The sequence below is a fragment of the Pantoea sp. GL120224-02 genome, assembly GCF_900215395.1.
Lineage (GTDB): Bacteria > Pseudomonadota > Gammaproteobacteria > Enterobacterales > Enterobacteriaceae > Pantoea > Pantoea communis.
Genome location: NZ_OBEC01000001.1, coordinates 900,496 through 958,166 on the forward strand (window position 1 = coordinate 900,496; position 57,671 = coordinate 958,166).

50 protein-coding genes and 2 pseudogenes (2 of these 52 only partly in view) are annotated in these 57,671 nt (G+C 53.3%); 19 read left to right on the forward strand and 33 right to left on the reverse strand.

The features are described from left to right. From CRO33_RS04135 to CRO33_RS04160, 6 genes are all read left to right on the forward strand, one after another. Positions 1-639 carry the 3' end of a cytochrome ubiquinol oxidase subunit I gene (locus tag CRO33_RS04135; protein WP_097117139.1) on the forward strand. It extends 804 nt beyond the left edge of the window, so the window shows 639 of its 1,443 coding nt (coding positions 805-1,443); its start codon lies beyond the left edge, outside the window; the stop codon is at positions 637-639. 15 nt (positions 640-654) lie between these two features. Beyond that, the gene (locus CRO33_RS04140) at positions 655-1,704 is read left to right on the forward strand and encodes a cytochrome d ubiquinol oxidase subunit II (protein WP_034823522.1); all 1,050 of its coding nucleotides are present in this window, start codon (positions 655-657) and stop codon (positions 1,702-1,704) included. 6 nt (positions 1,705-1,710) lie between these two features. Beyond that, positions 1,711-3,471, forward strand: a complete 1,761-nt coding sequence (gene cydD, locus CRO33_RS04145) for a thiol reductant ABC exporter subunit CydD (RefSeq protein ID WP_255253238.1) — start codon at positions 1,711-1,713, stop codon at positions 3,469-3,471. Further along, on the forward strand, positions 3,468-5,114 hold the full coding sequence (gene cydC, locus CRO33_RS04150; RefSeq protein WP_097117141.1) for a thiol reductant ABC exporter subunit CydC: 1,647 nt from the start codon (positions 3,468-3,470) through the stop codon (positions 5,112-5,114). The genes cydD and cydC overlap by 4 nt, the downstream gene beginning before the upstream one ends. 110 nt (positions 5,115-5,224) lie before the next feature. Beyond that, positions 5,225-5,395 carry a YlcI/YnfO family protein gene (locus CRO33_RS04155; RefSeq protein WP_072050617.1) on the forward strand — a complete coding sequence of 57 codons (171 nt, stop codon included), beginning with the start codon at positions 5,225-5,227 and terminating at the stop codon, positions 5,393-5,395. A 773-nt stretch (positions 5,396-6,168) separates the two neighbouring features. Further along, a complete protein-coding gene (locus tag CRO33_RS04160; protein ID WP_097117142.1) occupies positions 6,169-6,828 on the forward strand; it encodes a DUF1345 domain-containing protein in 660 nt (219 codons plus the stop codon). Between the two features lie 3 nt (positions 6,829-6,831). Here CRO33_RS04160 and CRO33_RS04165 read toward each other — a convergent pair whose 3' ends face one another. Further along, entirely contained in the window at positions 6,832-7,140 is a 309-nt protein-coding gene (locus CRO33_RS04165; protein ID WP_034823530.1) for a hypothetical protein, read from the reverse strand. A gap of 109 nt (positions 7,141-7,249) precedes the next feature. Here CRO33_RS04165 and CRO33_RS04170 point away from each other — a divergent pair, with 109 nt between their 5' ends. Then, complete coding sequence (locus tag CRO33_RS04170) at positions 7,250-7,525, forward strand: VF530 family DNA-binding protein (RefSeq protein WP_097117143.1); 276 nt, start codon at positions 7,250-7,252, stop codon at positions 7,523-7,525. Positions 7,526-7,734: 209 nt separating this feature from the next. Then, positions 7,735-9,165 (forward strand): purine-cytosine permease family protein, encoded by a 1,431-nt coding sequence (locus CRO33_RS04175; protein WP_058960550.1) that lies wholly within the window; start codon positions 7,735-7,737, stop codon positions 9,163-9,165. Positions 9,166-9,201: 36 nt separating this feature from the next. On the opposite strand, the gene CRO33_RS04180 is transcribed toward CRO33_RS04175, so the two are convergent. Next, positions 9,202-9,753: a YbhB/YbcL family Raf kinase inhibitor-like protein gene (locus CRO33_RS04180; protein ID WP_034823536.1), complete on the reverse strand. Its 552-nt coding sequence runs from the start codon at positions 9,751-9,753 to the stop codon at positions 9,202-9,204. 113 nt (positions 9,754-9,866) lie between these two features. On the opposite strand from CRO33_RS04180, the gene CRO33_RS04185 reads away from it, so the two are divergent. Beyond that, positions 9,867-14,456 (forward strand): ATP-dependent helicase, encoded by a 4,590-nt coding sequence (locus CRO33_RS04185; protein ID WP_097117144.1) that lies wholly within the window; start codon positions 9,867-9,869, stop codon positions 14,454-14,456. On the opposite strand, the gene CRO33_RS04190 is transcribed toward CRO33_RS04185, so the two are convergent. From CRO33_RS04190 to CRO33_RS04215, 6 genes are all read right to left on the reverse strand, one after another. Beyond that, positions 14,453-16,552, reverse strand: coding sequence for an FUSC family protein (locus CRO33_RS04190; protein ID WP_097117273.1), 2,100 nt, complete (start codon positions 16,550-16,552; stop codon positions 14,453-14,455). The genes CRO33_RS04185 and CRO33_RS04190 overlap by 4 nt on opposite strands. Positions 16,553-16,900: 348 nt before the next feature. Then, positions 16,901-18,016: a lactonase family protein gene (locus tag CRO33_RS04195; RefSeq protein ID WP_097117145.1), complete on the reverse strand. Its 1,116-nt coding sequence runs from the start codon at positions 18,014-18,016 to the stop codon at positions 16,901-16,903. 9 nt (positions 18,017-18,025) lie between these two features. Then, positions 18,026-19,369: an enolase C-terminal domain-like protein gene (locus CRO33_RS04200; protein ID WP_097117146.1), complete on the reverse strand. Its 1,344-nt coding sequence runs from the start codon at positions 19,367-19,369 to the stop codon at positions 18,026-18,028. Then, entirely contained in the window at positions 19,347-20,702 is a 1,356-nt protein-coding gene (locus CRO33_RS04205) for an MFS transporter (RefSeq protein WP_097117147.1), read from the reverse strand. The genes CRO33_RS04200 and CRO33_RS04205 overlap by 23 nt, the downstream gene beginning before the upstream one ends. Positions 20,703-20,899: 197 nt before the next feature. Next, a complete protein-coding gene (locus tag CRO33_RS04210; RefSeq protein WP_097117148.1) occupies positions 20,900-22,132 on the reverse strand; it encodes a type II toxin-antitoxin system HipA family toxin in 1,233 nt (410 codons plus the stop codon). After that, entirely contained in the window at positions 22,125-22,364 is a 240-nt protein-coding gene (locus CRO33_RS04215; RefSeq protein ID WP_234473204.1) for a helix-turn-helix domain-containing protein, read from the reverse strand. Before CRO33_RS04215 ends, CRO33_RS04210 begins: the two co-directional genes overlap by 8 nt. A gap of 153 nt (positions 22,365-22,517) precedes the next feature. On the opposite strand from CRO33_RS04215, the gene CRO33_RS04220 reads away from it, so the two are divergent. Continuing rightward, positions 22,518-23,555, forward strand: a complete 1,038-nt coding sequence (locus CRO33_RS04220) for an NADP-dependent oxidoreductase (protein ID WP_097117149.1) — start codon at positions 22,518-22,520, stop codon at positions 23,553-23,555. A gap of 47 nt (positions 23,556-23,602) precedes the next feature. On the opposite strand, the gene CRO33_RS24540 is transcribed toward CRO33_RS04220, so the two are convergent. Both CRO33_RS24540 and rluF read right to left on the reverse strand, forming a co-directional pair. Further along, positions 23,603-23,752, reverse strand: a complete 150-nt coding sequence (locus CRO33_RS24540) for a hypothetical protein (RefSeq protein WP_160832916.1) — start codon at positions 23,750-23,752, stop codon at positions 23,603-23,605. A 110-nt stretch (positions 23,753-23,862) separates the two neighbouring features. Next, positions 23,863-24,744: a 23S rRNA pseudouridine(2604) synthase RluF gene (rluF, locus tag CRO33_RS04225; RefSeq protein WP_034823556.1), complete on the reverse strand. Its 882-nt coding sequence runs from the start codon at positions 24,742-24,744 to the stop codon at positions 23,863-23,865. 189 nt (positions 24,745-24,933) lie between these two features. Between rluF and CRO33_RS04230 the strand changes: the two genes are divergently transcribed. Beyond that, a complete protein-coding gene (locus CRO33_RS04230) occupies positions 24,934-25,680 on the forward strand; it encodes an HPP family protein (protein WP_097117274.1) in 747 nt (248 codons plus the stop codon). A gap of 35 nt (positions 25,681-25,715) precedes the next feature. On the opposite strand, the gene CRO33_RS04235 is transcribed toward CRO33_RS04230, so the two are convergent. Genes CRO33_RS04235 through CRO33_RS04255 form a run of 5 tightly spaced genes read right to left on the reverse strand, consistent with a single transcriptional unit; the run spans position 25,716 to position 30,785 of the window. After that, positions 25,716-26,627, reverse strand: coding sequence for a metallophosphoesterase (locus tag CRO33_RS04235; RefSeq protein ID WP_097117150.1), 912 nt, complete (start codon positions 26,625-26,627; stop codon positions 25,716-25,718). Between the two features lie 12 nt (positions 26,628-26,639). Further along, a complete protein-coding gene (locus CRO33_RS04240) occupies positions 26,640-27,458 on the reverse strand; it encodes a carbohydrate ABC transporter permease (RefSeq protein ID WP_058960559.1) in 819 nt (272 codons plus the stop codon). Further along, positions 27,455-28,366: a carbohydrate ABC transporter permease gene (locus tag CRO33_RS04245; RefSeq protein ID WP_097117151.1), complete on the reverse strand. Its 912-nt coding sequence runs from the start codon at positions 28,364-28,366 to the stop codon at positions 27,455-27,457. Before CRO33_RS04245 ends, CRO33_RS04240 begins: the two co-directional genes overlap by 4 nt. A 10-nt stretch (positions 28,367-28,376) precedes the next feature. Beyond that, positions 28,377-29,654, reverse strand: a complete 1,278-nt coding sequence (locus CRO33_RS04250) for an ABC transporter substrate-binding protein (RefSeq protein ID WP_097117152.1) — start codon at positions 29,652-29,654, stop codon at positions 28,377-28,379. 27 nt (positions 29,655-29,681) lie between these two features. Next, positions 29,682-30,785, reverse strand: coding sequence for an ABC transporter ATP-binding protein (locus tag CRO33_RS04255; protein WP_097117153.1), 1,104 nt, complete (start codon positions 30,783-30,785; stop codon positions 29,682-29,684). 272 nt (positions 30,786-31,057) lie between these two features. Here CRO33_RS04255 and CRO33_RS04260 point away from each other — a divergent pair, with 272 nt between their 5' ends. Then, complete coding sequence (locus CRO33_RS04260; protein WP_097117154.1) at positions 31,058-31,834, forward strand: type IV toxin-antitoxin system AbiEi family antitoxin domain-containing protein; 777 nt, start codon at positions 31,058-31,060, stop codon at positions 31,832-31,834. 150 nt (positions 31,835-31,984) lie between these two features. Here CRO33_RS04260 and CRO33_RS04265 read toward each other — a convergent pair whose 3' ends face one another. The 6 genes from CRO33_RS04265 to CRO33_RS04290 all read right to left on the reverse strand — a co-directional run bounded on the left by CRO33_RS04265 (position 31,985) and on the right by CRO33_RS04290 (position 38,587). Then, positions 31,985-32,950, reverse strand: a complete 966-nt coding sequence (locus CRO33_RS04265) for a sugar-binding transcriptional regulator (RefSeq protein WP_097117155.1) — start codon at positions 32,948-32,950, stop codon at positions 31,985-31,987. A gap of 107 nt (positions 32,951-33,057) precedes the next feature. Then, entirely contained in the window at positions 33,058-33,915 is an 858-nt protein-coding gene (locus CRO33_RS04270; RefSeq protein WP_034823572.1) for a phosphogluconate dehydrogenase C-terminal domain-containing protein, read from the reverse strand. After that, positions 33,912-34,730, reverse strand: coding sequence for a sugar phosphate isomerase/epimerase family protein (locus CRO33_RS04275; protein ID WP_097117156.1), 819 nt, complete (start codon positions 34,728-34,730; stop codon positions 33,912-33,914). The genes CRO33_RS04270 and CRO33_RS04275 overlap by 4 nt, the downstream gene beginning before the upstream one ends. Continuing rightward, positions 34,730-35,503 (reverse strand): triose-phosphate isomerase family protein, encoded by a 774-nt coding sequence (locus CRO33_RS04280; RefSeq protein WP_097117157.1) that lies wholly within the window; start codon positions 35,501-35,503, stop codon positions 34,730-34,732. The genes CRO33_RS04275 and CRO33_RS04280 overlap by 1 nt, the downstream gene beginning before the upstream one ends. A gap of 2 nt (positions 35,504-35,505) precedes the next feature. Next, positions 35,506-37,251, reverse strand: coding sequence for a dihydroxyacetone kinase family protein (locus CRO33_RS04285; RefSeq protein WP_097117158.1), 1,746 nt, complete (start codon positions 37,249-37,251; stop codon positions 35,506-35,508). Between the two features lies 1 nt (position 37,252). Further along, entirely contained in the window at positions 37,253-38,587 is a 1,335-nt protein-coding gene (locus CRO33_RS04290) for an MFS transporter (protein ID WP_034823583.1), read from the reverse strand. Positions 38,588-39,030: 443 nt separating this feature from the next. Between CRO33_RS04290 and CRO33_RS04295 the strand changes: the two genes are divergently transcribed. The 3 genes from CRO33_RS04295 to CRO33_RS04305 all read left to right on the forward strand — a co-directional run bounded on the left by CRO33_RS04295 (position 39,031) and on the right by CRO33_RS04305 (position 42,781). Further along, positions 39,031-39,489 (forward strand): RpiB/LacA/LacB family sugar-phosphate isomerase, encoded by a 459-nt coding sequence (locus tag CRO33_RS04295; protein WP_039328632.1) that lies wholly within the window; start codon positions 39,031-39,033, stop codon positions 39,487-39,489. Positions 39,490-39,518: 29 nt separating this feature from the next. After that, the gene (gene tkt, locus CRO33_RS04300) at positions 39,519-41,510 is read left to right on the forward strand and encodes a transketolase (protein ID WP_097117159.1); all 1,992 of its coding nucleotides are present in this window, start codon (positions 39,519-39,521) and stop codon (positions 41,508-41,510) included. 254 nt (positions 41,511-41,764) lie between these two features. Next, complete coding sequence (locus tag CRO33_RS04305; protein ID WP_058959936.1) at positions 41,765-42,781, forward strand: lipoate--protein ligase A; 1,017 nt, start codon at positions 41,765-41,767, stop codon at positions 42,779-42,781. Here the strand turns inward: CRO33_RS04305 and CRO33_RS04310 are convergent. From CRO33_RS04310 to CRO33_RS04320, 3 genes are all read right to left on the reverse strand, one after another. Continuing rightward, positions 42,774-43,352: a TetR/AcrR family transcriptional regulator gene (locus tag CRO33_RS04310; protein ID WP_097117160.1), complete on the reverse strand. Its 579-nt coding sequence runs from the start codon at positions 43,350-43,352 to the stop codon at positions 42,774-42,776. The genes CRO33_RS04305 and CRO33_RS04310 overlap by 8 nt on opposite strands. Continuing rightward, positions 43,349-43,945 (reverse strand): NAD(P)H-dependent oxidoreductase, encoded by a 597-nt coding sequence (locus tag CRO33_RS04315; protein WP_097117161.1) that lies wholly within the window; start codon positions 43,943-43,945, stop codon positions 43,349-43,351. The genes CRO33_RS04310 and CRO33_RS04315 overlap by 4 nt, the downstream gene beginning before the upstream one ends. Before the next feature lie 439 nt (positions 43,946-44,384). Further along, on the reverse strand, positions 44,385-45,065 hold the full coding sequence (locus CRO33_RS04320; protein ID WP_097117162.1) for a pirin family protein: 681 nt from the start codon (positions 45,063-45,065) through the stop codon (positions 44,385-44,387). A 222-nt stretch (positions 45,066-45,287) separates the two neighbouring features. On the opposite strand from CRO33_RS04320, the gene CRO33_RS04325 reads away from it, so the two are divergent. Beyond that, a complete protein-coding gene (locus CRO33_RS04325; RefSeq protein ID WP_034823597.1) occupies positions 45,288-45,851 on the forward strand; it encodes a TetR/AcrR family transcriptional regulator in 564 nt (187 codons plus the stop codon). 2 nt (positions 45,852-45,853) lie between these two features. Here CRO33_RS04325 and CRO33_RS04330 read toward each other — a convergent pair whose 3' ends face one another. The 6 genes and pseudogenes from CRO33_RS04330 to CRO33_RS04355 form a co-directional block, all read right to left on the reverse strand. After that, positions 45,854-46,438, reverse strand: coding sequence for a TetR/AcrR family transcriptional regulator (locus CRO33_RS04330; protein ID WP_255253239.1), 585 nt, complete (start codon positions 46,436-46,438; stop codon positions 45,854-45,856). 132 nt (positions 46,439-46,570) lie between these two features. Then, positions 46,571-47,995: an efflux transporter outer membrane subunit gene (locus CRO33_RS04335; RefSeq protein ID WP_097117163.1), complete on the reverse strand. Its 1,425-nt coding sequence runs from the start codon at positions 47,993-47,995 to the stop codon at positions 46,571-46,573. A gap of 1 nt (position 47,996) precedes the next feature. Further along, complete coding sequence (locus CRO33_RS04340) at positions 47,997-51,158, reverse strand: efflux RND transporter permease subunit (RefSeq protein ID WP_097117164.1); 3,162 nt, start codon at positions 51,156-51,158, stop codon at positions 47,997-47,999. 1 nt (position 51,159) lies between these two features. Beyond that, positions 51,160-52,308 (reverse strand): efflux RND transporter periplasmic adaptor subunit, encoded by a 1,149-nt coding sequence (locus CRO33_RS04345; protein ID WP_097117165.1) that lies wholly within the window; start codon positions 52,306-52,308, stop codon positions 51,160-51,162. Positions 52,309-52,513: 205 nt separating this feature from the next. Beyond that, a pseudogene (locus CRO33_RS04350) lies at positions 52,514-53,278 on the reverse strand (YncE family protein); the annotation flags it as partial. After that, positions 53,248-54,018, reverse strand: a pseudogene (locus tag CRO33_RS04355) (TonB-dependent receptor plug domain-containing protein); the annotation flags it as partial. The pseudogenes CRO33_RS04355 and CRO33_RS04350, both read right to left, overlap by 31 nt. Before the next feature lie 467 nt (positions 54,019-54,485). Here CRO33_RS04355 and CRO33_RS24720 point away from each other — a divergent pair. Next, complete coding sequence (locus tag CRO33_RS24720; RefSeq protein ID WP_097117166.1) at positions 54,486-55,001, forward strand: DUF6622 family protein; 516 nt, start codon at positions 54,486-54,488, stop codon at positions 54,999-55,001. Between the two features lie 47 nt (positions 55,002-55,048). Here the strand turns inward: CRO33_RS24720 and CRO33_RS04365 are convergent, their stop codons facing one another. Further along, complete coding sequence (locus CRO33_RS04365) at positions 55,049-55,687, reverse strand: glutamate racemase (protein WP_097117167.1); 639 nt, start codon at positions 55,685-55,687, stop codon at positions 55,049-55,051. 126 nt (positions 55,688-55,813) lie between these two features. Here CRO33_RS04365 and CRO33_RS04370 point away from each other — a divergent pair, with 126 nt between their 5' ends. Beyond that, positions 55,814-56,446, forward strand: a complete 633-nt coding sequence (locus CRO33_RS04370) for a LysE family translocator (protein ID WP_097117168.1) — start codon at positions 55,814-55,816, stop codon at positions 56,444-56,446. Next, complete coding sequence (locus tag CRO33_RS04375; RefSeq protein WP_237448743.1) at positions 56,443-56,988, forward strand: AAA family ATPase; 546 nt, start codon at positions 56,443-56,445, stop codon at positions 56,986-56,988. Before CRO33_RS04370 ends, CRO33_RS04375 begins: the two co-directional genes overlap by 4 nt. Positions 56,989-57,272: 284 nt before the next feature. Here CRO33_RS04375 and CRO33_RS04385 read toward each other — a convergent pair whose 3' ends face one another. Then, complete coding sequence (locus tag CRO33_RS04385) at positions 57,273-57,506, reverse strand: hypothetical protein (RefSeq protein ID WP_058959945.1); 234 nt, start codon at positions 57,504-57,506, stop codon at positions 57,273-57,275. A 60-nt stretch (positions 57,507-57,566) separates the two neighbouring features. Continuing rightward, positions 57,567-57,671, reverse strand: partial view of a hypothetical protein gene (locus CRO33_RS04390; RefSeq protein ID WP_058959946.1) — the 3' portion only. It continues 96 nt past the right edge of the window; only the last 105 of its 201 coding nucleotides appear in the window; its start codon lies beyond the right edge, outside the window; its stop codon occupies positions 57,567-57,569.

A 57,671-nucleotide genomic window follows, 5' to 3' on the forward strand; every position in this document is an offset into this window, starting at 1 on the left:
AACGTCAACAGTGCCTGGCACATCCTGGGTTGGCCAAATAAAGAAGGCACGGGCCTCGCATGGTCCATCGATATCCCGCACGGTTTAAGCCTGATTGAAACCAAAACCTGGAACGGTACGGTAACGGGCCTGAACAGCTTCCCGAAAGATCAGCAACCGCCTGTGGTGTTGCCGTTCTACGCTTTCCGCGCCATGTCAGGTGCTGCGGGTGCCATGTTGCTGGTGAGCCTCTGGGGCGTCTGGCTGATTGCACGTCGTCGCATGACCGCTGAGCTGGCTCCGCGCAATAAGCTGTTCCTGGCGCTGGCCGTTATTATGGTGATCCTGCCTTATATCGCAGTGATTGCGGGCTGGTGGACGCGCGAAATTGGCCGTCAGCCGTGGATCGTGTATGGCCTGATGCGCACCGAAGACGGTATGAGTCCAATGACCCTGGGTCTGGCGATCTTCTGGCTGGTGGGCTTTGCCATCTTTGAAACCGCTGTGGTGGCGGGCACCATCTGGTTCCTCGCTAAAGTGGTGCGTATGGGTCCTGATTTGACCAGCAAAATCCCGGGCGAGGGGCATGAGCATTTGGGTCACCTTGAAATGCCTGCCAGTGGTCATGCTGACCATCCTGAATATATCCGTCCGGTTTGATGGGAGATTAAATCCATGGACATGCTTAATTCGACTCAGCACTTCCTGATCATCGCCTGGTGGTTAGCATTTGGTATCAGCGTTCTTTTATATATCGCGCTGGATGGCGCCGACCTGGGGGCGGGGATCTTCTCGCTCTTCGTTCGCGACCATGATGAACGTGGCGCGATCATGTCGGCAATGGCTGGCACCTGGGATGCCAACGAAACCTGGCTGATCGTCGCCGGTGGTATTATGTTCGGCACATTCCCGTTTGTGTACGGTTCGGCATTTAGCTACCTGATGGTGCCAATGGCGCTGGTGTTGTGGGGCATTATGTCCCGCGCGGTGGCACTGGAGTTTCGTCATCTGGCCTCGCCATTCTGGCAGAAGTTTTCTGACGGCATCTTCGGTGTCGCCAGTCTCGCGGTGACTTTCTTTGGTGGGATGAGCGTTGGTGCGTTGCTGCAAGGTTTCCAGATGGATTCGCCAGCTCAAGGGGTTCCAACCTATGTGGGCGGCGCATTTAACTTTATTTCAGCGTTCTCCATCTGGACCGGCGTGGCTTCCTGCGTGGCAATGACGCTGGCAGGCGTGCTGTTCGTACGTGCTCGCTTCGAGAAAAATGAACCGATTCGTCAGGATGCAGCACGTTGGACGGCGGTGATCTTCTGGTTAGCTATCGCTGCCGTGGTGATTACCTGGGTGTGGAGTGCGGTGATCTTCGACTGGGCACGTGCGAAATGGTTTGGTCCGCATTTCTGGATCTGGGGCCTGTTTGGCTTAATCGCTCTGGTCTGTATTGATCAGGTGCGTCGTGACACCCTGAAGGACAAAGATTTTGCAGCGGTGATGTGGTTCAATGGCGCGGCATTTATTCTGGGCTTCGGTATGTTACTGACCATGTTCCCGTGGATCGTGCCAGGCACCTGGACCATCTGGGCGGGCGCAAGCCCTCAGGTTTCGCTGATTACCTTTACCATGACCATGGGCGGTTTTGTTCCGGTAATGCTGATGTACAACTGGTATCAGATCTGGGTATTCCGCGGCCGTATCTCCAAGCTGGTTGGTCACGGGGGACACTAAGACATCATGTCTGCTAGTTCCCCTCCAAGTGGAATGGCAGCCCGCCTGGCGGAACGTTGGCTTTCGAGCCTGCGCCGCCAGGCAGGCGGTTTATTTTCACTGTCCATCAGTATGGCGGCGCTCAATGCCATACTGATGATTGCACAGTGTTGGCTGTTAGCCTGGCTTATCAGCAACGCCGTCCTCGGTGGTAAAACCTTCACCGCGCTATTGCCTTATCTCTTATTGCTGCCGGTTGTGATGTTGCTGCGCGCGGGTATCGATATCCTGCGTCAGGGTTTTGCGTTTGAAGCCTCCGCACGTATCCGTCAGGGATTGCGCGGGATGTTGTTAGATCGCATCGCCACACTGGGGCCCGCCTGGAGCCAGCATCAACGTACGGGCAGTATCGCCAGCTCACTTGGTGAGGGCGTCGAAGCTATCGAAGCTTATTTTTCTGGTTTCCTTCCGCAAAAAATCATCATCGGCATTGTGCCGCTTGCCATTCTGGTGGCGCTTTTTCCTTTTGACTGGGTTTCCGGCTTGATCATGTTGATCACCGCGCCGCTGGTGCCGTTGTTCATGATCGTGGTAGGAAAGGGCGCGGAGAAAATGAGCCTCAAGCAGTGGCACAAACTCAGCCTGATGAGTGCGCACTTCTTTGATGTGATTGCTGGCCTGACAACGTTACGCCAGACCCATGCTGCACGCCGACAAGCGAACATCATCGCAGCGATCTCGGACAGCTATCGTCAGACCACCATGAAGGTGTTGCGGCTGGCATTCCTTTCATCATTGGTGCTGGAATTTTTTGCCACCATCAGCACCGCGATGGTAGCGGTGTATGTTGGATTCCGTCTGTTCTATGGCGAAATGGGCTTCCTGCCGGGGCTGTTTGCCTTGTTGCTGGCACCGGAATTTTTCCGTCCGCTGCGCGATTTGGGCACGCACTATCATGCCCGAATGGATGCAATTGGCGCGACGGAAGGTCTACTGGCGATCCTCAATGCTGAAGCGCCGGAATCGTCACAGGGTAATGACGCGCTCCCGGCGAAACCTCGTGAAATCAACGTCGAAGGCGTGAGCTATCAGTATGAAGAGGGCGGCGGCGTTACCGATGTTTCCTTTACTTTACGCAGCGGGGAAACACTGGCGATCGTCGGCACCAGCGGTGCCGGTAAAACCACCTTATCGCGAATGCTACTGGGCTTTATCGCGCCGAACTCAGGACGCATCGTCATTGATGGCAAGGATCTTTCTTCATTAGATCTTCCTGCATGGCAGCAACAGATTGGTTGGCTCCCGCAGCGACCCACTATGTTTGCCGGTTCGATTGCGGAAAATATTCTGTTGTCGCGTTCGGGTATCAGCCAGGCAGAGGTTGAAGCAGCGGCACAGTTGGCTCAGGCTGACACTTTTATCCATTCGTTGCCGGCGCAATATGATTACCGCCTGGGTGATGGTGGAAAAGGGCTGTCCGGTGGGCAGATTCAGCGTATTGCAATGGCCCGCGCCGTATTGATTTCGCCACCGGTGGTGATACTTGATGAACCTACGGTCGCGCTGGATCGCCAGACGGCACAGCAGATGATTGCCGCCTTGGGTGATGCATTACCGGATAGCGCACGCTTGATCATCACCCACGATACGGAGATTGCCGCCACGGCCGACCGCGTTATCGTGCTGGAGAAAGGGCGTGTGGTTGAAGCAGGGACGCCGCAAGCATTGCGCGATCAGGCTGGCGTCTTCGCTGAACTCGAGCGTCTGCAAACAGGAGACCTCGCATGAAGGATCTTTGCCATCTCTTGCGCCTGGCGCGTCCATGGCGTTTCCGCATGGCGGTGGGAATATTGCTCTCTGTGATTGTGATTCTCTCCAACGTGGCACTGCTTGCCTTGTCAGGCTGGTTTATTACGTCCATGGCGCTGGCTGGCGTGGGCTCACTGGCACTGGAGTTTTTCACTCCGGCTGCAGCGATTCGTGGGCTCGCGGTATTGCGTACCTTCGCGCGTTATCTGGAAAGATTGGTGACGCACGATGCAACTTTGCGCTTGTTGTCGGTTTTACGTGTCTGGTTCTATCAGCAGTTAGCCCATCTTGCGCCTGCGCGACTGCAGGATTTTCGCGATGGGGATGTGCTGGCGCGTTTTCGCGCTGATATAGATAGCCTCGACAATTTCTATCTGCGTATTTTGACGCCGGCCATTGCAGGGCTGATCTCGTCGCTCATCATTTTGGCAGGAATTTGCTGGTTCTCACCTTCAGTGGCCTTGATTGATGCGGTGGTGCTGATACTTGCGGGCGTGGTCGTGCCGTGGATTGTGGCCTCACTGACGCAAGCCTGTGGCAACCAGATCGCTACCGTGCGCTCATCCGTTCAGGCCGCATCCACCGATTTGGTGCGTGGATTAGCAGAGTTACAGATGGTCGGAGCCGTTAGTCATCAAACCGATCATCTGCGCCAGCTTTCTCAGCAACTGATCAGCGCACAGCGTCGGCAAGCCTGGACCAGCGCCAGCGGCGGGGCGATCTGCGCCTTAATGGGACAGCTCGGGTTATTTTTCGCCTTTATCCTGCTCTTCAACACCGGGCACGCGAGCGGCATTTCTGCCAGTGAAATCGTGATGTTGCTGTTCACCATCCTGGCGAGCACTGAAGCGGTGGCCGGGTTGCCCGCTGCTTTTGCTGCACTCGGCACTACGCGCGCAGCGGCACGCCGTCTGTTCTCCATGACGGAGCTGAAACCGGCGATTGTCCTGCCTGAAACCAGCCCGATACCGGAAAGCAGCGAGTTGTCATTTTCTTCCGTGACAATGCGTTACACGCCTGACGCGCCTAATGTACTGGATAAGCTGAGCTTTACCGTGCCGGTCGGCCATTGTCTGGCGATTTTAGGTCCCAGCGGAGCAGGAAAAACCACCGTACTGAATCTGGTGCAAGGATTCTGGGAAACGACAGCAGGGGATGTGTCTATCGGCGGTCGTCCGGTCAGGGCGCTCTCTGAAGATACACTGCGTCAGATGATCTCAGTGGTTGGCCAGAAAACCTATCTCTTCAACGCATCGATTCGAGACAACCTGCGCCTGGTTGCACCGGATGCGGATGACGAGGCTTTATGGGATGCACTGGCGCGCGCCGCTTTAGACGACGAAGTCCGCGCATTTCCGCTGGGGCTCGACACCCTGGTGGGAGAATTAGGAGGGCGTCTGTCTGGTGGTCAGGCCCGCAGGATTGGGATTGCTCGCGCGTTTCTTTCCCATGCGCCGATCGTGTTGCTGGACGAGCCCACTGAAGGGCTAGACGCAGTAAATACCGAATTAGTACTTAACTGCTTGAAAGAACTCATTAAGGGTAAAACCACGCTGCTGGTGACCCATCAGATCCAGCCACTTTCCCTCGCGGACAGTCGGTTACTGCTCGATAAACAATAACAAGAGCAGGGATCTGTTTTTTGGTTTATTTACATCTGCTTAGGGGCAATCTGAGCAGATGCTTAATCAATACAAAAATAAACTTGTGAGACAACTGACCAGGGATCACCATGGATAAAATGACAAACTCCAAAACCCGACGAAAACATATTCGTTTCCCACATCTGCTGATTGATCAAATCGAAGAGAGTATGAAGAGCGAAAACATTCAAAACTTCTCAGCCTGGGTTGTCGAAGCCTGTCGTCTGAAAGCGCGGGAAGCTGGCAACGGAAAGAAGTAATTCATCATTTCCCGTTGGTGGCAGGTCATCATCGCTGACGTGTTACGGACGGGAAACCTCATCTGATTTGACTCTTCAAATTTTCATTTCAGGCCTGTGCCCGATGCCAGAAACCGTCGCATTAGTGGAACGCTATAGAGCACATCCAGCTCAGCAAAACGCACGCATTTCCCAGGAGGTCACTTTAACTTAGCCAGATAATAAAAGTACGGGTAATGTATATTATGTTAAATTAGGTATCGGGTTGCGCACGCCAGACTGAACTGGGCTATCTCCTACTGATATTTGATTGCATTGCTGTGAATGGCCAGCGCCCCATGCTGACGTAAACGACTTACGTTTCTCACTTAGCATCGAACCCTCCACTCTGCTTAGCCGTTCACATTGTAAATGGCTCATCATGGGCCATGCCGCTTAACTCATGAAAACTGCTCGCTCGCATGAGACAAGTACACATGAAGGCGCCCTGTATGTGATCTTCAATGTAGAGTTATCTTCACTCTCATCCTGATAAGCATGGCTAAGTTATCAATACACCCTTCATTAAACGTTTAAAATGCCGCCAAATTAAGGCGTCGCTACGCCAATCTTTGGCAACAATCCCTCACAAAAAATCTCAGAATTCACGTAGCGACGTCAGAGAATGCAGCGTTCAGCCAGTGTCCTAAACCGACAATCATTCAAATCCCGATATGATTCTTAACCGCTATCTCAGGCGTTTTTCCTGCCATCAACTACAGTTAACTGATTCAAACCCCAGCAAAAAAAACATCATGCCCTTTTCGCTCACCACACATCTGTTCGCGCGGCTACGTCTGTTGATATCGATTGTTGCCGGGGTCGTCTGCTATTTCTTACTGCCTGCAAAACTGGGAGAACTGCAACGCGTGCTGATTGGCTGGAATGTGCTGGCGTGGCTTTATCTGTGGTTTATCTGGTTTCGCATGCTGCGTACCGATGCTGGCGAGATCAAACGTATCGCTCAGATGCAAGATCAGAGCGCTGCGTTAGTTTTGGGTATGGTCATTGTGGCCTGCATGATCAGCATCGTGGCAATCATGAGCGAACTGCCGGCGCTCAAACATCTCACCGGCACGCCACGCGTGTTACATCTGCTGCTGACGGCCATGACATTGATTGTCTCATGGGCATTACTGCCAAGTTCGTTTGGCATGCATTATGCGCATCAACACTATTTGCATCGCAGTCAAAATGTCACGCCCATGATATTCCCGGAAAAACCGGACGAACCGGCATACTGGGATTTTCTCTATTTCTCATTCACCATCGCGGTTGCATCACAGACCGCTGATGTGGCAACGGGCACCACCGAAATGCGCAAGCTGGCGCTGCTGCAATCGGTGATCTCGTTTATTTTCAATCTGGCCATTCTGGGATTGTCGGTGAATGTGGGGGCCGGATTGCTGAGTTAACGCTTAACGACGTCCTTTATTAATTGAGGCAGACCAGTTGAAGTCACTGACTTCGCTGGCAGATTGCGCTTCAGGTTTCTTGCGGCGCGCAGGTGTTTTCTTTGCTTTGTCCGCTTTGGCTTTTTCTTTGGCTAGCTTGCTGGTCATGACTTGCTGACGCGCATCTGCGGTATATTCTTTCTCTTTTTTCGCATCAGGCTCTTTACCACTGCGCTGGCGATGTTTTTCCATTAACCCTTTGAAGATTTCATCCACTTCACTTCGCTCAGCTTCATTGAACTGGTCGATTGAAATCATTTTCTTATCGCTCATCGCGTTATTTCCTCAGTAAATGGCTAAGCTCAAGTCTACACCATTGCTGCCGGCACGGCTTTCTTGTAATCTTGCCCGCCAATCATCCGCCTGCAAATTAGGACGTAATATGACCCCTCACTCTTCTAAAGATCCCATGCACGGCGTGACGCTGGAAATGATTGTTAATGCGTTAGTGGTGCGTTATGGCTGGGTTGAACTCAGTAAACTCATCAATATTAACTGCTTTAAAAACGATCCCAGCGTAAAATCCAGCCTCAAATTCCTGCGTCGCACTCCATGGGCGCGTGCTGAAGTGGAAGCGCTGTACCTGGATTCTCTGGATGAACCCGACACACAAAATTCAGCTGACAGCGATTTTAATCCCTGGACCCAGGGCCACTGATAATCACAGCGGCTTACCCTCTCTTCCCCCTTTCCTTTTGATGACAACCTTGCCAGCGTCATCACATTTTCCAATGACAGGCTGCCTTGTAACTTCTTTTCTCGCGTGACAATATCGATACATGTATATACATGTATCGCCTATTGCAAACACAACTGATAAACAAAAATAACATAACGCACTGCGTTCATTGTTTCAGCGAGGAAACTATGTCAGCCGAATCACCTGCAGCCGATTATTCAGGCAGAGAAAACCAGCGCCTGTCTGAAACCCGATCTATCGATTACATCCCGCTCCGTGAACGTCATGGCCACCCTTTTAGCCAGTTCACACTCTGGTTCGGCGGTAATCTGCAAATCACCGCCATTGTCACCGGTGCGCTCGCCGTGGTGCTGGGCGGCGATGTGGTGTGGTCGCTTGTGGGCCTGTTAGTGGGCCAGATTATTGGTGCCGCCATCATGTCGTTGCATGCCATTCAGGGCCCACGTCTTGGCTTACCGCAGATGATCACCAGTCGCATGCAGTTTGGCGTGTTTGGTGCGGTGATCCCGCTGCTGCTGGTATGCATTATGTATGTTGGATTTTCGGCAAGTGGCACCGTGCTGGCCGGTCAGGCACTGGCAAAGCTGATTAATGTGAGCAACGCGACGGGTATGATCCTGTTCAGCGCCATCATTGTGGTGATTGCGGTGCTCGGTTATCGGGTGATTCACAAGTTGGGTAAAGTGGCGAGTGTGATCGGTGTGCTGGCCTTCGCTTATCTGTTCATCACCCTGCTTTCCACGCATGATTTGTCGGCCGTGTGGCAAAATCAGCACTTCACGATTGCCAACTTCCTGCTGGCCGTTTCACTCTCATCCTCCTGGCAGATAGCCTTTTGCCCGTATGTGTCTGATTACTCACGCTACCTGCCGGCTAACGTCTCGGCGAAAAAGCTGTTCAGTTCGGTGTTTTTCGGCACCGTTTTAGGCACCCAAGCCTCAATGACGTTGGGCGTGATTGTGGCGGCGATTGCCGGAAAAGCGTTTTCCGGTAATGAAGTGGGATATATCGTGGGTCTGGGCAGTAGCGCGACCATGGCAATGGTGATCTACTTTGCTATCTGTTTTGGCAAGATTACCTTCACTACCCTGAATGCTTACGGCAGCTTTATGTCACTCACCACCATCGTGTCAGGCTTCCGGCAGCAAACGTCCCTCAGCCGTGGCGGTCGGGTTCTGTTTGTGGTGTTGATGGTCACGATCGCCTGCATCATCGCCCTGATCAGTGAACCGGCCTTCCTTAAGTCGTTTACCCATTTCCTGTTGTTCCTGCTGGCCTTCTTTGTTCCGTGGAGCGCAATCAGCCTTACCGATTTTTATCTCATCACCAAAGGGCGCGTGGATATTCCGGCACTTTCACAGCCTGATGGTCGTTATGGGCGCTGGAACTGGGCAGGGATTGTGGTCTATTTCCTGGGTGTGATGGTGCAACTGCCGTTTATTGATAATCCGCTGCACCATGGCTCATTGACCTGGATATTTGCAGGCAATGATGTGTCGTGGATTATTGGCTGGTTTGTCACCGCATTGCTGTGGTTAGCCGCACGCCGACTGGATCGTCGGGGCGCGTTGGCAGAGTCTATCTATCCTGTAGAGTGACGTTGTCACGGCCGCCAGTTCAGGCGGCCGTATGACTTACTTATCGTTGGTAAACCGTCCCACAATGGTGGCAGCCCCCAAGGTATGGCCTTTCAATTTGGCGATCAACTCATCATGTGTCAGTCCGCCAGGTAATTGATTTACCGGCAAATCTGTTGCCACCATCACGAAGTTATAATGATGTATGCCACTTCCCACTGGTGGGCATGGACCGTAATAACTTGTGGTGCCCGGCGAATTCTTACCTCCAGTGTATCCTTCGCCTTTACTTAATTCGCCCTGCGCAAACTGCGTGCGATCCGCCGCGATGTTATAGGCCACCATATGTGTCACGCCTAAGCCTTTTCCTCCTACGGGATCGGTCAGCATCAGCGCAAAGCTACGGGTGCCGGCCGGTGCATTTGACCAGCTTAGAGCGGGAGATACATTGTCGCCGGTGCATGACGGGTTACTTTTGTTGTTGCCTGCAAAGGTTTTATCCAGCATGGCACTGTCGTTAAAATCCGATGATTGCAGCGTAAATATCGGGGCAGCCAGCACGGTTCCCGGAAGCAACGCCAATAATAGTGCGCGTTTGAACATCATCATTTCTCACTCCTGTTGATGAAAAAATCAGCCAAAACATCAAGTATATAACCTGCTCACAATCATGCTGCAGGCTACACTGCTGAAAGTCCTCTTTGAAACCCCAGGAGCATCGGATGCCAGCCTCTTCACTCGCGTTGTTTACCGCCGCCACGCAGCAATGGTTTCGCGACACCTTTAAAGCGGCGACGCCCGCACAACATGAAGCCTGGCAGGCCATTTCGAGCGGTAAGAACTGTTTGGTGATTGCGCCCACCGGTTCTGGTAAAACGCTGGCGGCATTTCTCTATGCGATTGATGCCCTGTTTCGTGAACGCAGCGCCGAAGATCTCCCCGAACGAAGTCACAGAACACGCATTCTTTACCTCTCTCCGGTGAAAGCGCTGGCGGCGGATGTTCAGCGCAATCTGCAACGGCCTTTAGCGGGGGTGGCTGAAGAGCGGCGCAAACGCGGTGAAGCCGAGATCACCCTGGAGGTGGGCATGCGATCGGGCGATACGCTCAGCAGCGAGCGGGCAAAATTACAGCGGCGCCCACCGGATATTTTGATCACCACGCCCGAATCTTTATTTCTGATGCTGACATCAAAAGCCCGCGACACGCTGCGTGGCATCTCTACGGTGATTGTTGATGAAGTACATGCCATCGCGGGCAGCAAACGCGGCGCGCATCTGGCGCTCAGCCTTGAACGGCTGGATACGCTGCTAACGCACCCTGCGCAGCGTATCGGCCTCTCCGCCACGGTAAAACCGCCGGAGGCCGTCGCACGGTTTCTAGGTGGGAGTCGCGAAACGCTGATCGTGAATCCTACAGCTCAGCGCCCATTAGCATTAACTATCCGGGTGCCTGTTGAAGATATGACGGATATTCAGCAGCGCCCCGATAGCCGTTCAGTGCAGGATGCCACACTGTCCGCAGGATCCATCTGGCCACACATTGAAGCCGGGATTTTGGATGAGGTGTTACGCCATCGCGCCACTTTGGTGTTTACCAATTCCCGCGGATTGGCTGAAAAACTTACCGCGAGGCTGAATGAGCTCTACACGCGTCGCCTCGGAGAAAAGCCCACTGCGCCAGAAGAGTCCTTTGCCTACGGTTCCTTTACCGGCGGTACAGAGAAACGCACCGTCACACCGAATGACTTATTGGCCCGATCCCACCACGGTTCTGTTTCTAAAGAACAACGGCTGGAAATTGAAAACGCGCTCAAAGCGGGCGAGCTGCGTTGCGTGGTCGCCACATCAAGCCTGGAGCTGGGTATTGATATGGGCGATATCGATCTGGTGATTCAGGTTGGTGCGCCCCCTTCGGTTGCCAGTGCGCTCCAGCGCGTCGGGCGCGCGGGTCATCAGGTCGGCGGTACGCCGAAAGGCATCATCTGGCCGCGCACCCGACGCGATTTGGTGGATGCGGCTGTCATTGTTGAGTCGATGTTGGCGGGTGAACTCGATGCGATTACCCTGCCACACAATCCGGTGGACCTGCTGGCTCAGCACACGGTCGCCGCCGCCTCAATGGACACGCTGGAAATCGACAGCTGGTTTGAGCTGGTACGGCGTGCAGAACCGTTTAAAACGTTACCACGTCACGCATTTGAAGCGGTGCTAAACATGTTAGCCGGGCGCTATCCTTCCGATGAGTTCGCCAACCTGCGACCCCGCCTAATTTGGGACCGACAGAATAATACCCTGACTGGACGGCCTGGCGCGCAGCACCTGGCTGTCACCAGCGGTGGCACCATCCCGGATCGCGGGATGTTCAGCGTTATGCTGCCCGAAGGTGAAGAACAGACGGGCGCACGACGCGTCGGGGAACTGGATGAAGAGATGGTTTATGAGTCGCGGATTAACGACATCATTACCCTTGGCGCAACATCATGGCGTATTCAGCAAATCACCCACGATCAGGTGGTGGTGGTGCCTGCGCCGGGCCGTTCAGCGCGTCTGCCATTCTGGCATGGCGACAGTCTCGGCCGTTCAGCGACACTGGGTGAAGCGATTGGTGGTTATTTACGACAGGCCCATAGTGAAACGTCACTACCCGGTGACAGTCTTGACGCCAATGCCCGACACAATATTAAAAGCCTGATCGCCGAACAAATTCAGGCAACTGGCGAGTTGCCCACCGACCGCAGCTTGTTGATTGAGCGTTGTCGGGATGAAACCGGCGACTGGCGCGTGATCCTGCACTCCCCTTATGGTCAACGCGTGCACGCGCCCTGGGCGCTGGCGGTGGCAGAACGCATTGGCCGCATCATGGGGATCGATCCGGCTGTGGTCGCCAGCGACGACGGTATCGTGGCACGCTTCCCCGATAGTGACGGTCGGGTGCCGGGTGCCGAGCTCTTTTTATTCGAACCTGATGAACTACAACGTATCGTCATGGCATCAGTCGGGCATTCGGCGCTGTTCGCCGCACGTTTTCGCGAATGTGCTGCCCGCGCCCTGCTATTGCCACGCCGCAATCCAGGCAAACGTTCTCCTCTCTGGCAACAACGTTTACGCGCGAGCCAGTTGCTGGAAGTGGCGCGTCAGTTTACAGACTTCCCGATCCTGATTGAGACGGCACGCGAATGTTTGCAGGATGTATACGACCTACCCGCGCTGCATCACCTGATGGCGCGATTACATCAGGGTGATGTGCGGTTGACAGAAGTCACCACCGAAACGCCCTCGCCGTTTGCCGCACCGCTGCTGTTTGGCTACGTCGCCGAGTTCATGTATGCCAGTGATGCACCGCAGGCTGAACGACGCGCTTCAATGCTGGCGCTCGACAGCAATCTGCTGAGTGATCTCCTGGGTCAGGCGGAGATGCGTGAGTTACTGGAACCCGCCGTGATTGCACGGGTTGAACAGGAGTTACAGCGCTGCGTGGCAGAGTATCAGGCGCGCACTATTGAGGCTCTGGTGGATATGCTGCGCGAACTGGGTCCGTTATCAACCGAAGAACTTGTTGCACGCTTCAATGGCGATGAGCCCCTTGAGCCCGGCTTACACGCGCTGCAACAGGCGCAGCGGATCGTCAGTGTGAAAATCGCGGGTATCGCACGCTGGGCAGTGGCTGAAGATGCGGTACGTCTGCACGATGCGCTGGGTTGCGTGTTGCCGACAGGCCTCCCGGCTGCACTGCTCGAACCGGTCGTCCGACCATTGCAGGATCTATTAGGGCGCTACGCCCGCACCCACGCCGTGTTTACCAGTTTGCAGGTGGCTCAACGCTTTGGCCTCGGTCGCGCCGTTGTGGATGAAGCTTTGGATCAGCTTCGCCAGCAAAATAAATTACTTAAAGGCGATTTTCTCGCTTCAGGATCTGATGAGTCCACGCAGTGGGCAGCAGAAAGCGTCTTTCGCCGCTTACGTGTGCGATCGTTACAATCCGTGCGCGACGCCACTCAACCCGTTGCACCGCCCGCCTATGTGACGTTTCTGCTTGAGCGTCAGGGGCTGTTGAGTGATGCGAACGCGCGACAGCCACAAGGCGCTTTCTCCGGTCTGAATGGCGTAATGAGAGTCGTTGAACAACTGGCAGGCGTGGTGCTGCCGGTATCACTGTGGGAATCGCAAATCTTCCCTGCACGCATTCGGGATTATCAGCCAGCCATGCTGGATGAATTGCTCTCATCGGGCGAGGTCATTTGGGTCGGTCATACTTCATCAAATGTGCAAGACGGCTTTGTTTCCCTGCATTTAAGTGAATTCGCCAGCGAAACCTTGCCTGCCCTGGACCATTCAGTGACATTGTCACCTATTGAAAATAAGTTAGTGACGCTGATGCAGGATGGCGCGGGTTGGTTCGTCAAACAACTGATCCCGCGCATAACCGAAATCCGGGACAACGGAGAAATAATCGATCCGACGGAGATTTATCAGGCTCTTTGGCAACTAGTCTGGCGCGGCGTCCTCACCATTGATACCTGGTCGGCGTTGCGTAATCTCAGCCAAATGACCATCACACCCAAACCACGCCCTGTACGTGCTCGTCACGGACGGCACAGTCGATCCAGTTTTAGCGCCAGTCGCCCGGTCGAATCACGACTCTCACTTCACGCTATGGCTGGTCGCTGGTCGTTGATCCCCCGCCAGCCGATTGCGGACACCGAACGCGCGCTGTCAATGGCAGAAAATATGCTGGATCGATTTGGTGTCATCACGCGTGGTGCCGCAATCGCCGAACAGATTCCCGGCGGCTTTCCGGCGTTGCAACCGGTGTTGCGCGGGATGGAAGATGCCGGGCGACTGTTGCGTGGGCGTTTTATTGCAGGCATGGGCGCGGCACAGTTTGCCGATAACCCTGCTATTGATCGTCTGCGTCAACTCGACGCTGGCAAGTCAGTGCGACATCCCCCTGTCGTATTATCCGCAGTTGACCCCGCGAACCCCTTCGGTTTAACACTACCATGGCCGCTCAGCCTTACAGGAGCCAAACCCACGCGCCGTGCGGGTGCTTTTACGGTCATCGCCAGTGGTCGTGTCCTGCTTTACCTTCCCCCTGGAGGTAAAGAGCTGATGACCTTTGATGCGCAGGATGGCGACGAAGATCTTCATGCCGCACTGGTTGCGCTGGGCCAGGCGTTAAGCCGCGAAAAGCATCTTAATTTCACGCTGGAACGGGTTAACGATCGACCCGTCGGACAATCCAACCTGCTCGCAGCGTTGAAAGAGGCGGGTTTCTCACGTGTCCCCAAAGGTTACAGTTGGTACGGTTAATAAGCGCGCTGACGATAATCCTGCAGTTGCACTCTTTCCAACTGGCGCGGCGTGGCAATGGGCCACGCTTGCTCAGGAAACAGGTAAAGACGAATGCTAAACAGATGAAACAGCGGTGTGAGTAACCCGTCATCCTGCTTTGCCAGCCGCTCCAGCAGCAGCAACAGCCAGTCGAGTTCGTCCAGCAAATCCTGGTGTGGTCGTGTTTGCAGCGATTTCAGACGCCGTTTCAGAAATAAGGCAAGCTCGTGAAACATCTGTCCACTGTCCAGCTGATGTTTTGCCAGCAGATCTTTGTGTCGCGCGTAGTAATCAAAGCTGTTCACGCCCAGCCACACCTCCGTTAACAACATCCCGGCGGTCGACATATCCGGCTGTGGATCGAGTCGTAAACGTGGTAACACCACGTTGACCTTATCCAGCATCAAACTGATGAAACGCTGTCTGCCCAGCAGCGATGAACCGGTACGTTCAAGTTCCTTGATAAAGCGTAATAGCTCACGTAACCCCTGACGAACCGCACGACGCGCCGTCCATGAAGGCCGTTTATTACGCATCAATACAGTCATAATGACGGCAAATAGCACGCCAGCCAACGAAGCAATCGCGTTGTTAATCAACAACACCAGATCGGGCTTAAGATGATGGCCTAAACCAATAAAGCCGGGAATCTGGATAGCCACGCTGATGCCAATCATATTGGTTGAGGGGCGTGCAATCATCAGGCCGAGTATCAGCAAGCCCGGCACCAGACAAATAATCAACGCTTCAAATGAGGTGGCCTGCGGTAACAGCAACGCCACATAAATCACGCTGATGAAGATGGCCACAATTACACCGCGCACAAACAATTTCATTGAGGTCAGTGGCGTATCCATACTGGCAAAGAGCGAGCTCAGGATGGCAGCCATTACGGGTGCTGAGGCACCGTCGTGCCAACCCGTGCCAATCCACAGTAAACAGGAACCAAAAATCGCGCAGAATGCGGTTAAGGCCGACAGCCTGATCAACCCTTTGTCATAGAAACGATGGGTACGTTTGCCGCGTGCGGGTGTGGTGTCACCCGAGAGATCGCTGACCAACCCGCCGACGCTTTGATAAGCGCCCGCAATGCGGACAAAGTCCGCCATGCGCTCCAGCAAACCGGTAAACAGCAGGCAGTGTTCAATCGGTAGCTCCCCGCTACGCCAGGCCTGGTTGATATCACTCTGACAACGGCTTAATTCCAGCTGGATACCGCTGGTTTCACCCACGGCTTCGCCATCGTTGAGCCAATGCAAAAACAGGCGGAATGCTACCGCGACGTTGTCCGGGAAGGTAATCTGCAATGCCGATAATCGCTGCAGGCGTAGTTCAATCGCAGTGAGCGTGGGGATTAAATAAGAGAGATGTTGATACTGCACGCTGACCAGACGAATCAAACGGCGCGCGGCATCACCCTCGTAAACACAGTGCGTGATCAAAATTTCCACTTGCTGCGGATTGGTCGCCATACGCGTCAGTATTTCATCGCGTTCGGGAGACTTATCCCCCGGAATACCGGACAGCAAATCGTGGCAAAGTTTGCGCGCATTCAAATACCACTGGCTGACACTCTGTTCCAGCAAACTACGCATCGAGACCGGAAACAATAGCGCATGTACCAGGCTGCTACACACAGTGCCAACAGCGATCTCTTCAATGCGGGATAACACGGTATTGGTGATAGACAGCGGCGTCATCACCTCAGGAAATCCCATGATGGCAGCGCTGTAACCTGCCAGCATGAATACATAGCTTTTTGGCGTGCGATCGTGCAGGGAAAGGTACAGGCACACACTCACCCACAGTGAGATAATGAAGCTAAAAAGTAAGGGGTGTTCAACAGTGACGGGAAAAACAAAGAAGATAAACACGCCGCCTAACAAGGTGCCGAGCATGCGAAACAGTGATTTCGAAATGGTGGACGCAGAGTAAAGCTGAGAGGCAATGAAAACCGTGGTAATGGCCCAGGCGGGTTTATCCAGGTTGAGTTCCAGTGAGAAGTACAATGCCAAAAAGGCAGCCAGACAGGTTTTTACAGCAAAAAAAACGGCGTTTTTTGAAAACCACTGCATGACAGTATTGAGACCAGACGGCACTAAGTGCGGCGTATCCTGCCAGAATATTCAATCTACTCACGGCGATAAATATGTCAGGTTGTTACAGCATCAAAATTGGTGATATTGGCAGGCAATCAATATCAGGGTAATTATTAAGGGTTACTAATGGACTAAATGCAAATTCAGCTTCTATTTACAGAATCTCTCTGATTTATAAGCCTATTGCTTCACAACCTGTCATCAGTCGTATAAATGTGTCCTGGATCACACTTTTCTAAACAACCTCAATGATTACAACGGCTCCATAAAAACATTTCGCGCAATCTGGCGCAGAGCATTGCGCCAGATCATCGCAAGGGGGACTCAGTCACTTAGCACCGTTACCCAGTTCGCATCTTTACCAGCAGGCGCTTCACCCACACGCTTTAACGAACCACTTTTGGCATCAATGGCGTAGCTGCCTGTCACTGCGCTTTTTTCACCGCTGGCGATCAGCCATTTGCCGTCCGGTGTTATGGCAATACTGCGCGGCTGCTTCTCTACTGGCCAACTACCTATCAGCGTCAGTTTGCCACTGTGTTGATCAACGCGGTATCCGCTCACCGTGCTGCTGGTGCGTTCGGTCACAAACAGGAAATGACCGTTTGGCGTCAGATGAATATCGGCTGACCAGATGCGTGGCGTGGTATCGCTGTAACCTGCCGGTCGCTCACGTCCATGCTGCAACTTATACTCTGTGGCTACGGCGTTGGGGGTTTCGCTGACTTTGACCAGTTCGCCACTCGGCTCGCGACGGAACTGGGTGATGATGCCGCCCATCTCACCGACGTTATACAGAAAGCGTTGATCCGGTGATAACACCGAATGACGCGGGCCATTTTCGTCGGCGGTTTTGACATAACCGTTGCCCAGCGCGCTGAGTTCCCCCTCCTCGCTCAGCTTCAACTGCAATACGCGGTCAGTACCGAGATTGCCGACGTAGGCGGTTTTACCGGCATTATCAACAATCACCGAATGTGCCGCATGGCCAGTCTTGTAGCTGCCCACCGGCGGTGCTATCACCTTGCCATCTTTGGCTAGCCGATAGACATGCACCACATCGCCATCGTAGGAGGCGCCCAGCAGGAATCGCCCCTGTTTATCGGTGCTGATATAGGGATAACTGGCCATGGCAGGCACTGCAATCCTCTGATTAAGGTCGCCCGTCGCGCGATCGATGTGCCAGCTCACCAGTTGCAGTGGTTTACTGCGAATGGCCGCGTATAAATGCTGGTGGTCAGCACTCAACGCCAGCGGCATCACTTTTCCGCCTGCCTGAGTGCGCCCCATCAACTGCAATGCGCCGGTTTGTTCGTTCAGCGTGTAGCGGGCGATGGTGCCATCATCCGCTTCTGATACGTAGACAAAAGTTTTTGCCAGCAATGGTGCGCTGAGCGCCATCGCCGTAAGTAATGTGGCTATGTGAAAGGTTTTCTTCATTTAATGTCCTCAGCGAACCAGAGCCGGACGTTTTGCGTCAAAACGCCAGTTATCAATCAAAAACTGCATGCCCAATGCATCGTTGCGGTTCTTATCGGGCAGTGCGTTATAGAGCGCATGCGCCTGCTCGACGCGTTCCATATTCAGTTCAATGCCCAAACCTGGCCCCGGCGGCAGCTCCAGATAACCATCACGAATTTGCGGTGGCTGGTGGCTGAGTGGCTGGCCATCCTGCCATATCCAGTGCGTATCGAAGGCGGTCTGACGATTGCCAGGTGCTGCAGCACCAAGATGGGCCACCATCGCCAGTGAAACATCAAAGTGATTATTGGAGTGGCAACCGGTGGTAAGGCCCCATTCGTTACACAGTTGCGCGACGACGTTGGCGTTGCGCATTGTCCAGAAATGGGGATCGGCGAGCGGGATGTCGATGGCGTTGAGCTGCAGAGCGTGCTGCAGCTGCCGCCAGTCATTGGCGATCATATTAGTGGCCACCGGCACGCCAGTGGCGCGACGGAACTCGGCCAGGGTCTCGCGCCCGGAATATCCCTGCTCTGCGCCACAAGGATCTTCCAGGTATGGCACCTTACCTGCCAGCTGTTTACCAAAGCGAATCGCTTCATCCAGCGACCAACTGGCATTCGGATCCACGGTGACGCGAGATTGTGGAAACCGCGACAGCAAGGCTTCCACGGTTTCGACTTCCTGCTCGCCATGCAAGACGCCGCCTTTTAGCTTGAAGTCCCGAAAACCGTATTGTTCTACTGCGGCTTCTGCGAGCCGTACCACTGCTGCACTGTCCATTGCCGGTTGATGACGTAACCGGAACCAGCCATCCGCTTCGTCATCACCCGAACGGTAGTGCATGTTCGTGCGTTGACGATCGGCGATATAAAACAGATAGCCCAACACCGGAATACGCTCTCGTTGCTTACCGCTGGCGAGCAGATCCGCTACCGGTAAATCGAGGAATTTACCCTGCAAATCGAGCAACGCAGCCTCAATAGCCGCCGCCGCGTTGTAAAACTTCTCTGGATTCATCTGCGGAATATGAATGTCATTGGTGTGCGAGGTGTGTTGCTGCCGCGCGTCGCTGGCGAACAGTTGGCTCAACGTGGCGTTAGCACGCATCAGTGAGCTACCGATAATCAGCGGGCGAAAATGTTCCAGCAGTTGCAACGTTGAAGCGTGGCACGGCGTTTCCCCCACGCCGCTGTTGCCTGCTGAATCGGTAAGGATCACCAGAATGCGCGTGAAACAGCAGTTATGCGCCCCGCCGATGTTCAGCAGCATGCTGTCGTATCCGGCAACCGGAACGATACGCATCGATTTAATGACTGGTGTGTCGGACATGGTTTCTCTCCGTGTGACCGAATGCAGGGGGAACAGGTTTGCGTCGCAGCAGCAGCCAGACACCGGTGATGACCGACACGCTGGTCAGCGCATACAGCCCGCCGGTGGTGCTGCCGGTATGAAGTTCAAGATAGCCAAACACGGTGGGTGCAAAGAACCCGCCGAGGTTGCCGATGGAGTTGATGAGAGCAATACCAGGCGCGGCGATTGAAGCAGGTAATTCGCTTTGCGGCATTGGCCAGAAGAATGCCGCGCTGACTTTCGAGCCAATGCAAGCGACGATCATCGCGACAAAGCCAAACCAGGGTGTGCCGGTGGTGGCCATAAAGGTGCCGCACGCGGCAATCAGCATCGCAAGCCCCAGCCCTTTATCCAGCTTATCGCGGTAGCGGTCGGTGGTTTTACCCAGCAGGAACAAGGCAACAATGGCACATAACCACGGAACGGCGGTCAGCAAACCTATTTCAAAGCTGTTGTAACCCTGAATACGCTGGATGATTTGCGGCAGCCAGAAGACCAGGGTGTAACCGGTCATGGTCATGGTGAAAAAAATCAGACAATAGAACAGTAAGCTGCGATCGCGCAATAAACCCCAGCGGCCGTGCTCTTTAGCATGTACGTCACGAGCGGCATCCTCTAACGCTAACTGTGCTTGCAACGCACGTTGCTCTGCTGGGTTAAGCCATTTGGCATCCTGCGGTTTAGAGACCAGCACTAGCGCGGCCAGCAAACCAATCACAATCGATCCGCCCCCTTCCAGGAACATCACCCATTTCCACCCGGCTAGCCCGTTCACCTCATGCAGCATCAGAATGGCGCCAGTTAAGGGGCCGGAAAACAGAAAGGCGCTGGCGGTGGCACTCAGCACCATCGCGGTGGCACGACCGCGCCATGCGTTCGGCACCCATTGGCGAAAGTAGAATAAGACGCCAGGGAAAAATCCCGCCTCTGCCACACCCAACAAGAAGCGCAGGACATAGAAATGCAGCGGCGTGCTCACAAAACCGGTTAACACCACCACGATGCCCCAGGTAATCATGATGCGCGTCAGCCACACGCGTGCCCCGAGTTTTTTCAGCATCATATTGCTGGGCACTTCGAACAGCGCATAACCAATAAAGAACAATCCTGCGCCCAGACCAAAGGCTGCGGCACTGATCCCCGCATCCGTCTGTAATTCGGCTTTGACGAATCCAATGTTGGCTCGGTCAATCTGGTTAACAATCAGCATCAGCGCCAGCATCGGGATGATGCGACGGAAAAACTTAGCGATTGCGGAGGCGATATGCGCGTCGTGATCTGCTGCTAAATCATAAGATTGTTGAACCGTCATGCGTCACCTATTGGGTTAATTGCACCGCTATAGGTATACGCAGTCGATTAAAGAGCAGTTATGTGAGAATGCCCGAGACCGTTTGTGCAGATGTTGAAGGTGCTTTTATGTTCAATGCGTTAGCGGTTTTCCCAGCGTAAAGTTTTGTGTGGGTTTGTGCGCTGGCTCACTGGGAAGATAGATACCTCCCAGCGCTATTAGAGCAATGAGTCAGTTTTTCGTTTTTTAGGTCGTTTGACGTCAGTGGTTAAAAATACATTGTTAGTCGCCACGCTGCGAGTCAGAGACTGGGCGATTGATTCCTTAAGCGCAGGGAAATCATCGAAAATCGGGTTGTTATTTATTTGGTCACTTATGATATCTGCGAATTGCTCAATGATATCAGCAGGCTTGATGATTTTAAGCTCACGCGCAAACTTCAGCAGATTATCTCGATTGGGGAATAGTTTGCTTTTATTTAATTTAAGCGCCAACTCTTTATCAGTAGTTGGATAAATGTCTGTATTGACCACGTCATAGAGTGGGGATAACTTGGGTGATCCATTATTTTCACTTGCATACAGTAATGAAAAATTCTTCAAATGCGCGTCACCGTTGCCTACCATGCAGCTAAAAAGAACATAGCGCCAATACAACTCAACCTGGGACTGATCGCGCGTAAATAAACTCACAATTTTCCCACCGGTTTCATAAGAACCACTGTATTTATGGTCTGATGTTTTCCCTGATAGCACACAGAAGTCCTCCATTGCCAGACGTCTATTATGCTGAATATCAAAGCGTTCCATAATAAAAAGTTCTTTATTATCAGAAAGCCAAAAATCGGCAACTGGCAAGCCACAAAGCTTCGCCAGGGACATACAGATAAATTCATTTTCCGCTAATCGTGGGTACTCTTCATCACCCGTTTTCGCTATAAGATTTGGGTACAACACGGTACCACGATTCTCAGTGCTGATCATTACCTTAGGCTGCACACCCGAAATGGAGGTTTGTAGCAGGTATTTATTTAGCAAATATTGAAAAGCGCTTTCTTTATGATCCCAGCGAAGCAAATCATCCAGTTTTTCCGGTGAAGGCCGCGGAAAATCGATCTCACTTTTATACGATAATGCGCCTATTCCAGTGTCCTGCTGTAATGCGAGGAAAAGCATATCACTCACGTTCCCCACATAACGGCGTAAACGTTCAGCGATGTGGTAGCGAACATAGCCTTCAGGTATGTTCATCTCAAAAATATTAAATAATCGACTACCGTTATAACTGATCCGATTTTCCGCCAACATGGTAAGCGATACGGGGCGTGCCATTTCAGAGAAATAACTGAAATTGTAACTCCCCCGTTCATGCAACAATCTTCCGCTGTACTCACCCCCGCTAAACACGTCAATGTAACGCAGTGGCTTTGCCAATTGGTTGAAATCAGTCATCGTTAAACAATTCCTCCAGTTCATCCAGTTGCGGTATGCCCGCAGACTGCACGGAAAGTTTTAGTTCGAGCGTATTGAGATACAACGTCAATACTTTGAGTGACCCAGAATAAAGGCCGTTCTCAATCTGCGAGATCACGGTGCGGTGAACACCCGAATGCAAGGCTGCTTTGGCTTGCGTCCACCTTTTCGCTTTACGTTTTTCCTGGCACTTTCTGCCGATATCTTGCATGCCTGGCAGCATACGCCTCCAAATGTTGTTATATAGCAACATATATGTAAAAAACACCTAATTGTTATTATATAGCAACATTTCAAGATTGCGACAAACTCTTAAATAGGTTTCTACTACACTTGCCTGATTCAAATGAGTAAAGAGGTTTACATGACGCAATCCCCTGACAGCAATCAAGCCTGGCTATTGGCATCGCGCCCCGATGGCGAACCGGTTAAAGAGAATTTCCGGCTTGTTGAACAACCTATTCCCTCCATCAAAACAGGTGAAATGCTGCTCCGCACGGTTTACCTCTCACTGGATCCTTATATGCGCGGGCGCATGGATGACAGTAAATCCTATGCGCCTCCGGCACAACTTGATCAGCCAATGGTCGGCGGTACAGTTTCACAGGTGGTTGAATCGCAGCATCCCGATTATAAAACCGGTGACTGGGTACTGGCAGGCAGCGGATGGCAACGTTATGCCGTCTCGGATGGCACTGGCGTAGCGAAAATCGGCGATCTGCCCCACCCATCCTGGGCGCTGGGCATTCTGGGGATGCCCGGCTTCACCGCTTACATGGGCCTGATGGACATTGGGCAGCCAAAAGCAGGCGAAACCCTGGTGGTCGCCGCCGCGACGGGCCCGGTGGGAGCCACCGTCGGGCAACTGGGTAAGCTCAAAGGCTGTCATGTGGTTGGCGTTGCCGGTGGTGAAGAGAAATGCCGCTACGCGATTGAAAAACTCGGGTTCTCAGCCTGTCTCGATCACTATCGCGAGGATTTTGCTGAACAGTTGGCGAACGCCTGCCCGGACGGGATCGATATCTATTTCGAGAACGTTGGTGGCAAAGTGTTTGATGCCGTGTTCCCGCTGTTGAACACCGCCGCTCGCGTACCGGTTTGTGGACTGGTCTCAACCTATAACAGTGGCAAAACCCTACCCGCTGGTCCTGACCGTACGCCACAAATCCTGAGTGGGATATTGAAGCGCCGAATCCGTATGCAGGGGTTTATTATTTTCCAGGATTACGGTGATCGATATCCGGAATTTCTGCAGGCGATGACGCCATTGGTTGAACAGCAGAAAATTCACTATCGTGAACACATGATCGATGGATTAGAAAATGCACCACAGGCGTTCTTCGATATGTTGAAGGGTAATAACTTTGGTAAAACCGTGGTCAAAGTGGCTGAAGAAGAGTGATAAGGGCCGGTTATTCTTAACATTAAATAACCGGCTAAATAGCAGCGTTATCTCTGTTTGGCCTGCGGCAGCAAGAGTTCCGTCAAAATTTTATTACGCTGTTTTTTGGTCAGCCAAAACATGCGTGGAACCCACGCCGGACGCGGCTGCGCGGCATAGAAATGCTGCATTTCATCTAACCAGGTTGCGTTGTTCATTGTTCCCTCCTTTGTTAAAAAAAGTATGAAGGGAAAAAACCGGAACAAATAGTGAGAGGATTATAAAATTTGTTCCGGGTTTAAACAGTCATGGCAAATCCAGGGAAAATTTAACGCCCTTTCTTTTTACGACCAGGTTGAGCAAAGCGCTGACGTCCTGCTGGTTTGGCCGCAGCTTTCTCTGGAATCTTTGCACCGTTCGATGCGACTTTTTTCGCCGCTGCTGCCGGTTTCTTTTTCGCCTGGCTTTGCTGCGTTTTTTTGTCTTCGGATGAAGAATCCTCGATCAAGTTAAACAACTCAATCAATTCGTCATCAGTAAAATCACGCCATTCGCCCAGCGGGATGCCTTTCAGACTGACATTCATGATACGCGTACGTTCAAGCTTGGTGACTTCGAAGCCAAAATGCTTGGTCATTCGGCGAATCTGGCGGTTAAGACCCTGAACCAGGATGATACGAAACACAAAGGTCGACTCTTTCTTCACTTTGCATTTTTTGGTCACAGTACCCAGCATCGGCACACCCGCCGCCATCCCGGCAATAAACTCGTCGGTGATGGGCTTATCTACGGTCACCACGTACTCTTTCTCGTGGTTGTTACCGGCGCGCAGGATCTTATTGACCAGGTCACCGTGGTTGGTGAGGAAAATCAGACCCTGTGAGTCTTTATCCAGACGGCCGATCGGGAACACGCGTTTACTGTGGTTAACAAAATCACCGATGTTATCACGTTCACCCTCTTCCATAGTGGTAATAATGCCCACCGGCTTGTTGAGCGCAATCAGCACTAAATCTTCTTCGTTACGCGGCTCGATCAACTGTCCATTCACTTTCACTTCATCCCCGGCAAAGACCTGTGCGCCAACGGTCGCGCGCTTGCCGTTAATAAAAACGTTACCTTGCTCTATGTAACGATCGGCATCACGTCGTGAGCAGATTCCGCTCTCGCTAATGTATTTGTTCAGGCGCGTGGATGAGTTGGGCAGCATGGTTCCTCCGAAAAAAACGGACTATACAACAACCTTAGACATTGTGTAAGACACGGTTAAACATCATTGTTCCAGCTTGTAACCTCATCACCGTTTGGTAACAGCACACTAACATTGTGGTTGTTCCTCAGGAATCGATCAGCGACAATCGCCATCCATCGCGTTTTCTTATGACAGAGTATGACCTTCATGACACACCTGCGTCGCGCCAGCTGGATAACATCGCTGCGGACTTTCCTTGCCCGTCTTTGGCCGCATCCGTTACCGGTCGCCAAAAAACAGAGAGTGATGGCCAGCATCGGTGCGGGCCTCGGCCTGATGATCACCAGCCTGACCAGCCACTGGCTGCTTGGTGAGGTCAACTTATGGTTTGTGGCACCGATGGGGGCGTCTGCAGTGCTGCTTTTCGGCTTACCGAATAGTCCGTTGGCGCAACCCTGGTCGATTGTTGGCGGGAATCTGGTCGCAGGCGTGATAGGCGTGACAACCGCGATGTATGTGCCCTATCCCGCAGTCGCTTGCGGCATTGCGGCTTGTCTCGCCATTGCCGTGATGTTTCAGCTGCGCTGCTTGCATCCTCCCAGCGGGGCGGTGGCGCTGACAGCGATTCTGGGCGGCAGTGGCGTTCAGCAATTGGGATATCAGTTTATTCTCTCTCCCGTGCTGCTAAATTCCGTGTGTCTCGCTGTACTGGCAATCATTTTTAATAATCTTGCGGGTCGCCGTTACCCGCATCCGCTGGCTGCTAACGAACCTAAAACGAATTCAGTGGCGCTTGAAGTGCCAATTACTCGCGATGATCTGCATCAGGCACTGGAGAACGGTCAGCTTCTCGATATTGACGAGGATGATTTGCAGCAGCTGTTACAGCGTGCTGAAGAGATTGCGCGTCGTCGGCAACAGCTGCCGGTACAGTCGCTGAAGCGCGCTAGTTAAATAGCAGGCGGTACTAAACCCAACTGCAAACTGTATTAAAACAGACCGCGACTGATTTCCCCGCCGAAGCCGTGAATCCTTACACCATTATCATCCACTTCGACCACCGCAAAGGGCACTTCGGCTGGGCCATCGAGCATGCCCTTCATGGTATAAAACCCTGTCTGACCGATGTATGCAGCGTTGCCGCGGTGGTCATGCCCTGAGAAGCAAAAATGTATGTTGTAACTAGAAAGGAGATCCACCAGCACACTGGCGTTCATCAGTATATGCGTGGTGTGAGGCGCCAGCGGGTAATGACCAAACACCCCCACTTTTTCCCCCCGTTGCTGAGCTTCAATCAATTGCTGTTCAATCCAGTTCAGCTGCTGCTGACCGACGGCACCGTTCCATGGCTGAGCCTGCGGCTGTCGCTGCGCCTTTAATTCCGCTAACAGGTTCTCAGCCTGGTAATAGTCATCACCATTCAGTGCATTGCAGTACAAACTGACATCGTTACCGTCATAAACAATAAACCGCCACCCCGCTAAGCGAAACGAGTAATAACTTTTGGGGAGTGCCGCACGATTATTCAGATGCTGAGCAAGGGTTTGCGCATCATGATTCCCCAACACTACCGCATGCGGATGCACCAACTGGTCATACAGCGGCAGAATGGCGGCATAGCTTGCCCAATCGCGGTCAACCAAATCCCCCAGCGTGACAACAAAATCCAGCGGTTGCTGATTCAGGGCTTCAATTGCCTGCGGTAACTTATCAAGTGCATGACGGTAGTAGAGGTTATTGGCGATATCAGCTTCGACATCGGCATACTGCGGATCAGCAATCACACCGAAACGCAGCACGTTATCCATCATTGCAGGACGTAAATCAGGTAAAGCATAAAGCTCGGCCACATCGCCGAGGAGTTCGCGCTGCAAGGATGTCAATGGATGCGGATGAGTCACGAAAAACACTCCTTAGCGAATACCAGCACGCATGAACGACTGAATAAACTGGCGCTGGAAAATCAGGAACAGCACCAGCAACGGCAAGGTGGTCATCAAGGTAGCGGCACCAATGAGCGCCCACTGTACACCCTGCTCTGGCGCCGAGAACAATTGCAATCCGACGGTGAGCGGTCTTACGTTGACGGAATCGGTAATCACCAGCGGCCACAGGAAATCATTCCAGTGGAAACTGATCGAGACCAGGGCAAAAGCGATGTAGATCGGTTTCGCCAATGGAATGTAGATTTTGCGCAAGATATAAAACCGACTGGCTCCCTCCACAATCGCCGCCTCTTCCAGCACCAGTGGGATACTTTTGAACGTCTGACGCAGCAGGAAAATGGCAAAAGCAGAGGCGAAATACGGCAATGCTATTCCCGTTAAAGTATCGCGCAGCCCAAACGCACCGATGGTTTTGTAATTGTTCAAAATCAAAACGTCCGGACTAATCATCAACTGCAGCAGGATCAGCGCGAAAATAACCCCTGAGAATTTCATTTTGAAACGCACCAGCGCATAGGCCGCCATGGTCGCCAAAATTAACTGCACCACCACAATCATCAGCACCAGCAAGGTGGTATTGAGGAAGTAGCGGGCAAACGGCGCGGCATGCCAGGCCTTGATGAAATTATCAAAGGTCAGCGGTGAGAACAGCGAAAAACTGGCCTGATCCGATGCAGGATGGATTGCTACCCACAGGGCGACCAGAATCGGCAACAGCCACAGCAGCGCGGCCAGCCAAATGATGAGGTTCAGACACCAGCCACCCAACGCGTTCGTCTTCTTCATTGATAATGGGCTCGCTTGTCCAGCAGCGTAAATTTAATCAGCGCAATCGCCGCCAGAATCACCAGCAATACCACGGTCATCGCCGCGGCAGCAGGCATATCCCAGAAACTGAATGCGGTGCGATAGATGTAGAACAGCAGCAGACTACTGCTGTTGTTGGGGCCCCCGTTGGTCATGGCAATCACCTGATCGACAATGCGGAAGGCGTTCATCGAAGCATTGATCAACACAAATAGCGTCGTTGGCATCAACAGCGGCCATTGCACGCGACGGAAAAAGTAACCGCGTGAAGCCCCTTCAATCGCTGCCGCTTCATTGAGGCGGGGATCGATCTGATGTAAGGCAGCAAGATAGAAGATCATAAAGAAGCCCGCTTCACGCCAGACAGAAACCGCCATCAGACAATAAAGGGACGTGCCCGGCTCACCGAGCCAGTTCACGGCAGGCAGTGAGAACAGCGCCAGCAACTTATTCAACAGCCCCAACTGCGGAGTGTAGAAAAACAGCCATAGGTTGGCGATGGCAATCATTGGGAGCAATGATGGAATAAAAAACGCCGCGCGGACCAGCGAATTTGCCGCCAATCGTCGATTCACAGCCAGCGCCATCATTAACGCCAGCGCGACGGCCAGCGGAATGGTGATCAGTGCATACAACAAGTTGTTCCAGAACGACTGGATGAAGATATCGTCATCCAGCAAGGCCATGTAATTATCCAGCCCAACAAAGTGGGCCGGATGATTATTACGGGAAGCGCTGAACAGACTCTCCCAGATCGTCGCCACCGCGGGATAATGCGTAAACAGCAGCAAAAAACTCAGTGCTGGCAAAATCAGCAGGTAACCATAAAGCTGCGTCGACCAGAATGCGGGACGACGCTGCGCCGTACTGGCATTTATCGTGCTCATCGCGCTTCCATTACTGGTAGGACTTCAACAGGCGATCCGCTTGCTTCTGCGCACCTTCAAGCGCTTCTGCCGGGGTTTTTGCCTGGGTCACCGCCGCTTCGACAGCATGGTTCAACGCATCCTGAATCTGTACGCTGTTGTAGGTCGAGAGTTCTGGCTGCGCATACTTCAACTGCTCACGCGCGACCAGCGCCTGAGGGACCTCTTTCACGTAGTCTTTCATCACCGTGGTGTCCCATGCTGCTGGAGATGTCGCCACATAGCCTGTCGCGATACTCCAGCGCGCAGCTTGCTCCGGTGAAGTCACCCAGCGGATAAACGCCATCGCGGCTTTTTGCTGCTCGGGTGAGGCATTCTTAAAGACGTAAAGGTTACCGCCGCCGGTTGGGCTGCCACGCTGTGTTTTCTCTGGCAGCATCGCCACACCAAATGGGAATTTGGCGTTATCGCGCACGTTGGTCAGGTTACCGGTGGTGGTGACCATCATGGCGGTTTTACCGCTGATAAAGTCCTGTGGTGTGGTACCCCAGGCGATGGCGCCTTTCGGTGACACTTCTTCTTTTTGCCCGAGGTCGGTCAGCCATTGCAGTGTTTCAACGTTACCAGGGGTGTTGAAATGTACGGCCGTGCCTTTTCCGTTATCCAGACGACCGCCATTGGTGGCAGAGAGTCCCTGGAAGTTCCAGTAACCGTTTGGCGTGGACGGAATCTCGATGCCCCATTGGCTCACGCCGTTAGCATCTTTGATGGTCAGTTTTTTACTGAATTCCACCACCTGCTGCCAGTTGGCCGGCGGTGTGTCGCCATCCAAGCCAGCTTTCTCAAAGGCCTGTTTATTCCAGTACATCACCACGGTTGAACGCTGGAATGGCACGCCCCACACTTTGCCATCAATGTGACGCAGGAACGCTGGATAGAATCCATCGATCCATTTTTTACCTTCATCACCGGTCGCCAGATCGCTGGCGGCGACAATCGCGCCCGCATCAATCAGGGAATAAGCCTCAATGTCACCAATGACCGCCAGCTGCGGAGCATTGCCACCCCGAAACGCGGTCAGCGCTTTGGTGACGGTTGTCGCATAGTCACCGGTGTAAACCGGCTGAATGCTCACTTCCGGATGCACTTTTTCGAAATCAGCCACCAGCGCGTCAACGGTGTGGCTGACTTTGCCACCGACCGCGATCGGATAGTACATCTGCAATTTAACCGGATCGGCGGCAAAAGCGGAAACCGTAGTACAGAGCAGTAAAGCAGAGGCCAGGCGTGAGTAACGAATCGCAGACATGATTATCCCTTGGGCGAAAAACAACGGTTAAACAGCGTATTTTTTCTGTGAAACAAACATCTGTTGCTCGGCAGACAAACAGCGCTTGCCGGTCGTGGTGGAAAACAGATATTGACGGGTTGCGGACCACTGCAAGCCGACCTGGCTGTCCTCGACAAAATGCTGCATGCCGGGCACTTTCACGGTGATGGCATCGGCCAGGCCAGCCAGTTGGCACACCAGCAAGGTATCAGCACCCATGTATTCGTAGCTGATCACTCTGGCCTTTAAGGCAGCGTGTTCAGGTGAGATCAGCTGAATATCTTCCGCTCGTAAACCGAGACTCAATGCCACCTCATCGCAATGCTCAACCACCGGCGCCAGTAAGTGGCTCAGGTAATGACGGTTTTCTTTGTTGTGCAACGGCAGGATATTCATGGGTGGCGCGCCAATAAACTGCGCGGCAAAAACCGTGGCGGGGTTGTTATAGAGATCGTTCGGTGTGCCTTGTTGCTCAATGTGGCCGTCATTCAGCAGAATAATACTGTCCGCCATGCTCATCGCTTCGGTCTGGTCGTGCGTGACATACAGCATGGTGAGCCCCAGCTTCTTCTGTAAGGCACGAATCTCACGGCGCATGCTTTGGCGAAGTTTGGCATCAAGGTTGGACAGAGGTTCATCCATCAAACATAGGTTGTTATTCGCGATAACCGCCCTTCCCAGCGCGACACGTTGCTGTTGGCCCCCCGAGAGCTGAGATGGCAGGCGATCAAGCAACTTATCCAGTTCCATCAGCTTACTGACGTCATCCAGTCGGCTCGCAAACGTCTGCTTGTCTTCCCCACGCGCTTTTAAGCCAAAAAGCAGATTCTCGCGGACATTCAGATGTGGAAAAAGCGCATAGGATTGAAAAACCATCGAGAGTTTGCGCTGCGATGGGGGCAAATGAGTGATTTCAGCGTGTTTAAAGTGGATCTCGCCGCGGTCGGCGGTTTCCAGCCCGGCAATGGTGCGCAGTAGTGTGGATTTTCCACAGCCTGATGGCCCAAGCAGCGCAACAAAGCTCCCTTCTGCGGCATCAAAGGTGATGTCATTGAGGGCAATTTTGGCGCCCCAGGCTTTAGTGATGTGATGTAGCGAAAGGTGGCTCATGCATCCGCAGTCCTGAAAACAGAATGGCGGTAAGCTAGCTCAGGGAAATGAAGGATTTATGTTGCTGGGGTGACGGTTGGGTGACTGGAACAGGCTACCCTGCTGTTATAAGGGAGTGAAAAAACCTGCCGTGCAGTTTATATAAAGCCAAAAGGACGGCGATAATTGCCGTGCAACTCAAACACAACAAACCAAAATTTCCATCTGGTTTGCTTAATTTGAAATTAACGGCGATAATTGCCGCCATATGACCATTATGCAAACCAAAAGCAATGTTGAACGCTGAAAGTCGTCAAAGGCTGAAACAGATACTTCCTGCGGGATTACTCGCCACTAAACCCTGGTTGGTGACACAGGGTTTTAATCCGCACTTCATTGATAACGCGGTCAAAAGCCAAACCCTGCTGACACTGACCCCTGGGGTGTACGTCCGCGAAACATCGCAGGTTAACTGGAAAGGCGTTGTCACCTCATTGCAAAGAATGAGTCTCTTCCCCATCCATGTCGGCGGATTGAGCGCACTCGATCTGGAAGGACTCGCACATTATCAATCACGTAGCAAACATATCCACATCGAGCTATACGCAGAAACGGCATTGCCTGCATGGCTGAATAAAATTGACAGCAACATTCATTTTGCATGGCACAGCACCCGCCGGTTATGGCCAGATTCACTGATGCAGGAAATACGCTATCTTCGTGAAGATAACTGGCGAGAGTCACTTCCGCCCTTGCTCTACTCTACACCCGAAAAAGCGATTCTTGAGGCCCTGGCCGGGGTTCCAACAGCAATGAGCTTTGAACATGCAGATCAACTGATGCAGAGCTTGCCTACTCTATCGCCCAAAAAAGTGGATGCGCTTTTGCGTGCCAGCTCCAGCATCAAGAGCAAACGATTATTTTTATGGCTGTCTCAGCAGCATAATCATGCCTGGTTCAAATACCTTAAGCCGGAAGAATATGATTTAGGTGTGGGTAAACGTGAAATAGCACGTGGCGGCAGATTGGATAAAACATGGAATATTACCGTCCCCAGGGAGTCGAATTAATGGACCGCCAAAGTGTTTATTGGTGGAAATTACATAATTTATCGAATATGCAGCCATCTAAACACACTGAGGCGCTGGCGAAACTCAAAGAGGTATTGCTAATAACCACTTAGCTAAGCCATGCAGCATGGCTTAGCCACGGAATAGGATTTACTGCGACATACTCAAAATCGTCCGAATATTTTGCGCCGTGGTCGCCACAATGTCGATCGCCCCGGTACGCAGTGCGCCGAGTAGTGCCATCGCTTTGGTATTCTCGGAGGCAATGGCAATCACGCAGGGTATTTTACGTAATTCCTCGATGCTAAGACCAATCACCCGGTCATTCATCACCGTATCCACATGCTGTCCCTGGGCATTGAAGAAGTCATAACCCGCAACATCCCCGGTGACGCCCTGATTCACATGCGCATCGATGATCTCATGCGGCGTAAACCAGCCGAGTTTCACCATATAGCTGTTTTCATTCATATCACCGATGCCCACCAGCGCCACATCGGCCTTACGTGCGCGATCGAGCGTCTCTTTGATGGTGCCGTTCTGCATAAAGGCATCGCGCAGCGCACGGTTCTCGACATAGGCGGGGGCGTACAGGGTTTCACTGGTACCGCCAAATTTCTTGGCGAGTCGACGGCTGATATGATCGGCGTTAATCGCATCACCGGGACGATGAGTCCCACCAATGCCGCTGATAAACAGGCAGTTACGTGTCGGCACCTGGCCGGGGTAATCGGCGACAGCGGCGACGTTGCGCCCTTGCCCGACAGCGACAATCGCATTGTCTTTTAATGATTGTGCCAGATGGGCTGAGACTAACGCCGCTACCTGACGACGCTGTTCTTCATCGTCCGGCGAATCCAGTGCAATGAGCGCGCGTTGTAGTTGGGGGAAACGGCTTTGCAGCTGTTGTTCAAGGCGCGTACTGAACACCGGATGGTAGCGCACATTAATTTCGACGATGCCCTCTTCACGCGCACGTTTGAGCAGTCGGCCAACTTTAATGCGGGATATCCCAAACTTACGCGCAATCTCCTCCTGGGTGATTTCGTCCTGATAATAGGCCACCGCAATTTCTGTCAGCAGCTCGGAGTCCTGAGAAAGCGTGTTTTTTTCCATCCGTTACCTGTCTTGTATCGTGACACCTGATTTAAGGAGGGAGTTATATCATTGATACGACTCGCTTCGCCAGACAGCAGCGAGGCGAGTCGCAGGTTGCATCACGCTTAACGTTTAATGGCGTCGATTTTCAGCATGCGGGCAATCACGATATCCAGCTCTTTCTGATCGAAGATCTGCTTCCAGTCTGGCTTCACAATCTTCTCGCGACCGTATTCCATGGCGATCATACAGGCATCAGAGAACGGGTTGGTGGCGCGGAAGGCCACGGCCAGTGCGATCTGAATATGGCCATACAGCATCGCTTTGGCCGCTTCTTCCGGCACGCCGCTGTGCTTGACGGTCTCATCCAGCGCTTCTTTCATGAAAGCGCCCACCATGCAGGCTACGGTTTCCACCAGCGTTGGCTCCAGATAGGCCAGCTGCGTCACCGTTACCCAATGCACTTCCTCTACCGGACCGTACATCACGCTAATGACTTTGCTCAGTTCGGCTTTCTGCGCATCTGAGCCGGTTTCATACGAAGCCGCCACATGCTGTACCGCCGCGATGCCACCGAAGGCATCCGCGTGCTCTTCTTTGGTGTAGCGCTCCAGGAACACGGAAGGATGGCAAGGGTGCGCCACCGCATATTCGATGCCGTCACGATGGGCAATCAGGTTTGCGTAAGCCGCAGCCGGGTCCAGCGTCAGCAGAATCGCACCGGCCTTCATCTGTGGCACCACGCCCTCAGACACTTTGCCCAGAACGATATCCGGTACCGCCAGAATTACCACGTCACTGACCGGCACAACGGAAGCGGCATCAGACAACTCACGGCCTTGCGCCGTGACTTGTTCCTGCGCCTTCGGTGAGTTCTCAACGTAAAACACCTGGTAATCGCTTTTCTGGAAGTTGGCAGAAATGCGCATACCCATTTTGCCGCCTGCGCCAATTACGGTGATGGTTTTCAATGCATTGCTCATTGGTATAACTCCTGATCTTGTTTACTACGTAAGAATTCAACGGTGCGGCGCGTCCATTCGGCTTCGCGCTCGCAGGTCAGCACGGCATCGTCCTGCCACGGCAACCAGTGTTCAACGATTTGATTAATCTCTCTTTCTGCCGGACGCACGCTGGCGATCATCCGGTCATAGTCCAGCAGGCCTTCGCCCATCAGGCAACCAGCATAGGTAAAGCCGACCCAGCCATCACGACGCGTAAAGGCAAAATCTTTAATGTGCAGGTTGCCGACGCGCGCCGCCGTATTGGCGATCACCTGTTCAGGCAATTCCAGTCCTGCTACGCAGTTAGCGGGATCGAGACACACGCATAACCACGGCGAAAGAAACTTATTGATCACCGACATCATCGCGCCGCTGTTGACCTGCTCATACGTCTCCAGGCACAGACGCACCTGCTGACGGGCGAAATCAGGCAACACCGCACCAATCAACTCTGCCGCTTCATCCAGTGACGGACGGTGATCGGCGGTGTAGAACATGGAGCGCACCACATGCGCATCAAGAATGTTCGCCATATGCAGATATCGACGCAGATGCGCAGTGCCTAAGCCACGTGTGCCTAACTCCAGGGTGATGCCCAGCTTGTCGGCCAATTGGCGAAGGTCCTGCAACTGCGCATCAGACCAGCTTTCAATCGCCGGATAATCACAAATCTGGAATACCGAGACATCCATCTCGGCGGTCTGCTGCAGCATCTGCTCCAGCGATAGCGGGTTGGGCACTTTGCTGGACATGCGCCAGAAAAAGGCATAAGTACTGAGTCCGATACGGCTCATTAACGGATCTCCTTCGCCAGCACGCTGGCCTCTTCAATGATTTGCGCCAGTGCATTCGGGTCGTGGGCAAAACGGCCCAGGAACAGACCATGAACGTCAGTCCCCAGACGCTGAATCAGCCCCGGCCCAGCGCTGCCGCCATAAATGATTTTTAAGGTGATACCCTCCGGCGTTTTCAACTGTTGCAGGCCCGAACACACTGCGCGGATATAGCTATCCGGTGCAGGTTGTGGTGCACCAATCGCCCACTGCGGCTCATAGGCAAAGAACACCTCGCCTTTTAGACCTTGTTGCACTGCATCAGCCAATGCTTCCGCCAGCTGCAGCTCGCATAGCGCGATGGCCTGCTCCGGCTCAGCCTGCTGTTCTTCGCCGATGCACAATACCGGCGTTAACCCGTGTCGCAGCGACATAGCCACTTTGGCAGCAATCTGCGCTTTATCTTCATGAAAGTGGCGACGACGTTCAGCGTGACCGATTTCGGCCAGTGAGCAACCGAGCTCCTGCAACATGCTGGCGCTGACCTCACCGGTCCAGGCGCCGTTCTCAGCCTGGCAAACATCCTGGCCGCCATAGCGCACCGGTGTTTTTGCAAAAATGTCAGCCACAGCGGGAATAGCCGGATAAGCGGGCAGTACAAACAACCCGACATCACCGTTTTTCACCGCCGGCAACTGAGCCAATCCGGCGACTTTGCGGCACCAGTCCAGTGTCTGCTGGTAACCGAAATACATTTTCAGGCTGACGCCGAGCCAGATTTTGGGCTGAGACATCATTACGCTCCTTGCTGAGAGGCTTTATGTTCTTTTAGCAGATCGCCAACGGTATTGACGATCATCGCCAGTGAAATGGCTCCCGCATCTGGCGTACCGACACTTTTTTCGGCTAGCGGACGCGCACGACCCATTTTCGGCACCAGCTGAGCGGTGTCTTGTGCGGCCTTATCGGCTACCTGCGCCGCCGCCAACCAGGCATCGGTCAGTGAAGCACCCTCTGCGACTGCAGCGTTAAGGCTGTCGCTAAACGGCGCCAACACATCGACCATGGTTTTATCGCCCACCTTCGCTTTGCCAAAGTGCATAATGCCCTCTTTGGCTTCGCGTACGCCGGTTGCAACGCGTTGCGCATTGGGTGACTGCTGATCGCCAATGGCCGTCCCCAGCGCAGTTAATGCCACACCCCATAGTGCACCCGATGTGCCGCCAGCTTTATCGGCCCAGGCATCCGCAGCACGGCACAACAGGCTGCCGGCACCTGCACCACGCGCAGCCACTTCACGCGCCTTCTCCACCGCGCCCAGCACGCCACGTTCCATACCGATACCGTGGTCACCGTCACCGGCCACTGCATCGATATCACCTAATTTTTTCGCGTTACGCTGTAACAAATCTGCCACTGATTCCAGGATATGTAACACGCGCTGTGCGCTCTGCTGGGACTCAGCTGAAGCCTGCGGCAATGCTTCTTCCGTGCTCTCTTCACGCTCTTCCGCACTTAGCGGTTCCGCGATCAGCACGCTTCCTTTGCGATAGGCTGGTGCATTTGCCGGCGCACACCACAGTGTCTCCAGCTCATCGTCCAACCACATCAGCGTCAGCGATGCGCCCGCCATGTTGAAGCTGGTAACAAACTCACCGACATCGGGCTGAACCACTTTAAGTCCTGCAGCGTCCAGCAGTTGTGCCACGCGGCGATACACCACGAATAACTCTTCATACTTCACTGAACCCAAACCGTTGAGGATCACCGCCACGCGATGACCTTCAATCTGTTTGACGTCGGCAGGTACTTCGCATAGCAGACGTTCAACAAACAACTCGGCCAACTCATCGGCACTGGGCACATCAGTCTCACTGATACCCGGCTCACCGTGGATGCCCAGACCGAGCGCCATGCGCCCTTTCTCGACTTCAAATAAAGGATGCGTGGCACCCGGCAAGGTACATCCGCCAAATGCCACACCGAAAGTCCGCGTACGATCGTTAGCATGCTGCGACTTCTTAAGTACGGAGGCTAAATTATCGCCCGCTTCCGCCGCTGCACACGCTGCTTTAAACACACACAAATCGCCGGCCACACCACGGCGCTTCACCCGTTCGTCTTTACTGGCGCTGGAAATATCGTCCGTTACCGCCAGAATTTCACAGGCAATACCTTCGGCACGCAGACGTTCGCAAGCCTGGCCGAAGTGCAGTACATCGCCCGCATAGTTTCCGAACATCAGCAATACGCCCGCGCCGTTATGTGCCGCTCTTGCCACGTTGTAGATCTGCTGAGCAGACGGCGAAGCAAACAGGTTCCCCATGGCTGCGCCGTGTGCCAGACCTTGTCCAACCAACCCGGCGAAGGCCGGATAATGACCGGAACCGCCGCCCACAATCACCGCAACCGTATTGGGTTGGCTGCGCGTGCTGCGCACCACACCACCGGTGACCTGACGAACTTTATCGGCGTTGGCGGCGACAAAGCCTTCAATGAGTTCAGCAGCAAAGGCTGAAGGTTGGTTAAACAGGTACGTCATTTTAGTGCTCCTGTGCGATAGAGGTCGGCTGAGACTGCGGGCGCTGGCGATTCAATAACAGCATAAGGACGGCTGACAGCAGCATGAAGCCACCGACCACGAACATCGGTAACACATAGCTGTTGGTGGCGTCGTGCAGTGCGCCAGTGATGTAGCCCGCGGAGAAGCCCGCCACGTTTCCTAAGGTGTTGATAAGTGCGATAGCCGCTGCGGCTGACGCGCCGGTCAGGAACTGCGTTGGCAGTGTCCAGAAGTTAGGCAAGGCAGCAAAGATGGAACTGGCAGTAATCGCGATCACCATGATGGTGGTGAACGGTGAATCCATATACAGCGCCAATGGCACGCTGATACCACCGGCCAGCGCTGGAATCGCGATGTGCCAGGTTTTGCAACCACGACGGGTGGCATCTTTTGACCAGAAGTACATCACCACGGCAGCAATCAGGTATGGCACGCCGGTGATCAATCCCTTCTGCATCACGTTAAAGGTAGTGCCGAACTGCTGCTGGAAGCCGCCGATAATGGTTGGCAGGAAGAAGGCCAGCGCATACAGGCCATAGATAAAGCCGAAGTAGATCAGGCACAGCGTCCACACACGGCCGTTGCCCATGACGGAGCGCAGGCTATGTTTCTTATGGCCCTGCTTCTGTTGATGCTCCGCTTCCAGCTCGTTGGTCAGCCAGGTCTTCTCATCTGCGGTTAACCATTTCGCCTGACGCGGTGAATCCACCAGCCAGAACAGCGCCACAATACCGATCAGAATCGCTGGGATGGAAACACCCAGGAACATTACGCGCCAGCCATCCAGACCGAACAGACCGTGTTGCTCAATCAAACCTGCCGCCAGGGGCGCACCGAATACGACGGTCAGCGGCTGTGCCAGATAGAACAAGGACAGGATTTTGCTGCGATGACGTCCCGGTACCCACATGCTCAGATAAAGAATCGCACCCGGGAAGAAGCCCGCTTCAGCAATACCCAGCAGCAGGCGCAGCGTATACAGGCCTTCGACACTGCTCACCCAGGTGAACAGCAGCGAGACGATACCCCAGCTGATCATGATGCGTGCCAGCCAGCGACGTGCGCCGAACTTATGCAACGCCAGGTTGCTCGGCACTTCCAGCAGGATATAACCGATAAAGAAGATGCCGGATGCCAGACCAAACTGCACACCTGTCAGACCGAGGTCCTGCGTCATGCCATTTGGGCCAGCAAAAGAAATTGCGGTGCGGTCAAGGAAGTTAATAAAGAACATCAGTGCCACGAAAGGCACCAGACGCCAGGAGATTTTGCTGATAGCGGATTTCTCAACCGCCGTCATGTTTTGCTGACTCATAACGCACCTCCGTGACGTGCGTGGTTAAAACTGTTGTTTGGTGTTGACCAGACGCGAAATGAGCGCTGGCTGCAGGTGTACTGAGAGGTACGGTGTAAATGACACATGTTCGAGTCCTCAAGGGGTCTTCTTGTACATTGGTATCGTTATGCGAACAAATGAACACTACACGTATAAATGTACATCTCTCAACTGCAATGATTGAAAATGTGAGCCTGCTCATGAGATTTGATTTTGGCCCTGAATCGGAAAAATACGGAGAAATGCAGCGCAATCCGCGCGGTATCAGCACCCTTCGCGCTTTGCATCACTAAATCAGCACGTAAGACACATGAACAACCATTGAACATATGATTGGATTTGTGGCAGGCTATCGATGAACATCTTCTCGCCTGCATAACAAACGTTCAGGCGTCAGAACTAAACCCTGCTGGAGAATGACGATGAAAACTATCGCAATTGGCGCCGATGATGCGGCTATCGAATTGAAAAACATCATTAAAAAACTGCTTGAAGAGAAAGACTTTCAAGTGACGGACTACACCAATGACGCACAAAATGACCGTCCGATGTACCCGGATGTGGCATTTGCGCTGGCAACCGCTATCCAGAAGAATGAATTTGAGCGCGGCATCCTGCTGTGCGGCACCGGTATCGGCGTGGCAATCGTGGCCAACAAAGTGGAAGGCGTGCGTGCGGCACAGTGCCATGACACCTTCTCTGCTGAACGTGCCCGTAAAAGCAACAATGCTCAGATCATGACCATGGGCGCACGCGTTATCGGTCCAGAACTGGCGAAGAACATCGTCAATGCCTGGCTGGCCTCAGAGTTTGAAGGTGGTGGCTCCACCGCCAAAGTCGAGAAGATCGGTTACTACGAACAAGTTTCACATACTAAATAATCACCGACTTCTTACCTCTGGAGAACCTTATGTCAACACGCCGGGAAAGAGCCAACGCCATCCGTGCTTTAAGCATGGATGGCGTACAACAAGCCAAGTCAGGTCATCCGGGTGCCCCTATGGGCATGGCGGACATCGCCGAAGTTTTGTGGCTCGATTTTTTACAGCACAATCCAAACAATCCTAAGTGGGCTAACCGCGACCGCTTCGTCCTGTCGAATGGCCACGGTTCGATGCTGATTTACAGCCTGCTGCACCTGAGCGGTTATGATCTGCCACTCAGCGAACTGAAGAATTTCCGTCAACTGCATTCAAAAACGCCGGGTCATCCGGAATACGGTTATACGCCAGGCGTTGAAACCACCACCGGCCCGCTGGGTCAGGGGATCGCCAATGCCGTCGGCTTCGCGATTGCCGAACGTACGCTGGCGGCGCAGTTTAACCGTCCTGGCCACGACATCGTTGATCACCATACCTATGTGTTTATGGGCGACGGCTGCATGATGGAGGGCATTTCGCACGAAGTCTGCTCCATCGCCGGGACGCTGAAGCTGGGGAAACTGGTGGCCTTCTATGATGACAACGGCATCTCTATTGATGGTCACGTTGATGGCTGGTTCACCGACGATACCGCCGCCCGTTTCGAAGCGTACGGCTGGCACGTGGTGCGTGACGTAGACGGTCATGACGGCGACGCGATTAAGAAAGCGGTTGAAGCAGCCAAAGCGGTCTCGGACAAGCCTTCTCTGCTGATGTGCAAAACCGTGATCGGTTTTGGCTCACCGAACAAAGCCGGTACCCACGATGTGCATGGCGCACCACTGGGCGACGACGAAATTGCACAGACTCGTCAACAGCTGGGCTGGCACCACGCGCCGTTCGAAGTCCCTTCAGAACTTTATGCGCAGTGGGATGCGAAAGAGGCCGGCCAGGCGAAAGAGTCCGCGTGGGAGGCAAAAGTCGCGGCTTATGCCGAGGCTTACCCGGAACTGGCGGCGGAGTTTAACCGTCGTATCAAAGATGCGTTGCCGGATAACTGGGAAACTGAGTCGCAACAGTTTATCGAGCAGCTGCAGGCCAATCCGGCGAAAATTGCCAGCCGTAAAGCGTCGCAAAATGCGATTGAAGCCTTCGGCAAGATTCTGCCGGAATACCTTGGGGGTTCTGCTGACCTGGCACCCAGCAACCTGACGATGTGGTCGGGTTCTAAGCCGATCAATGAAGATCCCGCGGGGAATTACATTCATTACGGCGTGCGTGAATTCGGTATGACCGCGATCGCCAACGGTATCGCGCTGCACGGTGGTTTCCTGCCTTACACCGCCACCTTCCTGATGTTTGTCGAGTACGCGCGCAATGCGGCACGTATGGCGGCGTTGATGAAAGTGCGTCAGATCATGGTCTACACCCATGACTCCATCGGCTTAGGCGAAGATGGCCCCACCCACCAGCCGGTCGAGCAGATGGCAAGCCTGCGCGTGACGCCAAACATGAGCTTATGGCGTCCGTGTGATCAGGTTGAGTCTGCGGTGGCATGGAAATACGCGATTGAGCGCGTCAACGGCCCTACTGCCTTAATCTTCTCGCGTCAGAATCTGGCGCAGCAAGATCGTACCGCTGAGCAGTTGGCTAACGTGGTGCGCGGCGGTTATGTGTTGAAAGACAGTGAAGGGGATCCAGAGCTGATCCTCATCGCCACCGGTTCAGAAGTGGAGCTGGCGGTTGCTGCGTATGAGCAATTGACGGGCGAGGGCCGTAAGGTGCGCGTAGTTTCGATGCCTTCAACCGACGCCTTCGACAAGCAGGACGCGGCTTACCGTGAATCTGTGCTCCCTAAAGCGGTGGCCGCGCGTGTGGCGATCGAAGCCGGTATCGCCGATTACTGGTTCAAGTACACCGGTCTGCACGGCGCGATTGTCGGCATGACCACTTTCGGCGAATCCGCGCCAGCGGAGCTGCTGTTCAAAGAGTTTGGTTTCACCGTGGAAAACGTGGTTCAAACGGCGAAATCGATTCTGTAAATGGTCAACGCCAGAAATGGCGTGCGCCTGGCTACATAAGATGTGAGATGCACCCAGGGGGCGGCAGGAATGCCGCCCTTTTTCAGCCATTTCAACACAGCATCGATTTTTCGCTCGACGTGACATCATCAATGGCGTCCTCTGGTTGCAGGATGCGTACCTGACTCAACACGAAAATCACTCCGCTTATCTTTGCATCCGAATCAGCGTATTCTGTCCTCCGCTTGCCCTTTTCTCACGGAACTGGAGGAAACATGTCCACCTTACGTTTGCTGATCTCTGATTCACACGATCCCTGGTTTAACCTCGCGGTGGAAGAGTGCATATTCCGTCAGATGCCTACCACGCAGCGCGTATTGTTCTTATGGCAGAACGCTGAAACGGTGGTGATTGGCCGCGCGCAAAACCCGTGGAAAGAGTGCAACACGCGTCGGATGGCGGAAGATGGCATCAAACTGGCGCGACGCAGCAGCGGCGGCGGTGCGGTGTTTCATGATTTGGGCAACGCCTGTTTCACCTTTATGGCCGGTAAACCGGAGTATGACAAAACCGTCTCGACGGCGATTATTTTGCAGGCGCTTGAGAAGCTGGGTATGCGCGCCGAAGCCTCCGGTCGCAATGACATCGTGGTCAATGTGAATGGCGATATGCGTAAGATTTCCGGTTCCGCCTATCGTGAAACGCCGGATCGCGGTTTTCACCACGGCACTTTCCTGATGAGCGCCGATCTGTCGCGCCTTGCCGATTACCTCAACCCGGACATCAAAAAGCTTCAGGCCAAAGGGATCACCTCGGTGCGTTCCCGCGTGGCGAACATCGCGGATTTTATTCCTGATATCCGGTTTGCAGACATCCGTCGTGAGGTGATTGCGGCTTACTTCGCGCATTACCATGAAACCTGCGAGCCCGAGTTTATTTCACCGGAAGCCCTGCCTGACCTTCCCGGCTTTAAGGCGCAGTTCGCCCGCCAGAGCAGCTGGGAGTGGAATTTTGGTCAGGCGCCTGATTTCTCACATCTGCTGCAGGAACGTTTTGTCTGGGGTGGCGTTGAGATTCACTTTGACGTTGAGCGTGGCACCATTACCCGCAGTCAAATTTTCACCGATAGCCTCAATCCCGCACCGCTAGAAACGCTGGCGATGCAGTTGCACGGTGTGGCGTATCGACCGGAGTCACTGCAGGCTGAAATGCAGAAACTGATTGCGGCGTTTCCGGAACAGCAGAAGGAACTCACCGAACTAACAAACTGGCTGGTGAACAGCATCAGATAAGGTGGCGCTGCACCAGCGCCTCAATGAGTCCCTGCAGTTCCTTTACGCCATCCAGCTGCCGGATATCGCCACACACTACAGCGTTTGAGAGGGCGTCTGCCGCGCCCAGTAAACCCCACAGGCTGGATTGCGGCAGCTTCGCCTCAGCAAACCACAGACGTAACTTCGCCATGAAATCGAGTTGGTATTTGCGCTTCACTTCAGCCAGTTCTGGCGAGCTATTGAGTGCTGACAGCACATCGGGAATTTCGCGCCCTTGTGTCAGTACACAGTTCACGTAACAAGCGGCTACCGTGCTGGCGCGTTCTGCCAGATCGTCTCCCGCTTTTGCCATCGCCGCGTCAATGACAGCGTTTTGCCGCACATCGAAGTCCTCATACAGCGCAGCGAGCAAACCGTGGCGAGTGCCAAAATGCTCATACACCACAGGCTTGCTGACACCCGCTTCAATGGCCACTCGCCCAAGAGTAAGGGCATCGCTGCCCTGCTCTCGCACCAGATTCCACGCTGTGTTCATCAGCTGCTCGCGTCGGGCGTCAAAGGTCATACGCTGGCGCGTTGGTGAGTTCATGCAGATTCCTTTACAGTAAAAAGTCGCTGCCCCAGTTGCCGGGCAAGCGCGTAATGCGCATCAGGATAACCCTCATCGGAAGGCAACAACAGTTCGCTGGTGACTACCGGCGCGCCGCAATAACCAAATATTCCCTCATCGATCTGATTGCGCATACTGCTGAAATAGCCACGACGCAGGTAAGTGCGCGTATTGGCCGCACCCAGTGCCAGCAGATGCACCTGCAGATGCCCCAACTTTTTGATGACCTTTTCGCCGGTGTCGTCATACGCCCAGCCCTGAGTAAACACGCGGTCAATCCACCCTTTTAACTGTGCCGGGAAAGACCACCAGTAAATTGGATACACCAATACCAGCGCATCGGCACGATTCAGACGCTGCTGTTCGGCCAATACATCCTGAGGCGAAGGGGTTCCCGATTTGAACTGTTCGACATCCGCCTGATTGAAGCGTGGATCAAAGTGCTCAGCCGCTAAATCGGCGATTTCAACACTGTGTTGGCCGCTCGCTGAAATGCCTTTAACCAGCTGTTCAACCACAGCATGGGTGTGTGAATGGTGGTCTGGATGGGCCGTAACGATAAGCGTGTGCATGGGGGTTAACCTCCGACAATGATTGACCTACTATTGGTAACTTACTGGTGGTAGGTTGTCAATTGTTCGTTTGCTGTGTGAGTTCAGTGTGTAATACCGTTTGGTGGGAATGGTGGGTGCTCAGGTGATGACGCAATCTGGAGCCACTGTGGGTTTCGTCTAAACGGGCACCATATGAATGGCGGTAGCGCCTCTGATGCTGCAAGGGCTATCCGCAGCGCTGAGGCTTTTACGTTGGGCCAGGAGATCCACGCAGGGATGCGTGGATCAGTTCGGGGCCGACCAGGGATGGTCGATCCCTGAACGTTCCGTCGGCACGACGTGGAAGCCGAGGGTACCGCGTCAGCGGCGCGAGGACTGCCCGGCAGCAGCAGAGGTGCTACGGCCCGCACCACCGCACACAAAAAGCTGCCATTGATTTAACAATGGCAGCCAACACTCACATAAACGTGACACCGTCACTCACAAAAAAAGCAATCACTGTCGCGTCACGCTCGCCTTGGACTGCAGGCAATGCGCCCTGCTCGCTGATAGAATCCCCCTGCAACAGCCGCTCCTCGCCAACAGTCACAATGCCATCCAGCAAGGTCAGCCATGTTGAGTAACCAGCAAGGTGTGGCACCTCAACCTGTGCGCCCCGCTCCACTTTCAGATCATAAATGAACACCTCCTGACCCAACGGCAGCGGTGCGTCGCTAGTTTCGGGTCCCGCCAGCAATGTCCAGGCGTTGAGCGGCACCCCATCAGCGCGAGTAAAATCCAGGGTGCGTGGTGCACCGCCGCTTTTGGCCGGACGGATATAAGCCTGCAACATCTCGGTTTCAACAAAAGGCGCAGACTCTTCATAACGCACGCCACTTCCTGCACTCACCACCATGGCGCGTTTGGCATTCAGCGCGGTTTTGTCGCCATTTTCAGCAAGGTGCTGCGCCGAACCACGCCAGACGTAGCTGAAAATCTCTTCGTCCTGACGGCTGTGCATCGGAATACGCGCATCCATTTTCAACGACATCTGATCAATAATCGTCAGCGGGCCAAAAGCCTCGCCAGGCCGTTGCCGGCGGATGGTAAAGGGACCGTATTCAAACAGTTGGTCACGCTGGGCACGCATTACGTTCATAATTTGCTCCTCAAAATGTGGCTATGCTCATCATGATAGCGACAAGAAAATCCCTGAACAGGTGTTCAATTTGCTCACTTAAGTCAAAATTTTTGAATATTGAAAACTAACAGCAATAATAAGAAAAAGAAACAATCTAAAGAACGCAACTATTTAGCATTCAGGATTAGTCAGGCTGCTTGTTTTTGCGTAAAATACGCTTTTCCGTGATGAGTAAATAACATGAATCGCAGCGAACAGATTCTTGATGCAGCTGAACAGTGCATGCGCTTAAAAGGTTTTCATCAAACGTCTATTCAGAATATTGCCAGCCAGGCAGATGTCAGCATTGGTTTAATTTATAAATATTATAAAAACAAAGATGCCATTATCGAAGCGCTGGTGACCAATGTGGTGCAACGCATGATCGCATTATTAAACGCTGATTTTGAACGAATTGCCCATGCGGGAGGCGTCACGCATTCGGTGCAGGACATTGTGCCGCCCGAAGTTGAGCACAGTATTGTCTTGTTGATGGAAGTCTCATCTGAAGCCACACGTAACGAGCGTATTCGTCAGATAATGAATGATGCGTGGTTGGTATTAAAAAACAACTTTATTGCTCAGGAGCAGACGCTCAATCCGGCGCTGAAAGCCGACGTCATCAACACCCGACTGCATATCATCTCTCTGGTGATCGATGGGATGATCATTCGCCGTTGCATGAAACAACGTGACGTGCCCGACGGATTTATGCCCTTTTTTGATGCCATCACGCGTGACATCAATCAGCATGATATGGCCTGAAATCAGCCAAACAAATGATGTGTGAGAATGCCATTGATCCTGCCCTGTTCGTGATGATCCAGGTTCTTATCACCAAATGCGCGGCAGGCAACACCGTCTACCAGCATTAACAAAAATTGGATACGCTCATTACGCTGCTGTGGACTCACTTGAGCATACTGGCGGCTAAACGCTTTTTCCAAATCAGCAATCAATAGCTGTTCTTCTTGTGCCAAAACATCCCGCACAGATTGATTACGCGACGCTTCCGAATACATCTCCAGTAATAAGCAGCGGTCCTGATAGGGCCAGTCCTGCCAAAATGGCGATTCCGCATCAATAATATCGCGGGTGCTGCTTTGCTTCGGCAGATTATCTTGTAAAAAAACACGCCAACTCGTGGCTATACTTTTAATCGTTTCACTGACGATGAATTCTTTGCTCTCGAAATAACGATATATCTGCCCTGCACCCAAACCTGATTCCCGGCTTATATCAGCCATGCTCGTCCCGTGAAAACCGGTGCGACTAAAACATATTTTTGCAGCGGCAATAATTATTTGCTGTCGCTGTCGCACGAAGGCGTCATTCTCTGATTTGCTCAACATAACTCCTAAAAGTGGCCGGCGCGTTATTATTTTTTTTCCTATCATACGCGAAGGGATTTATAGCCGATATGCTGGCTATAAATCCGGTTACATTTTTCCCCAGGTCGCTAACGCATCGACCCGGGGCGATCATCACAGTTTCAGTTCAGATTCTTTCAACGCCGTACCACCACCCATCACTTTGTAGAAAGTATTGAGGTTCTGGTAGTAAGCCTGCTCAACGCTCACCAGGCTGGTGCGTGCTGTATACAGCGTGCGCTGTGCAGTTAACGCATTCAGATAGGTATCCACACCATTTTGATAGCGCAGATCTGCCAGGTGGTAATAGGTTTGCGAAGCAGCAACATTATTACGCTGACTGGTCAGCTGATCGTTGATGGTGGCGCGTCGTGCCAACGCATCGGCCACTTCTGAGAACGCCGTTTGGACCGCCTTCTCATACACCGCCACGTAATACTCTTTCTGCGCTTTGGTGTAGTTGAGGTAGGAAACGTTGTAGCCGCCTTTGAAAATCGGCAGCGAGATACTTGGGGCAAACGACCAGATTCCCGCACCGTTCTTGAACAGCGAAGACAAATCTGAACTGCCCACCCCACCGCTGGCGGTGAGGGAGATGCTTGGGAAGAAGTTAGCGCGTGCCGCCCCGATATTGGCATTAGCGGCTTTTAAGTTGTGCTCTGCCTGCAACACGTCCGGGCGATTATTCAGTGCATCCGATGACACGCCAGCAGGTACGGCTTTCAATGCATCGCCAATGGACTCAATGCTTTCAGGCAACAAATTATCTGGCACGCTTTTGCCTACCACCAGATCCAGCGCGTTTTTATCCTGCGCCACGCTGGTGGTGTAACTGGCCACATCCGCCTGAGCAGATTGATAAGTGGTCTCTGCTGACGCGACATCCACCATCGAATCCACACCGTTCTCCAGACGCTTGCGCGTCACTTCCAGTGACTGACGCGCACTCTCTGCCGTCTCTTTAGCGATCGCCAGATTGCTGCGATCGGCGGCCAGCTGCAGCCAGTAATCCACGGTGTTATACAGCACCGTCAGGCGCGTACTGCGGGCGCCCTCCAGCGTGCCGAGATAAGTTTCATACTGCTGGCGCGACAGACTCTGGTTCTTGCCAAACAGATCCAATTCAAACGAGCTGACGCTGCCCTCGGCTGAATAGGTATTGCTGAGCGCAGTTTGATTTCCCTCCCCGGTTAGCGCGCGTGAACGTGTGCCGCTCACGCCAGCGCTCAGGCTGGGGAACAAATCGGCACGCTGCTCACCATACTGAGCATGAGCCGATTTCACACTGGCGACCGCTTCACGCAGATCGCGGCTGCTGTCCAGCGCCATCGTCACCACCTGGCGCAGCTTCGCATCCAGCACATAATCCTGCCAGCTGATATCACGATAGTTAGCCGGTGTGCCTTGTAACGTCCGATAGGCATCGCCGGTGGGCGCGGTGGTATTCACCGCATCCTTTGGCCGATCGTAATGCGGATCGAGAGATACGCAACCCGCAAGGAAACACGGCAAAAACACCATTAAAAGTTTTGCAGACATATTACTCCTCCGCCTTCACAGCAGATTCGGTTGACTGTGCATCGTCATGCGGAATCGCCGGGAAAACGCGACGGACCAGAACAAAGAACAGCGGTACAAAGAAGATGGCCAGCAAGGTCGCGGTCAGGGTGCCGCCGATAATGCCGGTGCCGATAGCGATACGGCTGTTCGCCCCCGCACCGGTGGAAATCGCCAATGGCAGTACCCCAGCGGTAAACGCCAGCGAAGTCATGATGATCGGACGCAAACGCATGGTGGCGGCATGCACCGCGGCTTTCACCAGGTTCTCACCCTTGCGATAGTTCTCCTCAGCGAATTCCACGATCAAAATCGCGTTCTTGGCCGAGAGACCAATGATGGTCAATAACGCTACCTGGAAATAGACGTCGTTTTCCAGACCGCGTAGCGTAATGGCCAGCAAGGAACCGATGACGCCCAACGGCACCACCATCATCACCGAGAACGGCACTGACCAACTTTCATACAGCGCGGCCAGACACAGGAACACCACAATCAGGGAGATGCCATACAACGACATTGCCTGGTTGCCGGAGAGTTTTTCCTGATAAGAGAGGCCGCTCCATGCATAGGTGGTACCGGTTGGCAATTTGGCCGCCAGTTTTTCCATAGCGGTGATGGCATCGCCCGAACTCTTGCCCGATGCTGACGATCCTTCAATCTCATAGGAAGCCAGGCCGTTATAACGTGACAGCACATCTGGACCGTAAGCCCATTCTGAGGAGGCGAACGACGAGAACGGCACCATGGTGGTGTTGCTGCTGCTATCCGTTCCGCGCACGTACCATTGATCGATATCTTCAGGCTTACTGCGGAACTGCTGATCGCCCTGCATGTAAACCTTCTTCACGCGACCGCGGTCGGTGAAGTCGTTGACGTAACTGCCGCCAATCGCTGCACTCAAGGTGGTGTTGATGTCACTGATGGTCAGGCCCAGTGACTGCGCTTTGGCATCATCAATACTCACATCCAGCTGAGGCAAATCGGGTAACGAGTTGGCACGCACCGCGCTCAACACCGGATCCTGATTGGCTTCAGCGATCAGCTGGTTACGCATCTTCAGCAGTTGGTCACGATCGGTTGAGCCGCGTGCTTGCAGTTCAAAAGTAAAGCCGTTGGACTGGCCCAGTCCCGAGACTGAAGGCGGTGACAACACGAAAATCTGTGCATCACGAATACTGGATAGCGCAGCCATGGCGCGTCCTGCTATCGCATCGGCGCTGTTCTCTGAGCCTTTACGCTCACTCCAGTTTTTCAGCGAGATAAAACCAATACCGGCGTTCTGTCCGCTGCCCGCAAAGCTGAAGCCGTTCACCAGCATGCTGACGTTAACGTTATCTTTCTCTTTGGTCGCGAAGTACTGCTGAACCTGCTGACGGACTTCACTGGTGCGGTTTTCCGTGGCACCCGGTGCCAGCTGATACTGCACCATGATATAGCCCTGATCTTCGGTCGGCAGGAAGCCGGTCGGCAGGCGCAGATACAGCACCGCACATCCGATCAACAATACGCCGTACAGCAGCAGATAACGCACTGAACTGTGCACCACATGGCCGACGCCGTTTTGATAGCGCCCCTGTACTTTTTCATAGCTACGGTTAAACCAGCCAAAGAAGCCTTTGGTGCCGCTTTCATGGTTATGTGGTTTCAGCAAGGTGGCACAGAGTGCCGGCGTCAGCGTCAGCGCGACAATCACCGACAGCACCATCGACGACACAATGGTGATCGAAAACTGGCGATAGATCACACCGGTTGAACCACTGAAGAAGGTCATCGGCAGGAACACCGCCGACAGCACTAAGGCAATACCGATCAGCGCCCCTGTGATCTCTTTCATCGATTTTTCGGTGGCCTGACGCGGTGGTAATCCCTCTTCGCGCATCACGCGCTCAACGTTTTCCACGACGACAATCGCATCATCGACCAGCAAGCCGATGGCGAGCACCATACCGAACATGGTTAAGGTGTTAATCGAATAACCAAACAGCGACAGCACACCAAAGGTGCCCAGTAACACGACCGGCACGGCAATCGCCGGGATCAGTGTGGTACGAATGTTCTGCAGGAACACGAACATCACGATGACCACCAAAATCACCGCTTCGATCAGCGTTTTCACCACTTCTTCAATCGAGATTTTTACAAAGTCGGTACTGTCGAGCGGATAAGCGATCTCATAACCCGCAGGCATACTGCTGCGGAACTCATTGATGGTCGATTTCACCTGTTCGGCGGTGGCAAGCGCATTGGCACCCGACGCCAGCTGAACCGCGATTCCCGAAGCGGGATGGCCGTTCGCCAGCACGTTGGCACTGTAATCCTCATCACCCATCTCGACGCGCGCCACATCACTCAGGCGCACCACGGAACCGTCAGACTGGCTTTTCAGCACAATATTACGGAACTGTTCTGGCGTTTGCAGACGTGAACGCGAACGCACCGTTGCCACCAGTTGCTGCTCTTTACTGGCAGGCTGCGCACCCAACTGGCCGGAAGAGACCTGGGTGTTTTGGCTCTCCAGCGCGGTGGTGACATCCGACGGCATCAGCGAATAGGAGGCGAGCTTGCTCGGATCTAACCAGATACGCATCGCGTATTCGGCACCAAATACCTGCACGCTCCCGACGCCGCTCACACGCGCCAGCGTATCTTCCATATTACTGACCATATAGTCAGCCACATCGGAAGAACTGCTTTTATTGGTTTTATCGTACACCGCAAGGATCAGCAGGAAGTCGCTCTGCGCTTTTTCCACGGTGACACCCTGTGTGGTCACGGCGGTAGGCAGACGGCTTTCTGCCTGCTGAACCTTGTTTTGTACCTGAACCTGAGCGATATCGGGGTCAGTGCCTTGCTGGAAGGTCACATTGATTTTTACCTGACCGGTCGATGCGGTGCTGGTGGAGTTGAAATAGAGTAAACCATCCAACCCGGTCAACTGCTGCTCAATCACCTGGGTGACACTGCTCTCCAGCGTTTCCGCCGAGGCTCCGGTGTAGGTGGCCTGAATGCTGATCTGTGGCGGCGCCACATCGGGATATTGCGCCACGGGCAGGCTGTTAATACTGAGTAAACCGAACATCATGATGCAGATGGCGATAACCCAGGCAAACACCGGCCGACGAATAAAGAACTGAGCCAACATATCAGTTGCCCTCGCTGGTCGCGGCTATATCGTTTGGCGTCACTTCTACGGCTTTAACGCTCATGCCCGCCTGCACTTTACCGGTACCTTCAACAATCAGTTTGTCGCCGCTGTTGAGACCAGAGGTAATCAGCCACTTATTGCCGATCACGCGATCGGCCACCACTTCACGGCTCTCGACTTTATTCTCTTTATCCACCACCAGCGCGGTGGCATTGCCTTTGGCGTCACGTGTGATGCCCTGTTGCGGTGCGAGGATCGCGTCGGTTTTAACGCCGTTAGTCACATTGGCGCGCACATACATGCCCGGCAACAACTCATGTTGCGGGTTAGGGAAAATCGCGCGCAGCGTCACGGTGCCCGTCGCTTCATCTACCGACACTTCCGTCAGTTCCAGCTTGCCCGGATGGTCATAAGCACTGCCATCTTCGAGTTTCACCGTCACCGGCACGGCATCCGTGCTCTGCTGCAAGGAAGCCTGCTGACGTTTCAGCTTCAGCAGTTGAACGCTGGATTGGGTGAGATCGACATAAATAGGATCGAGCGCGCGAATGGTCGCCAGCGCGGTGGTCTGGCTGGCAGTCACCAGCGCACCTGGCGTCACGGAGGAAATGCCAATGCGTCCACTGATTGGGGCTTTGATCTGCGTGTAATTAAGATTGATGCGAGCGCTTTCAACCGCAGCACGATACTGATCCACGGATGCGACATTTTGCTGGTAAGTGGCTAACGCGTCATCTGCATCCTGACGCGACACGCCGTTCTCTTTCACCAGTGCTGCATAGCGCTCCGCTTTGAGTTTGCTGCTTTTCACCAATGCCTGAGCATTCTTTAATTGTGCCAAAGCCTGATCGTAACTGGCCTGATAGCTGGCCGGATCGATTTGATACAGCACCTGACCGGCTTTCACTTCATCCCCTTCGGTAAACAGGCGCTTCAAAATAATCCCTTCAACCTGGGGGCGCACTTCTGAGGTCATACTGCCCGTCACGCGGCCCGCGAGCTGGCTGTCCAGCGCCACTGACTCGCTTTGCAAGGTTTTAACACCCACTTCGGTGGTCGGAGTGGCGGCTTGTTGACTGCTGTTTTGATCGCAGGCGGCGACTAACATCACCAGCCCGGCGATCACACTGCGCTGAAAATTCTTCATGAATTACCCTGTAGTGAACGTTCATTCTCAGAATGAAGTCTATCAAATTAGCTTTCCTTACACTGTCAGGAAAATGAAAAGAGAGAGGGCGTAGTGGATTTTTACAATGCGGACTTTAGATAAGGTGATGATGAATCTTTGTCGTTATAACACATGCTTTTCCCAAACTTCGTCGCAGCACGAACTCTCGTGCTGCGACGAAGCATTATTCCGCCGATATACATACAACACTCTCAAGCTTTGCCGCTTTGGTCGCCGCGCCGTCATTTTTCACCGTGACGAACAGGGCGTGATTAGCCTCATCGAGTGCCAGGCTATTGGGGTGCGGAGGCAACGCCAGGGTGTTAATTCGCTGCAGCGATCGGGCATCAAAGATCGTCACCGTGCCCGCGCCCTTTTCGACTCTGACACCGTTGCGGTTGGTGACATAAATGCGCTGCTGCTGCGCATCCAGCAGTAAGCCAATCGGCACCTGATCGGTATCCACCTTCGCCAGAACCTTGCCGCTGTCTGCATCCAGAGCAAACAGCTGATGTCCGCTGCTGCGTCGGGTGTAGGTCTGTCCCAGATAGTTATTTCGCGGCTTGTCACGATCGATCCCCTGATCAACGCCAAGCAGGCGATTCCCCTGCGGGTCATAGACCAGATTGAGCAGTTGATCGGCTTCAATCTCCTGCGTATGGGTGATCTCAAGCGTGTCCGCGTTCAGCGTCATCAGTTGCCCCTGCATATTGGAGACAAACACCCGACGCCCCGCTTCATCAATGGCGATACCGGTGGCGTAAAAGCCAAAACCAGGAATGACTTTCTCAAGCTGCTGCTTGCGGGTATCCACGACGAACAGCACACTTTCTACGCCGTAGCCCAGACCGGGTAAAAACAGTCGACCGCTGCGCGCGTCATATTTCACTTCACGTACTTTGTACAAGTAATCATCGCTGATACCGAAGCGCTGTAACTCTTCCAGCATTTAGTGGTGAGTTCACGCAGCCCCGCCGGATTGAGCAGCAGTTTGGCGCGCGCATTGGTGGTTTGCACTTCGCGCGGATCGCCCACCGGCGTGTAAGCGGGCAGATCGATGTCACTGCGGCGGCGCTGGCGATCAACGCTGACACGAAACGCCAGCTGTTCATCAATCAGTGGGCCACTGGCCATCGCCGCCAGTTATGAGGCGTGCTGATTGCCAAATCCACCCTTTATAGCGCTCTCCCATTCGAAGCTGGGATCTTTGGTGGTCATCACAATCGCACCGGCGATGGCATTGCGACCCTGAATGTAACTTTGCGGCCCTCGAAACACTTCCACGCGATCTAAATCCCACAGCGATTGCGGTCCATAGGCCTGTTCGTTATAGGTGAGCGCACGGCCATCCAGTGATAATCCTAAACGCGGGCGTGTTCCGCTAAGGAATGCCCCTGCACCCGTCGATGGGCCGGAGCCATGCACCCCGCGCACTGTTGGCAGATCGTTGCCGATCCCGACATCAACGGTATTCGCGGTCATCCGCATTAAGTCTGAAACGGTTTCAGCACCGGGCAGTGAATCAATCCTGCGGCTATCAAAAACTTCAACGCTCGATCCGGTATCAAAAATCGATCGTTCCGTTTTCTCTCCGGTTACCACCAGCTCTTGTTCGTCCTGATAGCTACGCTCCCGGCTGCTGGTAACTTTCTCCGAGTCCTTTTCTGCGGCGACGGCGGAACCCGACATGCCAATACACAGGCCGATAGCGATACTGATGACTTTAAGACGCGCATAATAGCCGTGGTGTGTGGTAATAGACTGACGCTTTTCGCGTGTCTCCTTCATCCCAAAGGTTTAAAAAACATTCATGTTTATTGACACAACCCACATTTTATTGAGTGCCATCAGTCTTAATTTTCTGACTAACGGCAATAGCAAAGCCACCTCTTTTGCAGAGGTTGTTATAAGAAGATGTTCGTGAAGCGTAAAAAAGTGTTGCCAACCATAATCACTAATATCAGGCGATGCAAACAAATATTACACATTCATGAAAGCGTATTGTTATTAGCGGATCTATTAACCTGCCGGATTCAGCGGTTATTAACATGCGATAAATATCTGCACTAAAATAATCTCACAGTGATATGATTTTAAATCACAAGCGGATTCTTAATTTTTTTTGTCAACCTTGTTCAGGTTGCTGGAGATGAAAAATGGGACTGATTGAACTGTTGAGACATACGCCAACATGGGTGTGGATATTACTCGTCTATCTGATTTTTCGCGGCATTAAGGCATTACAGACTCGTGAAGTCGCGGTGCAAAAACTGTTCTACATTCCAGTTTTGTTTTTAGTTTGGGGCTTTTATGGCGTATTTCGGGAAACCACCTGGGTTGCTTATACGCTGTTTTCCATGATTATCGGTTTACTGATTGGGGGTATCATCGGTGCCATGTTGTCTCACGCGACAGGCAAACCCATCTCCAGTGAAAATCACGGCATGATTATTCGCCCAGGTTCGGCGTTGCCATTAATATTTATGTTATTAGCCTTTGCCGCCAAATATACGCTTTCCGTTTCTGTGGCTTTGCACCCTGAATTAATCGCTTCCCTGTCATTTAATCTGATTCACGGTGCAATCAGCGGCGTTACTGCGGGGATATTCTGGGGGAGCATGCTGGTTTATTTCATTCCCTGGTATCGCCAGCGTAAGAGATTATCCCTATAGCGGGCAAAAGAGGGAGGACGCCACCCGCGGACGTCCCCTTAGCGACATTAACGCTTTGCCATTACCGCGGCTAATGCCAGTTGCGGAATCGTCAACGGACGCTCGCTCTCCGGCAGGCTGTTTGCCGCCGCCATCGATACCTGCGCCAGTGCTACGTGTTGTGCGCCCTGCTCGCGTCCCTGTGTTACCGCGTCGGCAATGAGCGCGTGGTAGCGTTGATGATCGCCCGCTTTAAATGCGGCCCAGGCATCAGGGATCAGCGCGACCTGCGGCTGTTTCTCCGCTGGCAGCGTGGGTGGACAGAACAACAGGCGTGTGGCGGCTAACGTTGACTCAGCCGCGCAGAGCACCAGCGCAGGCCCTGCCATTTGATGCAGGTGATCTGCCAGCATTCGGTCTGCGCGATAGACCGGGGAGCCCGTGTTTTTCGGCTGGAAGGTGTCGGCCACTGGCCCCAGCGTTGAACAGGTAATGACTATCGCATCAAACCACGGTCCCATACTGTGCAACAGCTGAGCCAAACGTTGCTGTTGCTCCTGCGTCATACCGCCACTTTGTTCGGCTTCAGCCAGCAGATGCGGCATCACAATATGGCTCAATGTGTGGGGAGGTAATTCAAGGGCGTGTGCCGCGTGATCGAACAGCGCGATATTACTGGCGGCGGTGTGCAGGCAAGCGATGGTCATGGTCATCCTTATAGTTATGCTATTAATAGGTCCGCTGAGTCCTGGCGGCGTGATTGCAGTGGTAGATTATTGCTTCACCATCTAATAATATTCAAAATTATTTAACATTCCTTAGCCGTTACCCTCATGAACCTGCACCTGCTCGCCTTTATCATTGCGATCTTACCGGTGGCCTTGTCGCCAGGGGCGAGTTTTACCCTCGCGATTAACAACACGCTGGTGGCAGGCACGCGCGGGCTGGCTTCGATCATTCTCGGCACGGCACTGGGTATTTATACCCATGCGCTGCTGATTGGTCTGGGCATCAGCGCCCTGCTGGTGCGTTCCCCCATTATCTTTAATCTGTTAAGCGTGGCGGGTGCTGCTTATCTGCTGTGGCTCGGCGTACAGTTGTTGCGTCGAGGTCGTCATATTTCCCAACCCGTCGCCTCTTACCGTAGCGCCCGCATGGGGATTAAAGATGCCTGGCTAGCCAATGTGCTTAATCCAAAAGCGGTGATGTTGTATCTCACCGTGGTATCGCAATTCGCCGGTCGCGATCATGCCTTGCTGCATTATCTGCTGCTGGCCTCCATACACGTTGCCATTATGGCACTGTGGCTGGTGATCATCTGTTTTACGCTGCTGACTTCAGCACGAGTGATCAACATTCGTAAGCTGTCCATCGCCATCAACATTGGCGGCGGGCTGATACTGGTGTTTTTTGCTATCAGCAATTTGGTTCAGCTTTTTATGACATTAAAAGGATTTTCATCATGATGGCATTAAGCGACTTCGGCCCACGCATCTGCATTTTGGGGCCTTCAAACAGCGGTAAATCGACACTGGCTCAGGCCATCGCCAGCAAGACAGCGCGCCCGCTCATCCACCTGGATCAGCTTTATCACCTCCCCAACACGCACTGGCAAGCCCGCGCTGAAGCAGATTTCCGGCAACTGCATCTCGACGCTATCGCAGGGGAAAGCTGGGTCATGGACGGCAATTATGTGCGCACGCTACCGGACCGCTTAACGCGTGCCAGCGGTATCATTCTGCTTGACCTGCCACCGACTCAAAGTTTCTTTCGTTATCTGCGTCGTACGCTGTTTGATGCCCAGCGCATTGGCGGTGTTGTCCCCTCACATCAGCGCGAGAAGTTGACCTGGGAAATGACGCGTTATCTGCTTATCACCTCTCGGCGCCATCGCCCGCGTAACCAACGCATGTATGCGGAATGGACCTTGCCCAAGCTGTTGCTTAGCTCCCCTTATGAGGTTAACCAACTCTGCCGAGAATGGGGCTTGCTCACGGACAAAATCTAATCCACGCGTCACAGCCTTGGTGGCAATAATTTAATCATGGATTTGATTGAATTCAGAAGATAACCGGCATCCTGACAACGTTAATATTTACCGCTTCGCATGCAATCCCTTCAGGGCCGGCTATGATAAATAAGTCTTTATTACGCCCTGTGATAAGACCTGCTCTCATTGGAAATGTTTGGTACAGGATTGTACAAGCCCGGTTGCCACCACTCCCGGGCTTTATTTTTGTAGCGATGAGAATTTTTTGGTGAAATGTGAAGTCGAGGACGTGAAGAACATCATTATTTATTGCTGACATCAAACACGTTACTGTTAATTTTTACTCGCTCTCCTAACGACCAGCCTTTTTTTCCCAGGATACGGTCTGGCGTGCCGTCCGGCACATTGAAATAATACGCCCCTGATGGCGTACCTGAAGAGCTATTCTCTTGAAAAATATCGTCTGAGTGTAGACCCATCTCCTTGACTTCGTCTTCCGTCAGACCTAATTCATTTGCAAGTGAAGAATAATCCATTGTTTATCCCCTTAATGCTATAAAAATCAATGATTACGCACTTTTAATGCGCGACTCACGCTACTTATCCTTGAAAGGATCGTGCTTGTGATCCTGGCTATCATCACGCGTGCGAGGGATCTCGCCATGTTCATCAGGATTATCTGTAGCGGGATGATCATCCTC

Excerpts from the sequence above, each read along its gene's own strand:
- CRO33_RS04140 (WP_034823522.1), top strand. The coding sequence starts at position 655 with ATGGACATGCTTAATTCGACTCAGCACTTCCTGATCATCGCCTGGTGG.
- cydD (WP_255253238.1), top strand. The coding sequence starts at position 1,711 with ATGTCTGCTAGTTCCCCTCCAAGTGGAATGGCAGCCCGCCTGGCGGAA.
- cydC (WP_097117141.1), top strand. The coding sequence starts at position 3,468 with ATGAAGGATCTTTGCCATCTCTTGCGCCTGGCGCGTCCATGGCGTTTC.
- CRO33_RS04155 (WP_072050617.1), top strand. The coding sequence starts at position 5,225 with ATGGATAAAATGACAAACTCCAAAACCCGACGAAAACATATTCGTTTC.
- CRO33_RS04160 (WP_097117142.1), top strand. The coding sequence starts at position 6,169 with ATGCCCTTTTCGCTCACCACACATCTGTTCGCGCGGCTACGTCTGTTG.
- CRO33_RS04165 (WP_034823530.1), bottom strand. The coding sequence starts at position 7,140 with ATGAGCGATAAGAAAATGATTTCAATCGACCAGTTCAATGAAGCTGAG.
- CRO33_RS04170 (WP_097117143.1), top strand. The coding sequence starts at position 7,250 with ATGACCCCTCACTCTTCTAAAGATCCCATGCACGGCGTGACGCTGGAA.
- CRO33_RS04175 (WP_058960550.1), top strand. The coding sequence starts at position 7,735 with ATGTCAGCCGAATCACCTGCAGCCGATTATTCAGGCAGAGAAAACCAG.
- CRO33_RS04180 (WP_034823536.1), bottom strand. The coding sequence starts at position 9,753 with ATGATGATGTTCAAACGCGCACTATTATTGGCGTTGCTTCCGGGAACC.
- CRO33_RS04185 (WP_097117144.1), top strand. The coding sequence starts at position 9,867 with ATGCCAGCCTCTTCACTCGCGTTGTTTACCGCCGCCACGCAGCAATGG.
- CRO33_RS04190 (WP_097117273.1), bottom strand. The coding sequence starts at position 16,552 with ATGCAGTGGTTTTCAAAAAACGCCGTTTTTTTTGCTGTAAAAACCTGT.
- CRO33_RS04195 (WP_097117145.1), bottom strand. The coding sequence starts at position 18,016 with ATGAAGAAAACCTTTCACATAGCCACATTACTTACGGCGATGGCGCTC.
- CRO33_RS04200 (WP_097117146.1), bottom strand. The coding sequence starts at position 19,369 with ATGTCCGACACACCAGTCATTAAATCGATGCGTATCGTTCCGGTTGCC.
- CRO33_RS04205 (WP_097117147.1), bottom strand. The coding sequence starts at position 20,702 with ATGACGGTTCAACAATCTTATGATTTAGCAGCAGATCACGACGCGCAT.
- CRO33_RS04210 (WP_097117148.1), bottom strand. The coding sequence starts at position 22,132 with ATGACTGATTTCAACCAATTGGCAAAGCCACTGCGTTACATTGACGTG.
- CRO33_RS04215 (WP_234473204.1), bottom strand. The coding sequence starts at position 22,364 with ATGCAAGATATCGGCAGAAAGTGCCAGGAAAAACGTAAAGCGAAAAGG.
- CRO33_RS04220 (WP_097117149.1), top strand. The coding sequence starts at position 22,518 with ATGACGCAATCCCCTGACAGCAATCAAGCCTGGCTATTGGCATCGCGC.
- CRO33_RS24540 (WP_160832916.1), bottom strand. The coding sequence starts at position 23,752 with ATGAACAACGCAACCTGGTTAGATGAAATGCAGCATTTCTATGCCGCG.
- rluF (WP_034823556.1), bottom strand. The coding sequence starts at position 24,744 with ATGCTGCCCAACTCATCCACGCGCCTGAACAAATACATTAGCGAGAGC.
- CRO33_RS04230 (WP_097117274.1), top strand. The coding sequence starts at position 24,934 with ATGACACACCTGCGTCGCGCCAGCTGGATAACATCGCTGCGGACTTTC.
- CRO33_RS04240 (WP_058960559.1), bottom strand. The coding sequence starts at position 27,458 with ATGAAGAAGACGAACGCGTTGGGTGGCTGGTGTCTGAACCTCATCATT.
- CRO33_RS04245 (WP_097117151.1), bottom strand. The coding sequence starts at position 28,366 with ATGAGCACGATAAATGCCAGTACGGCGCAGCGTCGTCCCGCATTCTGG.
- CRO33_RS04250 (WP_097117152.1), bottom strand. The coding sequence starts at position 29,654 with ATGTCTGCGATTCGTTACTCACGCCTGGCCTCTGCTTTACTGCTCTGT.
- CRO33_RS04255 (WP_097117153.1), bottom strand. The coding sequence starts at position 30,785 with ATGAGCCACCTTTCGCTACATCACATCACTAAAGCCTGGGGCGCCAAA.
- CRO33_RS04260 (WP_097117154.1), top strand. The coding sequence starts at position 31,058 with ATGTTGAACGCTGAAAGTCGTCAAAGGCTGAAACAGATACTTCCTGCG.
- CRO33_RS04265 (WP_097117155.1), bottom strand. The coding sequence starts at position 32,950 with ATGGAAAAAAACACGCTTTCTCAGGACTCCGAGCTGCTGACAGAAATT.
- CRO33_RS04270 (WP_034823572.1), bottom strand. The coding sequence starts at position 33,915 with ATGAGCAATGCATTGAAAACCATCACCGTAATTGGCGCAGGCGGCAAA.
- CRO33_RS04275 (WP_097117156.1), bottom strand. The coding sequence starts at position 34,730 with ATGAGCCGTATCGGACTCAGTACTTATGCCTTTTTCTGGCGCATGTCC.
- CRO33_RS04280 (WP_097117157.1), bottom strand. The coding sequence starts at position 35,503 with ATGTCTCAGCCCAAAATCTGGCTCGGCGTCAGCCTGAAAATGTATTTC.
- CRO33_RS04285 (WP_097117158.1), bottom strand. The coding sequence starts at position 37,251 with ATGACGTACCTGTTTAACCAACCTTCAGCCTTTGCTGCTGAACTCATT.
- CRO33_RS04290 (WP_034823583.1), bottom strand. The coding sequence starts at position 38,587 with ATGAGTCAGCAAAACATGACGGCGGTTGAGAAATCCGCTATCAGCAAA.
- CRO33_RS04295 (WP_039328632.1), top strand. The coding sequence starts at position 39,031 with ATGAAAACTATCGCAATTGGCGCCGATGATGCGGCTATCGAATTGAAA.
- tkt (WP_097117159.1), top strand. The coding sequence starts at position 39,519 with ATGTCAACACGCCGGGAAAGAGCCAACGCCATCCGTGCTTTAAGCATG.
- CRO33_RS04305 (WP_058959936.1), top strand. The coding sequence starts at position 41,765 with ATGTCCACCTTACGTTTGCTGATCTCTGATTCACACGATCCCTGGTTT.
- CRO33_RS04310 (WP_097117160.1), bottom strand. The coding sequence starts at position 43,352 with ATGAACTCACCAACGCGCCAGCGTATGACCTTTGACGCCCGACGCGAG.
- CRO33_RS04315 (WP_097117161.1), bottom strand. The coding sequence starts at position 43,945 with ATGCACACGCTTATCGTTACGGCCCATCCAGACCACCATTCACACACC.
- CRO33_RS04320 (WP_097117162.1), bottom strand. The coding sequence starts at position 45,065 with ATGAACGTAATGCGTGCCCAGCGTGACCAACTGTTTGAATACGGTCCC.
- CRO33_RS04325 (WP_034823597.1), top strand. The coding sequence starts at position 45,288 with ATGAATCGCAGCGAACAGATTCTTGATGCAGCTGAACAGTGCATGCGC.
- CRO33_RS04330 (WP_255253239.1), bottom strand. The coding sequence starts at position 46,438 with ATGTTGAGCAAATCAGAGAATGACGCCTTCGTGCGACAGCGACAGCAA.
- CRO33_RS04335 (WP_097117163.1), bottom strand. The coding sequence starts at position 47,995 with ATGTCTGCAAAACTTTTAATGGTGTTTTTGCCGTGTTTCCTTGCGGGT.
- CRO33_RS04340 (WP_097117164.1), bottom strand. The coding sequence starts at position 51,158 with ATGTTGGCTCAGTTCTTTATTCGTCGGCCGGTGTTTGCCTGGGTTATC.
- CRO33_RS04345 (WP_097117165.1), bottom strand. The coding sequence starts at position 52,308 with ATGAAGAATTTTCAGCGCAGTGTGATCGCCGGGCTGGTGATGTTAGTC.
- CRO33_RS24720 (WP_097117166.1), top strand. The coding sequence starts at position 54,486 with ATGGGACTGATTGAACTGTTGAGACATACGCCAACATGGGTGTGGATA.
- CRO33_RS04365 (WP_097117167.1), bottom strand. The coding sequence starts at position 55,687 with ATGACCATCGCTTGCCTGCACACCGCCGCCAGTAATATCGCGCTGTTC.
- CRO33_RS04370 (WP_097117168.1), top strand. The coding sequence starts at position 55,814 with ATGAACCTGCACCTGCTCGCCTTTATCATTGCGATCTTACCGGTGGCC.
- CRO33_RS04375 (WP_237448743.1), top strand. The coding sequence starts at position 56,443 with ATGATGGCATTAAGCGACTTCGGCCCACGCATCTGCATTTTGGGGCCT.
- CRO33_RS04385 (WP_058959945.1), bottom strand. The coding sequence starts at position 57,506 with ATGGATTATTCTTCACTTGCAAATGAATTAGGTCTGACGGAAGACGAA.